The organism is Pseudoclavibacter sp. RFBI5 (genome assembly GCF_002931395.1).
In the GTDB taxonomy this organism is placed as follows: Bacteria; Actinomycetota; Actinomycetes; order Actinomycetales; family Microbacteriaceae; genus Pseudoclavibacter.
Genome location: NZ_PSYA01000009.1, coordinates 1 through 56101, shown reverse-complemented (window position 1 = coordinate 56101; position 56101 = coordinate 1). Strand labels below are relative to the sequence as shown.

Sequence of the window (56101 nt, the reverse complement as noted above, 5' to 3'; positions counted from 1 at the left end):
CCTACGCACCGCGTGATGACAGCCGTGGTGAGCGCAAGTCGTACCCTCGTGATGGTGAGCGCAAGTCCTACGCGCCACGTGACGACAACCGTGGTGAGCGGAAGTCGTACCCGCCTCGTGACGGTGAGCGTCGTCCCTACAACTCCCGCGATGACCGCGGCGAGCGCAAGTCGTTCCCGCCCCGCGACGGTGAGCGGAAGTCGTACGCACCGCGTGATGACAACCGTGGTGAGCGGAAGTCCTACGCGCCCCGTGATGACAGCCGCGGCGAGCGCAAGTCGTACCCTCCTCGTGACGGCGAGCGGAAGTCCTACGCACCGCGTGATGACAACCGTGGTGAGCGGAAGTCGTACGCGCCTCGTGATGGTGAGCGCAAGTCCTACGCGCCTCGTGATGACAACCGTGGTGAGCGCAAGTCCTACGCGCCACGCGATGACAACCGTGGTGAGCGGAAGTCGTACCCTCCTCGCGATGACAGCCGTGGCGAGCGCAAGTCGTACCCGCCTCGTGACGGGGAGCGTCATCCCTACAACTCCCGCGATGAGCGCGGCGAGCGCAAGTCGTTCCCGCCTCGCGACGGTGAGCGGAAGTCGTACGCACCGCGTGATGACAACCGTGGCGAGCGGAAGTCCTACGCGCCTCGTGATGACAACCGTGGCGAGCGCAAGTCGTACCCGCCTCGTGATGGTGAGCGCAAGACCTACACGCCCCGTGATGACAACCGTGGCGAGCGGAAGTCCTACCCTCCCCGTGACGGCGAGCGTCGTTCATCCGGTCCCCGTGGCGACAGCCGTGGCGGACGCGACGATCGCGGCTTCTCTGGCGGCCGCGGACGTCCGGCGCCTGAGCGTCCGGAACTGACCGAGGAGGAGCTGCTCGCACGTGAGCTCCGCCCGGTTCGGGCAGAGCACATCGACCCCATCGTTCCTGACGAGGTCAGCGAGTCGGATCTCCCCAAGGGCGCCCGCAACGAGCTCAAGACGCTCGAGGCGACCAACCAGGAATTCGTCGCCAGGCACCTCGTGATGGCATCGGTGCTGATCGACAGCGATCCCGAGCTCGCCCATCAGCATGCCGTCTCGGCGGCACGCCGCGGCGGACGTATCGCCATGGTGCGCGAGACCCTCGCCATCACGGCGTACACGATCGGCGACTACGCGCTGGCACTCCGCGAGCTGCGTACCTACCGTCGCATCAGCGGCAAGGAAGACCAGCTGGCGCTCATGATCGACAGCGAGCGCGGCCTCGGCCGCCCGGACCGGGCCCTCGAGCTCGGTCGCGCCGCCGACCGCACGGGGCTCGGCCCGGCCGAACTGGTTCAGGTCGCCATCGCCATGTCCGGTGCGCGTCTCGATCAGGGCGCCGCCGACCTCGCGCTTGCTGAACTCGAGATCCCGCAGCTCGACCCGAAGCGCGCCTACTCGTACAGCCCGGCCTTGTTCGCCGCCTACGCGACCGTGCTCGAGGAACTCGAGCGCACCGCAGAAGCCGAGCGCTGGACGGCCCTCGCCACCAGGGCGCAGGATGCTCTCGACGCCGTCAAGCACGACGAGCACGAGACCATCGAAGTCGTCACCGAAGGCGAGTTCCCCCCTCTCGAGGAGGACGAGATCGACGGGGACGGGATCGCAGCCGAGACCGAGACCGAGATCGCGGGCGAAGGCTCGACGAGCGCTGTCGAAGGCTCGGGAAGCGTCGCAGATGGCGAAGCATCCGAGGCGGCGGAGTACTCGCGTGACGAGGACGACCTCGAAGCCGAGGTAGATGAGCTGCTCGCGGCGGCCGGTGACACGGTTGCAGCTGAGCCCGAATCGGAGGCTGCGGCTGAGGCCGATGTCATCGACGAAGCCGCTGCCGTGCTCGACGACGAACTGGTCGCCGAGGTCGAGGAAGAGGCGGACGAGATCGTCGCCGAAGCCGAGGCGCTGGATGAGGTCCAGGAAGAGGCCGACGAGATCGTCGCTGACGCGGAGACTGCCGACGAGGCGAAGGAAGTCCAGGAAGAGGCTGACGAGATCGTCGCCGCTGCCGAGGATGCCCAGGAACTCGCGATCGACGAGCACGAGAGCGCGCCTGTTGCCGTCGACGTCGAGCTCGATGTCGTCCCGGCACCTGCTGAGGCCGAGGTCGCATCGGAGTCAGACGCTGACGCCGCGCCTGCCGATGCTGCATCGGACGCTGATGACAGCGACGCCGAGAACAGCGACGCCGAGAACAGCGACGCCGAGAACAGCGACGCCGAGAACAGCGACGCCGAGAACGACGACGAAGACGAGGAGAAGAAGCGCAAGGGCGACGAGCCCGAGCCCCTCTTCGACCTGTGATCGGATGCGGGGCGGCGGATCCACTCCGCCGCCCCGCGCCCGCCTGCGGGGCCCGCAGCGCCCGCTGTGCCTGTACCTCGCGCGAAGTGCGCGAATCGGCGTCGATCCTGCCTGGGCCGACGCCAAGATCCCAAAAGTCAGGCTGCCGAAGCCGACGAGCCGAGAGAGACGAGAGATCCTGATGGCTTTGTTCAAGAAGAGCACCGGAACCGGACCTTCCCCGCTCGACGGCGTGGACGTGGTGCTGGCGGACCTGGATGGCGTCGTCTACCGCGGACCGAACCCGGTGCCCTACGCGGTGGAGAGCCTGAATGCGCTCGCCGCGTCCGGTCTCCGCTCTGGGTACATCACGAACAATGCCTCCCGCACGGATGAGCAGGTCGCGCAGCATCTGCGCGAGCTGGGGCTCACGCTGACGGCCGAGGACGTCGTGACGAGTCCGCAGGCGGCGGTGCGTCTCCTGGCTGACCAGGTAGCCCCCGGCGCGCTTGTGCTCGTCGTCGGTGGGGACGGTCTCATCGACGAGCTCGCCAAGGGTGGATTCCGCGTGACGCGATCCGCGGACGACGAACCCGACGCAGTCATCCAGGGCTTCGCGCCGCACGTCGGCTGGGAGCACCTCGCGGAGGCCTCGTTCGCGCTCGCGCGCGACATCCCGTGGGTCGCGACGAATCAGGACTGGACGATCCCTGTCGCTCGCGGCATCGCCCCGGGCAACGGAACGCTGGTGTCGGCCGTGCACACGGCGGTGCAGAAGCTGCCGCTCGTCGCCGGGAAGCCGGAGAAGGCGATCTTCGACGAGGCGGTGCGCCGCTTCGACGCGAAGAAGGCGCTGTTCATCGGCGACCGACTCGACACCGACATCAAGGGTGCCTCGAACGCCGGCATGGCCTCGGCGTTCGTGCTCACGGGCGTCGACCGCCCCAAGCAGCTCATCGCGGCGCCCCCTGGTCAGCGTCCCGACTTCATCTTGAGCGACCTTCGCGAGCTCTCGCAGCCGTACCCGAAGGTCGTCAGCGAGCGTCCACAGGCCGAGGTGGCCGTCGCGCGCGTCGGAGACGCGCAGGTCACAGTGCGTGGCATCGACGTCATCGTCGACCGCGCCGGCTCCTCGCCCATCAACCTCCTGCGTGCTGGCTGCGCAGCGATCGCGGCTTCGGAGAAGCTCATCTACGCGCTCCGGGTGCCGGAGGTGCTGTACTCGGAACTCGCGTCATGAGCATCGACCCAGGCGGGGCCGCCGACGACACGGAGCTCGCCCCCGAGCTCGATCGAATCGCGTCCCTGCCCGTCTCGGAGCGCGCGGCCGAGTTCTCGCAGCTGCACCAGCAGTTGGGGGAGCTCCTGGAGAGCACTCCCGTGGAGCTCTTCGACGGGGACAGCGCGTGAACGGTCCGATTACGACGCCCGAGGGAGGGCCGCTCAAGCGCCTCGACACCGAGCTCACCCACCGTGGACTCGCGCGCAGCCGCACGGCCGCGGCGCGCCTCATCGAGGCCGGGCTGGTGTCCGTGAACGGTGTGCAGGCGAGCAAGACGGGCCTCCGCGTCGCCGACCACGACGAGCTGACGATCGCTGGGGGAGACGACTTCGTATCGCGAGCCGCGCACAAGCTCGTCGCAGGTCTCGACGCGGTGCCGACGCTCGATCCCACTGGTCGAGTGGCGCTTGACGTGGGTGCATCCACCGGCGGCTTCACACAGGTGCTGCTCTCTCGCGGCGCACGTCACGTCGTGGCACTCGACGTCGGGCACGACCAGCTGGCGCCGTCGGTGCGCGAAGATCCTCGCGTCTCGAACCTGGAAGGCGTCAACGCCCGGTTCGTCGACGCCGAGCAGCTCGACGAACTGCTCGTGGCAGCGGAATCGCCCGTGCGCTCCGCCGATATCGACCTCGTCGTGGGCGACCTCTCGTTCATCTCCCTGACCAAGGTCATCGCGCCCATCCTGGCGATGGCGCCCGGGATCGTCGACGCGGTGCTCCTCATCAAGCCGCAGTTCGAGGTCGGGCGGACGGGCGTGAAGGGCGGCATCGTCCACGACCGCAGGCTGGTCGCGCCCGCACTCGAGCGGGTGCTCGTGGAAGCCGCCGACTGCGGGCTCGAGCTCGTCTCCCTGCGGCCGTCTCCCATCGTGGGAACGCACGGGAACTCGGAATTCGTCGCGGTCTTCCGCACGTCGAGAGGCTCGAGTCCAGCGGATGCTGACAGACTCGACACTCTGCGGCGAGCCATCGTCGAAGCGGAGGACTTGGAGGCAGATCGATGAGCGGGAACTCGAAGCGGCGGATCCTCGTCGTCAGCCATGTCGCACGCGAAGACGCCATCGAGGCGGCCATGACGGTTCTGCAGCTGCTCGACGATGCCGGCGTGGTTCCCGTGCTCGAGCCGTCGACGCACCGCGAGCTGCTGCGCCTCGACAGGAACCGGGTGCCCCGGACGACCATGGCGCTCGGCGATCAGCTCGCGGCCGACGAAGTCGAGATCGCCATCGTGCTCGGGGGCGACGGGACCATCTTGCGTGCCGCCGAGCTGGTGCGCGATGCCGGGGTCCCGATTCTGGGGGTCAACCTCGGTCACGTCGGCTTCCTCGCCGAGAGCGAGCGAGACTCGCTCGCGGACGCTGTCGGACGAGCCCTCGATCGCGACTACGAGGTCGAGGAGCGGATGACGCTCGACGTCCGGGTCACGCTCGGCGGCCAGACCGTCTACGAGACCTGGGCCCTCAACGAGGCATCCATCGAGAAGGCCAGCCGTGAGCGGATGCTCGAGCTGGTTCTCGAGGTCGACGGGCAGCCGCTGCTCAGCTTCGGCGCCGACGGCGCGATCTTCTCGACGCCGACCGGCTCCACCGCCTACTCGTTCTCGGCGGGCGGCCCCATTGTGTGGCCGACGGTCGAAGCGCTGCTGCTCGTGCCGATCAGCGCGCACGCCCTCTTCGCGAGGCCCATCGTCGTCGGCCCGAGCTCGACGCTCGCCGTGGAGATCATCCCCCGCACCGGCACGCCGGGTGTGCTGTGGTGCGACGGGCGACGCACGTACGACCTCACGGCGGGCTCCCGCGTGACGGCAACGCGGGGAGGCGCCCCGATCCGTCTGGCGCGACTCCACAGCGCGCCGTTCAGCAAACGACTTGTGGAAAAGTTCCAACTCCCGACTTCAGGATGGCGAGGACCCGCACGCGCATGATTCTTGACATCGATATCTCCGGCCTCGGCGTCATCGAACGCGCCGAGCTTCCCCTCGGCCCCGGCTTCACCGCGATCACGGGTGAGACCGGCGCGGGAAAGACCATGATCGTCACGGCGCTCGGCCTGCTCCGCGGCGGGCGCGCATCCGCGGACGCGGTGCGATCGGGCGCGAGCAAGGCAGTCGTGGAGGGGCGCTGGCAGCTCGACGCCGACAGTGCCGCAGCGCGCCTCGCGGCAGACGCGGGCGCAGAGCTCGACGAGAACGACGAGCTCCTCGTGGCCCGCCAGGTGAGCGCGGAGGGTCGGAGCCGAGCCTGGCTCGGCGGGCGCGGGGTGCCAGCCTCGATCCTCGCCGACCTCGGAGAGCGCCTTGTCGTGGTGCACGGGCAGAGCGACCAGTGGCGGCTTCGCAGCGAGGGAGCGCAGCGTGCCGCGCTGGATGCGTTCGGCGGCGCCGAGCTGCGCAGCGCACGCACCACGGTTCGCGAGGCGCATGTCCGCCGGGGCGAGCTGCGCGCCGAGCTGCAGACGCTGAGCGACGCTGAGGCCGAGCGCGAACTCGAAGCCGCCCGACTGCGCCGGGCACTCGCCGACATCGAGCCAGCCGAGCCGCAGGCTGGGGAGGACGTGACGCTCCTCGCCCGCATCGAGCGGCTCTCCAACCTCGAGGCGCTCCGGCGCGACGTCGGCCAGGCGCACGAGCTCCTCGCCGGTGACAGCTCCGCAGGATTCGGCGGACAGGGCGGCGCGAGCTCCACCGAGCTGGTCTCGCAGGTGCGGGCCCTCATCGACAGCGCGACAGCGAGCGATCCCGCGTTGGGTGAGCTCGGACAGGCGGCGGCCGACATCTCGTTCGCAATCGACGAGCTCGGCCTGCGCCTCGCCGGCTACCTCGACGGACTCGAAGCCGAGGGAAGCGGTGAACTGGCGGAGCTCAACGAGCGGCTCACGCTGCTCACGAGCCTCACGCGCACCTACGGACCGACGCTCGACGACGTGATCGAGCTCGGCTCCCAAGCGGGCATCCAGCTGCTGGAACTCGAGAACGACTCGACGCGCATCCAGCAGCTCGAGGCGCAGATCGCCGAGGCGGAGGAGGCGCTCGCCGCCGCGGCTGCGCGCCTCACGGAACTCCGGACCGCGACGGCTGCGGTGCTCGAGGAGCGGGTCACGGAGGAGCTCCACGCGCTCGCCATGCCGGCAGCCCAGCTCACCGTGGCCATCACCCCGCTCGACGAGATCGCCGCCCACGGCGGCGACCGGGTCGCCTTCATGCTCCGTCCGCATCCGGGAACCGAGCCGGCCCCGCTCGGCAAGGGCGCGTCCGGCGGCGAGCTCTCTCGCGTCATGCTCGCGCTCGAGGTCGTGCTTGCGGACGTGAGCTCGGTGCCGACCCTCGTGTTCGACGAGGTCGACGCCGGCGTCGGCGGGTCCGCGGCGATCGAGATCGGGCGCCGCCTGCAGCGGCTCTCCGCGAACGCTCAGGTCATCGTCGTCACGCACCTGGCGCAGGTCGCTGCGTTCTCGGACAACCACATCAGCATCGAGAAGTCGAGCGACGGACAGTTCACGACCTCCAGCATCCGCCAGATCAGCGGTGCGGACCGGACGCAGGAGATCGCCAGGCTCCTGTCGGGACTCTCCTCCAGCGAGACCGGGAACGCCCACGCAGAGGAGCTGCTGGAGCTCGCCGCGGCGAATCGCACAGCGTCAGGCGCAGACGGATCGCGGTCCGTCGGCTAATATGGAATTCCGTGACTAGCGCAGATATCCCAGTTGCGGGAAACGACCAGGCCGTTGTCAAGCAGATCTATGTGACCGGGGGCGTGGTCTCCTCTCTCGGCAAGGGCCTGACCGCTGCCAGCTTGGGCAACCTCCTCAGGGCCCGAGGCCTGCGCGTCGTCATGCAGAAGCTCGACCCGTACCTCAACGTCGACCCGGGCACCATGAACCCGTTCCAGCACGGCGAGGTGTTCGTCACCAACGATGGGGCTGAGACCGACCTCGACATCGGCCACTATGAGCGCTTCCTCGACGTCGACCTCGCGCAGTCGGCCAACGTCACGACCGGGCAGATCTACTCGAGCGTCATCGCCAAGGAGCGCCGCGGCGAGTACCTGGGCGACACGGTCCAGGTGATCCCGCACATCACCGACGAGATCAAGCGACGCATGCGCCTCCAGGCCAGCGAGGAGCCTCGCCCCGACGTCATCATCACCGAGGTCGGCGGCACGATCGGCGACATCGAGTCGCAGCCCTTCATCGAGTCGGCCCGCCAGCTGCGCCACGAGCTCGGACGCGACAACGTGTTCTTCGTGCACGTCTCGCTCGTCCCGTTCATGGGAGCCTCAGGCGAGCAGAAGACCAAGCCGACCCAGCACTCGGTCGCGGCTCTCCGCTCCGCGGGGATCCAGCCGGACGCGCTCGTGCTGCGCAGCGACCGCCCCGTGACCGAGAGCAACAAGCGCAAGATCGCCCTCATGTGCGACGTGCCGGAGCGCGCCGTCGTGAACACCATCGACCTGCCGTCGATCTACGACATCCCCCGCGTCCTGCGCGATCAGGGGCTCGACGAGTACATCATCGAGCAGCTCAAGCTCCCCGCCGAACCCATCGAGTGGAGCGCCTGGGAGCGCCTGCTCGAGGTCGTCCACCAGCCCAAGCATCAGATCACGGTCGGCCTGGTCGGCAAGTACATCGACCTCCCCGACGCCTACCTGTCCGTGACCGAGGCGCTGCGGGCCGGCGGCTTCGCGAACCAGACGCGCGTCAAGCTGCGCTGGATCCCATCCGACGAGTGCGAGACGGCAGAGGGCTCCGCAGCACAGCTGAGCGACGTCGACGCGATCTGCGTGCCAGGCGGCTTCGGCATCCGCGGCATCGAGGGCAAGCTCGGCGCCCTGCGCTTCGCTCGCGACAACGGCATCCCCACGCTCGGGCTGTGCCTCGGCATGCAGTGCATGGTCATCGAGTACGCGCGCAACGTCGTCGGCATCAGCGACGCGAGCTCGTCCGAGTTCGACCCGGAGACGCCGAACCCCGTCATCGCGACCATGGCCGAGCAGGTCGACATCATCGAGACCGGCGACCTCGGCGGCACGATGCGCCTCGGGTCCTACCCGGCAGCCCTCGACGAGGGCTCCATCATCGCCGAGCTCTACGGCTCGACCCTCGTCGAGGAGCGCCACCGTCACCGCTACGAGGTGAACAACGCGTACCGCGATCAGATCTCGGATGCGGGTCTCCACTTCTCGGGACTCTCACCGGACGGCACGCTCGTCGAGTACGTCGAGCTGCCGCGCGAGGTGCACCCGTTCTACGTGGCCACGCAGGCGCACCCCGAGCTCAAGTCGCGCCCCAACAACGCGCACCCGCTGTTCTCCGGCCTCGTCGCCGCCGGCCTCGAGCGTCAGCGTTCCGGTCGCCTCGTCGACGTCGAGGAGAGCGTGCAGGACGTGGACCAGGTCCAGCAGTGACCTCGTCCGCTGAATCGGGGCTTTTCGCCGACGCGGTCGCGGAAGACACGGTGCTCGAGTCGAGCGTCGTCTTCCGCGGCGCCGTCTGGGACATCGTCCGCGAGCGGTTCCGTTTCGGCGGAGAGGTGCTGACGCGGGAGTTCATGTCGCACACGGGCGCGGTCGCAGTGCTCGTGCTCGACGACGCCGACCGCATCCTCTTCATCCGCCAGTACCGTCACCCGGTCGGGCGGCGCGACTGGGAGCTGCCGGCAGGACTCCTCGACGCGCCCGGCGAGGACCCGCTCGACGCCGCGAAGCGCGAGCTCGGCGAGGAGGTCGACCTGCTCGCGGACCGCTGGGACGTGCTGCTCGACCAGTACACCTCGCCGGGGGGCAGCAGCGAGAACGTGCGCGTCTACCTCGCCCGCGGTCTCTCGGCCACTCCGGAGGCGTTCGATCGCACCGGTGAGGAGGCGGAGCTCGAGCAGCGCTGGGTTGCGCTTCCCGACGCGCTCGAGGCTGTCCTCGACGGCTCCGTGCAGAACCCGTTCGTCGTCTCGGGTGTCATGGCGCTCCACCTCGCGAAGGAACGCTCCTTCTCGACGCTCCGACCCGCGGACGCGGCCTGGCCGACCCGCTCGCCGGGGCGCCCAGAGTAGTCGGCCAGCGCATGGCCGCGGATCCGGGCCAGGCCACGTCGGACGTGGCCCGTCTCGATACCTACCTCAGGCATCTGACGATCGAGCGCGGCCTCTCCGCCAACAGCCTCGGGGCCTACCGGCGAGACCTCGTCAAGTACCTCGACTGGCTCGAGCAGGGTGACCGCGGCCCGGTCGCGGCCGCGAAGCCCGAGGACGTCACCGCCTTCCTCGCGCACCTGCGCGACGGCGAGCAGCTGGCCGCCTCCTCCATCTCGAGGACGCTGTCCTCGGTGCGCGGCTTCCACCGGTTCCTGCTCGACGAGGGCGTGCTCGACGTGGACGCCACCGCGCGGGTGCGCGCGCCGAAGCTGCCGTCCCGGCTCCCGAAGGCGCTCACCGTGGCCGAGGTGGAGCGGCTGCTGCAGGCAGCAGACGGCGAGACGCTCGAGGCGATGCGCGACACCGCGCTCGTCGAGCTCCTCTACGCGAGCGGCGCGCGCATCTCCGAACTCGTCGACCTCAACGTCGATGACCTGCTCGAGCCCGGCATCCTCCGGGTGCGGGGCAAGGGCAACAAGCAGCGCATCGTGCCGGTCGGCAGCTTCGCGCAGCGAGCCCTCGACCGCTACCTCGTCCGAGCGAGACGCGAGCTCTCCTCGCGGGGGAGCGCAACCCCGGCGCTGTTCCTCGGCACGCGCGGTGCGCGGCTCTCCCGGCAGAGCGCCTTCAACCTGCTCGACGCGATCGCAGCGCGGGCGGACCTCGCCGGGCGCGTCTCCCCGCACACCCTCCGCCACTCGTTCGCGACGCACCTGCTCGAGGGTGGGGCGGATGTGCGCGTCGTGCAGGAGCTCCTCGGCCACGCCTCCGTCTCGACGACGCAGATCTACACGCTCGTGACAGCCGACACGCTCCGGGACGTCTACGCGACGAGCCATCCGCGCGCCACCCTCGGCGGAGGCCAGGCCGGGGATAGGATGCAGAGGTCATGAGCGAAGAGACCATCGAATCCACTCCCCGCAGCGCAAGCGCGGTGTCGACGCGACTCTATAACCACTTCGACGTGCCAGAGGAACTCGACGACCACGGCCCTGCGCGCATCATCTCGATGTGCAATCAGAAGGGTGGCGTCGGGAAGACCACGACGAGCATCAACCTCGGCGCCTCGCTCGCGCTCTACGGCCGCCGTGTGCTCGCCGTCGACTTCGACCCGCAGGGGGCGCTGAGCGCCGGCCTCGGCATTCGCACCTACGACGCCCCGACGGTCTACGACCTGCTCATCGGCACGGTCAAGGACCCGCACGAGGTCATCCAGCCGACGGCCTTCCCGGGCCTCGACGTGATGCCCGCGAACATCGACCTCTCGGCGGCGGAGGTGCACCTCGTCACCGAGGTCGCGCGCGAGCAGATCCTCGCGAGTGTACTGCGCAAGGTCTCGAGCGAGTACGACGTCATCATCGTCGACTGCCAGCCCTCCCTCGGACTCCTCACGGTCAACGCGCTTACCGCGAGCCACGGCGTGATCATCCCGCTCGAGTGCGAGTACTTCGCGCTCCGCGGCGTCGCGCTGCTCGTCGAGACCGTCGACAAGGTGCGCGACCGCCTCAACCCCTCGCTCGAGCTCGACGGCATCCTGCCCACCATGTACGACGGCCGCACCCTTCACTCTCGCGAGGTGCTCGACCGCGTCTACGAGGCGTTCGGCGACCGCGTCTTCGACACGGTCATCGGCCGCACGGTGAAGTTCCCCGATGCTTCCGTCGCCGGCGTGCCCATCGTCAGTTTCGCTCCAGAGCACACCGCGGCGAAGGCCTACCACCAGCTCGCGCGCGAGTTGGTCGAACGTGGCGCCGTCGCCTAGCACGCTGACCGCACGGGCCACCCCGGCCAGGCAGGGGAGCTCGGCCGCCGCCGACATCGAGGCGGCCCCGGACGCGGACTTCCGTGTCTCCCTCAGCAACTTCGAAGGCCCGTTCGATCTCCTCCTGACGCTCATCTCGAAGCACGAGATGGACATCACCGAGGTGTCGCTCAGCCGCGTCACGAGCGAGTTCATCGGGTACCTGAACGACCTGTCGACGCCGGAGGAGCTCGATCGGGCGAGCGAGTTCATCGTCGTCGCGGCAACGCTGCTCGACATGAAGATCGTCAGCCTGCTTCCGCAGGGCGAGTACGTGGATGCGGAGGACGTGGCGATCCTCGAGGCACGAGACCTCCTGTTCGCGCGCCTCCTGCAGTACAAGGCGTTCAAGGAGGTCTCCGCATGGTTCGCGGCGGCGCTCGGCGTCGAGGGGCAGCGTACGACTCGTGCCGTGCCCCTGGAGGCGAAGTTCCGAGAGCGCATCCCGGAGCTCGTCTGGACGCTGTCCGCCGCCGACTTCGCTGCGCTCGCGACGCTCGCGCTCGCGCCACGAGAGATCCCGACCGTCGGCCTCACCCACCTCCACGCCCCCAAGGTGAGCATCCGGGAGCAGGCCCGCATCCTCGTCGCGGTCCTCCAGGACGGCGAACCGCGCACCTTCCGGGAGCTCGTCGCTGACGCCAGCGCTCGCGGTGTGGTCATCGCCCGCTTCCTGGCCCTCCTGGAGCTGTACCGCAGGGCCGCGTTGAGCTTCGAGCAGGAGATCCCGCTCGGCGAGCTCATCGTGCAGTGGGACGCGCAGGACTGGGATGCGGCGCAGCTCTCGAGCCTCGGAGACGACGATGACTGACCTCACCGCGATCGAGCAGCCCTCCGATCCGGGTGAGCAGCCAGGCGTCGAGCTCGACCGCGCCGTCGAGGCGATCCTCTTCGTCGCCGACGAGCCGCTGTCGCTCGTGACCATCGCCGGCGCGGTCAGCCGCCCCGTCTCCGACGTCCGAGCATCCATCGGCCGGCTCGTCGCCGACTACAACGGCGACCTCGGCGGGCCGGAGCGCGGCTTCGAGCTGCGCGAGGTGGGCGGGGGATGGCGGCTCTACGTGCGCGAGACGCTCGACGACATCGTCGCCGACTTCGTGCTCACCCGCCAGCCGTCGAGGCTCTCGCAGGCCGCGCTCGAGACGCTCGCCGTCATCGCCTACCGTCAGCCCATCACCCGTTCGCAGGTGGCGCAGGTCCGCGCTGTGAACGTCGACTCGGTGGTGCGTACTCTGGTAGCACGTGGCCTCATCGCAGAAGACGGCCACGACGACGTGACCGGGGCCATTCGCTACGTCACGACCCAGGCGCTTCTGGTGCACCTGGGACTCAACTCGCTCGACGAGCTGCCAAAGATTTCACCTCTGCTCGACGAAGGACAGGACGGATTCCATGAGTGATCAGCGAGGGCGCGCACCGCGCCACAGCGACGCCGACCGCACCGCCGACGAAGCCGCGGCGCTCCGCCAGGCTGCGCAGGCGCGACCTGAAGGCGGCTACTCGATGGACGACTTCGCCGACATCCCGCTGCCCGGCCGCGAGGTCGCTCCGGTGGAAGAGCGCAACGACGGCGTCCGTCTGCAGAAGGCGCTCGCGGCGGCAGGCGTCGCCTCCCGTCGTGTCTGCGAGCAGTACATCACGCAGGGACGCATCGAGGTCAACGGGGTCGTCGTGACCGAGCTCGGCAGCCGCGTCTTCCCGGACCGTGACGAGGTCGCGGTGGATGGCACCCCCATCCAGCTCGACCCGAGCAAGCGCTACGTCCTCCTGAACAAGCCCACCGGGGTCGTCTCGACGATGCGCGACGAGCAGGGCCGCCCTGACCTTCGCGAGTTCACGAGCGAATTCGAGGAGCGGGTCTACAACGTCGGCAGGCTCGACATCGACACGAGCGGCCTGCTGATCCTTACGAACGACGGGGAACTCGCGCACGTGCTCGCGCACCCGTCCTTCGGCGTGGAGAAGACGTACATCGCCCGCGTCGAGGGACGCATGTCCGCGAAGGCCCTGCAGCGCCTTCGCCAGGGATTCGAGCTCGAGGACGGCTTCATCAAGGCCGACAGCGCGAGGCTGCTCGCCGATCAGCCGAGTCACACGGCCTCGCTCGTCGAGATCGTGCTGCACTCCGGCCGCAACCGCATCGTGCGTCGCATGCTCGAAGAGGTCGGGCACCCCGTCAGCGCGCTCGTGCGCCGGAGCTTCGGGCCGTTGAACCTCGGCACGCTGCGCGAAGGGGAGATGCGCGAGTTCACTACACTGGAGCTCGGCCGCATCCTGAAGCTCGCCCGGCGAGCCGGTGAGCAGCGCGAGAGCGGCGCCCCCGCGCAGTCAGCAGCCCCCGAGCGCGGGCCGAAGCAGGGGAGAACCGCGCGGCAGACGCCGTCTGCCAAGTCGAAAGGTCGTCGATGACGCCAACTCGAACCAACTCCCCGGTGCGGGTGGTCGGTGCCGGGCTGCTCGGCACGAGTGTCGGTCACGGGCTCCGGAGGCTCGGCGTCGACGTCCAGCTCGACGACATCTCGCCGTCGGTGCTGCAGCTCGCGGTCGACTACGGCGCGGGAACCCCCGCAGCGGATGCTGCCGGGGGAGAGCCACCCCGCATCGTCGTGGTCTGCGTGCCGCCTGACGTGACGGGGCAGGTCGTCGCGGCCGAGCTCGAGCGCTGGCCGGACGCCATCGTGACCGACGTCGCGAGCGTGAAGTCGGCGCCGCTGGCCGAGCTCATCGCTCGAGGAGCCGACATCAGCCGGTACCTCGGCTCGCACCCCATGGCCGGCCGCGAGACGGGCGGGCCGCTCTCGGGCCGCGCCGATCTCTTCGTCGGACGCCCGTGGGTCATCGCGCACCACGAGCAGACGAGCGTCTTCGCACTGCAGGAGGTCGAGGGCCTCGCGCTCGACCTCGGCGCGACTCCCGTCGCGATGACGGCCCACGACCACGACCGTGCCGTTGCGCTCGTCTCCCACGTCCCCCAGCTGGTCTCCACGCTGCTCGCCTCCCGCCTCGTCGACGACGAGGACGGCGCGACCGCGCTCGCGGGCCAGGGGCTGAGAGACCTCACGAGGATCGCCTCGAGCGACCCCGTCCTGTGGACCCAGATCCTCACCGCGAACGCGGCTCCGACTGCTGTGGTGCTCCGCAAGCTGCAGGCCGATCTCGACAAGGTCGCCGGAGCGCTCGAGCGCAGCCAGGAGCGCGGCTCCGGGCGCATCATCGCGGAACAGCTCGCGACCGGCAACGCCGGCGTCGCGCGCCTGCCAGGCAAGCACGGCTCCTCGCGACGCGAGTTCGACTCCGTCACGGTCATGATCGACGACAAGCCAGGCCAGCTCGCACGCCTCATGGGCGATGTGGGCGACGCGCAGGTTAACGTCGAGGACTTCCGGATGGAACACGCGCAGGCCTCGAACGTGGGTCTCGTCGTCATCTCCGTCGTGCCATCGGCCACGGCGAAGCTCGTCGAAGAGCTCGAGCAGCGAGGGTGGAGGATCGCCGCATGAGCGCGCCCGCCTCTCCGCTCGCCGCCTCCCTCGCGGTCGCCCCCCTTGTCGTCGCCGTCGACGGCCCCGCCGGGTCGGGCAAGTCCAGCGTGTGCCGCGAGAGCGCGAGGCGCCTCCGCTTCGGCTACCTCGACACGGGCGCCGCGTACCGCGCGCTCACCTGGTTCGCCATCGAGCGGGGCTGCGACCTCGACGACGCCGCGACCATCGTCGCCCTGCTTCCCACCTTCATCGCCGAGTACCGCATCTCGCAGAGCCCGGACGAGCGCTGGGTTCGCGTTGGCGAGACCGATGTCTCGGAGCACATCCGCGACACCGCCATCTCCGGCGAGGTCTGGCGAGTATCCCGGGTGCCAGAAGCTCGTTCTGCCCTCACGGCGCTCTTCCGGAGCACCATGGCCGAGACGGCAGCTGCCGGCATCATCGCCGAAGGCCGGGACATCACGACGGTCGTGGCCACGGATGCGCCCGTGCGCATCCTCATGACCGCGGACGAGGCCGTTCGCATCGCACGCAGGGCCGGCGAGAAGGCAGGCGAGGCGGCCTCCGCCGTGGCCGAGTCCGTCTCGGCGCGCGATGCCCGCGACGCCAAGGTCACCAACTTCACCGAGGCCGCCGACGGCGTCACGGTGCTCGACACGACGAGGCTCGATTTCGAGCAGTCGGTCGAGGAATTCCTGCGAATCGTCGCCTCGGCGCCCGGTTCGCACCAGACGACAGCACCGTCGCTGGCAGCCGCCCCGAGCGCGCTGTCAGACACGACAACACGAAGGAGTCACGATGACTGACGACCAAGGGAACAACGACGAGGCCACACAGGCCTCAGACGAGTTCGACGCAGCAGGAGGCGAGGAGCTCGTCTCGCGCCTGGAGGGGCTCGACGAATCCGTCGTCGAGCAGCGCACCAACGCGCTGCGCCAGAGCCTCGACGACTACGAGCTCGAGGAAGACGACCTCGAGGTGCTCCTCGGCGCCTCCGAGGACGGCGACGCCATCACGTACCTGCCAGCGCTTCCCGTGCTCGCGGTCGTCGGCCGACCCAACGTCGGCAAGAGCGCGCTCGTCAACCGCATCATCGGCCGGCGCGAGGCCGTCGTGGAGGACACGCCAGGCGTGACCCGCGACCGCGTCTCGTACAAGGCCGAGTGGAACAACCGCTGGTACACGATCGTCGACACCGGCGGGTGGGAGCCCGACGCGAAGGGCATCGACCTGTCGGTCGCCCAGCAGGCGGAGATCGCCGTCGAGCTCGCTGACGCCGTGCTCTTCGTCGTCGACGCGAATGTCGGCCCCACCGCCACGGACGAGCACGTCGTGAAGCTGCTCCGCAAGACGGACCGGCCCGTCATCCTCGTCGCGAACAAGGTCGACGACGCCGTCCAGGAGCCGAACGCGGCGCAGCTGTGGAGCCTCGGACTCGGCGAGCCGTGGCCGGTCTCGGCAGTCCACGGACGCGGTGTCGCAGACCTCCTCGACAAGGTCATCGAGATCCTCCCCGAGGTCTCCAAGGTCGCGAAGGAGGAGATCGGCGGGCCCCGCCGCGTCGCCATCCTGGGACGACCGAACGTCGGCAAGTCGAGCCTCCTCAACAAGGCCGCTGGCGAAGAGCGTGTCGTCGTCAACTCCCTCGCCGGCACCACTCGCGACCCCGTCGACGAGCAGGTCGAGCTTGGCGGCAAGATCTGGCGCTTCGTCGACACGGCGGGCATCCGCCGTCGGGTGCACCTGCAGCAGGGTGCGGACTTCTACGCCTCGCTGCGCACGACGGCCGCCCTCGAGAAGGCGGAGGTCGCCGTCGTCGTCCTCGACGTGACCGAGGCCGTCAACGTGCAGGACCTGCGCATCATCGACCTGGTGCTCGAATCCGGGCGCGCGCTCGTGCTCGCCTTCAACAAGTGGGACATGCTCGACGACGAACGTCGCTGGCAGCTCGAGCGTGAGGTCGAACGCGACCTCGCTCACGTCGCCTGGGCGCCGCGCGTCAACATCTCCGCGAAGACCGGCCGCCACCTCGAGAAGCTCGTGCCGGCCCTCGAGCTGGCCCTCGACTCGTGGGACACGCGCATCCCCACGGGCAAGTTCAACGCGTTCCTCGCGGAGCTCACGGCGGAGTTCCCGCACCCGCTCCGTGGCGGCAAGCAGCCGCGCATCCTGTTCGGCACACAGGCGCAGACGCGTCCGCCGACATTCGTGCTCTTCACGACCGGCTTCCTCGACCCGGGCTACCGTCGTTTCATCCAGCGTCGACTCCGCGAGGTGTACGGCTTCGAGGGCTCGCCGATCATCACGAACATGCGTGTCCGCGAGAAGCGGGCGAAGCGCAGCTAGCGAGTCCGCCAGCGCCGAGGGGTCCGTTCCGCAGTCGCGGGACGGGCCCCTCGTGGCAAATTCGGCCCTTTTTTCCTCATCGTGAATACGGGCGTGCCCCTTGACCCGGATTCCCGCACGTCAGGTAGCGCAGAACCGTAGGATTTTTCGTGAGCCTGGCTGTCAGGCGTGAACTTTCGACGTTGAGGGGTCCCATTCGATGATGGAAAAGTCCGAGAAGACGCAGCACGAGTGGCTGGAGAAAGTCGGCATCGCCGAGCGGATGATCCCGCTCATCGGGAACCTCTACCGCACCCGCAACGTCGTGACCTCCATCTACGGTCACCGGCTCATCAACCTCTCCGCGATCGACATCATCAAGGCGCACCGCTTCGCGCGCCGCATCAACGACGTCGAGCTGTCGCTGGACGCGACGCTGCCCATCCTCGAGCGGCTGCAGGAGTTCGACCTCGGCACCGCCTCGATCGATCTCGGCGAGCTCGCGACCCGATTCGCGGCCCAGGCCGAGGACCTCGACACCTTCCTCGCGAATCAGCTCCTCGAGGTCATCGGCACCGGCTCGCCGGACTCCGGCGCCGACGTCGTCCTCTACGGATTCGGTCGCATCGGCCGCCTGCTCGCCCGCATCATCATCTCGCACGCCGGCACCGGACGCGGGCTGCGCCTCCGGGCCATCGTCGTGCGCAAGGGCAGCGACAACGACCTCGAGAAGCGGGCGAGCCTCCTGCGACGCGACTCCGTGCACGGCGCCTTCGCGGGGTCGATCTCCGTCGACCAAGCAGCCTCGACCATCCAGGCCAACGGCACCGTCATCAAGGTCATCTACTCGAACGACCCGGCCACCGTGGACTACGCCTCGTACGGGATCCGGGACGCCATCGTCGTCGACAACACGGGCCGCTGGCGCGACGCCGAGGGCCTCGCGCAGCACCTGCAGAGCCCCGGCGTGCGTCGGGTGCTGCTGACGGCGCCGGGCAAGGGCAAGCTCAAGAACATCGTCTACGGCATCAACAACGCCGGCATCACGGACGACGACCGAATTCTCTCGGCAGCATCCTGCACGACCAACGCCATCACGCCCGTCCTCAAGGTCATCGACGAGCGATACGGGGTCGTGCACGGACACGTCGAGACGGTGCACTCGTTCACCAACGACCAGAACCTCATCGACAACTTCCACAAGGGGGACCGCCGCGGACGCGCCGCGGGACTCAACATGGTCATCACGGAGACCGGCGCGGCGAAGGCAGTCGCGAAGGCGCTCCCGCACTTCGAGGGCAAGCTCACCGGCAACGCCATCCGCGTCCCTACGCCGGACGTCTCCATGGCCGTGCTCAACCTCACGCTCGAGCGTCCGACGACTCGCGGCGAGGTGAACGACTTCCTCCGACAGATCTCGCTCAGCTCCGTCCTCCGTCAGCAGATCGACTACATCGAGTCGAGCGAGGTCGTCTCCACGGACTTCGTGGGCACGACCCGGGCCGGCATCGTCGATGGGCTCGCGACCATCGCCGAGGGCAAGAACCTCGTGCTCTACGTCTGGTACGACAACGAGTTCGGCTACTCCACCCAGGTGGTGCGCATCATCGAGCAGCTGGGTGGCGTGCAGCCCCCGATCGTGCCGCACCGCAAGGAGCTGTCGCAGATCTAGCTCCACGCCGCATCACACAGCGAGACGGCCCCCGTCCACCGGAAGGTGGACGGGGGCCGTCTCTGCGAGCAGGGGCCGGCTACTTCAGCTCTCCGGAGCCCAGCTTGTCGGCGAGCGAGTGCTGCTCCTTGCCGAGGCGCGAGTTGCGGCGGCTGTAGAGGAAGTAGATCGCGAGGCCGATGACGAGCCAGATGGCGAAGCGCAGCCAGGTGAGCGTCGAGAGGTTGAGCATGAGCCAGAAGCACAGCACCGCCGAGAGGATCGGCAGGAACGGCGACCACGGCATGCGGTAGGCCAGCTCACGGTTCGGGTACTTCTTGCGCAGCACGAGGATGGAGAGGCTCACGAGCACGAACGCGGAGAGCGTGCCGATGTTGATCATCTCCTCGAGCCAGTCGACGTTCGTGAGCCCGGCGAGCAGCGCGACCGCGACGCCGACGCCGATCTGCAGGCGGATCGGCGTCTTGCGCTTCTCGCTCGTGATGCTCCACGAGCGGGGGAGCAGCCCGTCGCGGCTCATCGAGAACAGCACTCGGGCGAGGCCCATGAGGAGCACGAGGATGACGGTCGTGAAGCCGAGGAGGATGCTGATCGAGATGATCTGCGCGGCCCAGTCGGCCCCCACGAGCACGAATGCCGTCGCGAGCGACGGGGTCTCGGACGCCGCGAGGTCGGTGTAGGACACCATGCCCGTGATGACGAGGCTCACCGAGAGGTAGAGCACGGTGACGATGGCGAGGCCGAGGAAGATGCCGCGGGGCAGGTTCTTCTTGGGGTTCTTGACCTCTTCCGCGCTCGTCGCGACGACGTCGAACCCGATGAACGCGAAGAACACGATGGAAGCGCCGGCGAGGAGGCCGAAGACGCCGTACATGCTCGGCTCAGCACCGGACATGAAGGAGAACAGCGACTGGTGCCACGCATCCGCTCCCGAGTCCTGCGCGGGCTGGGACGGCGGGATGAACGGCGTGTAGTTCTTCACGTTGACGAAGAAGGCGCCGACGACGATGACGAAGAGCACGGTCGCGACCTTCAGGATCGTCAGGACCGCGCTGACGCGGGAGGACAGCTTGGTGCCGAGCGCGAGCAGCGTCGTGAGGACGGCGACGATGAAGAACGCGGCCCAGTTCAGCTCGAAGAGCCCGAAGATGCTGAGCTTCGGCGGGATGTCCCAGCCCCAGATGTTGACGACCTCCTGCAGGTACACGCCCCAGTAGCTGGCGATGACGGCGGAGGCGGAGAGCATCTCGAGGATGAGGTCCCAGCCGATGATCCACGCGAGCAGCTCTCCGAGCGTCGCGTACGTGAACGTGTAGGCGGAGCCGGCGACGGGCACCGACGACGCGAACTCGGCGTACGCCATGATCGCGAGACCGCACGTGACCGCAGCCAGGAGGAAGCCGATCGTGATCGAGGGGCCGGCGTTGTTGGCGGCCGCCTTCGCTCCGACGGAGAAGATGCCGGCGCCGACGGCAACGGCGACGCCCATGATGGCGAGGTCCCACACGCCGAGGGAGCGCTTGAGCGACCGTCCCTCGGAGTGCGAGTCCGCAAGTGATGCCTCGATGCTCTTCGTGCGCATCAGGCTTTCGAAAAAGCTCAAGGAGTTCCCCCAGGATTGTTGCAAGCGCGCGTGGGCACGCGCGCGCGAGTGGAGTTTACCTGTTGGAAACACGATGGTCGACGCTCGAATTCGCCGCTTTCGTCGTCGGCCTCCCCGGGTGCCAGGCATTGGCAGGAAGCGGCGAGGATCGGTGTCATAGGGTTGCTCGCGAGTGGAGCCGCCCGGCCCACTGGCTTTCGCGAAGGAGGGGCCATGCCTGACCTCGCCGAGGCGCCGGACGCGTTGCTCGTCGCCCGCGCCAGAGACGGTGACCAGCGCGCGTTCGAGGTGCTCATCCGTCGCCACTGGGGGCTCATGATCGCCACCGCGATCCGACTGCTCTCGTCCCGCGCCGACGCCGAAGATGCGGTGCAGGACGCCTGCATCGTCGCCTGGAAGCGACTCGACCTCCTCCGCGAGCCCAGTGCCGTGCGCGCCTGGCTCGTGCAGATCGCGGCTCGCAAGGCGACCGACCTGCTCAGGAAGAGGAAGTTCGAGCAGGACATCGACGACGTCGTGGCACCCGCCGCGAAGGAGCTCGGGCCGTCGGCCCAGCTCGAGCTGAACGCAAAGCTCGATACCGCATCCCGAATTCTCGGCACGCTCCCCGAGCTCCAGCGGCAGTGCTGGGTCCTGAAGGAGACGGCGGGTTTCACCTACGCCGAGATCGCCGAACAGCTCGAAACGAACACCTCGACGGTGCGAGGGGCCCTGTCGCGGGCCAGGCTCGCGCTGCTGCGGGGAATGGAGGAATGGGCATGAGCGAAGACGACGAACCGACCATCGGCGCGGCGGGGTACACCCTCACGCAGCTCTCCGAGTATCTGGAAGCCGGTCGCGTGCCCTACAACGCCGACATCGAGAGCGACCCGGAGTGCGAGCGAGCGCTCGAAGCCCTCGAACGCGTCACACGCGCCTCCCACGACCTCATCGAAGCCGAGTCGGCAGCGACACCAGGGCCGAGCGGAGCGTGGCTGCAGTCGATGCTGCGTGGCATCGCGATGGATGCTCGTGCAGGCCGCGAGATTCCGCTCACCTCGGTCGAGCCCGAGTACGAGTTCTCGCAGAGCGAGGGCGTCGTGCGCGAGATCGTCCGACGCACGGGGGATGCCATGGACGGCGTCCTGATCGGTCGCTGCGTGCTCGACGGCGAGGTGACGGAGCCAGGTGCGCCCGTGCACCTCACGGTCTCCGTCACGGTCCTGGGCTTGAGACCGCTGCATCCGCTGGCCGACCGCGTGCGGGAGGCGATCGCCGAGGCGCTCGCCGTCCACACGACCCTGCAGGTCACCGGCATCGACATCGTCATCGCCGACGTGAGGGGCGCCGAATGATCGACCGCGAGCGTATCGCCGAAGCCGTCGAGGCTGCGACCATCGGTGCTCCTGGGGTGGTGGAGCTGCTGCCCATCACGAGCATCCATCTCGGATCGCTGCACGTGGAGGTCGGCACGTCGGGCGACGCCACGACCGTGGCCGTCCGGGTGCGGGTCGAGGCGTCTGCGCCGCAGGCGCAGATCCTGGAAGGTCTCGCCGAGCGCATCAAGGCGGCTGCGCTCACCGTGCTCCCGCCCGGATCTCTGGTGCGGGTGCGGATCAGGGTGCACGCGCTCGCGGGTCGAAGCTGAGCCACAGCTTCGCCATAGGAAGGCCATAGCCCCGGGTTGGATGCTCAGTGGTGTCGAAAGGAACCACACATGTCCACCCCCTCCTTCCCGGAAACGAACCCGCAGGACGGCGCCAAGCCGCACCTCGAGTCCTCCGCTCAGCAGCCCTCCTCGTCCTCGCAGTCGCACGCCTTCGCGCCGCAGTACTCCTCCGGCCCGTACCAGCCCGGCCAGTACGCGCCGGCCGGCTACCAGGCGCCCCAGTACCAGGACTACTCGGCGCCCCAGTACTCGACCCCGGACTATGCGGGCGCCGAGTACCCGTCGAACAGCTTCGGCCCGGCAGGTTCGCCGGCAACGGCGCAGGTGCCGAAGCCCCGCAAGCGCCGCTTCGGCACGGTCGCGCTCCTCACCGCGGGCCTCCTTGTCGGTGGCGTCGTCGGTGGCGGCGTTGGCGGAGCCGTCGTCGGCGGCTTCGGCTCGTCCCAGGTGGCCGCGGGCTCGTCCAGCTCGCAGTCGATCACGGTCAACAACCCGCAGGACGCGACGCTCGTGACGAGCATCGCCGCGGTGGCCTCCCCGAGCGTCGTCACGATCTCCGCATCCTCCGGTCAGACGGGGGCGAGCGGCTCCGGTGTCGTCGTCGACGGTTCCGGGTACATCGTCACGAACAACCACGTCGCGACGATCGACGGCGCAACGGGCAACGCCGAGCTCTCGGTCCAGACGAGCGACGGCCGCCTGCTGCCTGCGACCCTCGTCGCCGGCGACCCTGTGCTCGATCTCGCGATCATCAAGGTCGAGGACACGTCGCTGACCCCCATCACGTTCGCCGACTCCGACTCGCTCAATGTGGGCGATGTCGCCGTGGCCATCGGCGCTCCGCTCGGGCTCTCCGACTCGGTGACCGAGGGCGTCGTGAGCGCGCTCGACCGTGGCATCCTCGTCAGCTCCTCCGCGGTTCCGGAGGAGGTCCAGTCTGACGGCACCCAGGAGGACAGCCCGTACAACTTCTGGCGCGGCGACCCGAACTCGTCCGAGGGGCAGACGAGCACCCAGGGCTCGTCCTCCGTCGCCCTCCCGGTCATCCAGACCGATGCCGCCATCAACCCGGGCAACTCGGGTGGCGCGCTGGTCAACCAGGACGGTGCCCTCATCGGCATCAACGTGGCGATCGCTGGTGCCGGCAGCAGCAGCGGTGGCGCGTCGGGCAACATCGGCGTCGGCTTCTCGCTGCCGTCCAACCTCGTGAAGCGGGTGGCGGAGCAGCTCATCTCGAGCGGCGCCGTCTCGCACGGATTCCTCGGAGCGAGCGTCAGCGACCCTACGGCGGCAGACTCGAGCATGGCCGGGGCCTACGTGACTCAGCTCACCGCAGGGGGCCCCGCGGCGCAGGCCGGCGTCCAGGCCGGTGACGTGATCACCTCGTTCGGTGGGCACCGAGTCTCCAGCTCGACGGACCTGACGGCCCAGATCCGTGCCCTCGAGCCGGGAACGCAGGTCGAAGCCGTGCTCATGCGCGGCGGCCAGGAGCAGACGGTCCGGGTCACGGTGGGCAAGCTCGGGCAGTAGCGGCAGGAACGGCGACGCCTCCTTTCGGCGCCAGCGGGCACGCACCTATCCTTGGTGCGTGCCCGCTTCTGTGTTGACTGTCGCCGCCATCTGCTTCGAGGATTCCGAGGGGCAGGTGCTCACGGTCCGCAAACGCGGGACGACGAAGTTCATGCTCCCCGGCGGGAAGCTCGAGCCGGGGGAGTCGCCGAAGGCGGCGGCTCTTCGCGAGATCGAGGAGGAGGTGGGGATCGTGCTCGACGACGCCGACGTGACGCTCCTCGGGGAGTGGACGACTGCGGCCGCGAACGAGGCGGCGACCGGCCTCATCGGCACGGTGTACTTGGCAGAGCTGAGCGGGACGCCACGGGCTCGCGCCGAGATCGCGGAGCTGCGCTGGGTGGATGCGTATCCGGCCCCTGGAGCTGACCTGGCCGATCTCGCGCCGTTGCTCAGCGAGTGCGTCATGCCCGAGCTCCGGAGGCGCCGCGACGCGCGTGCCTGAGCGCTTCCCGAACCTCTCGAACATTCTCCGATATATCGCTTGACAGCAACTCTTCTCCGATATATCGTCGAGCTATCGGGGTTGCACGGTGCAGCTCCAGCAGAAAGGTTCACCATGCGAAAGCACTTCACCCACAACCACCACCCGCTTGACGCAGACCGAGGCCGCTCCCACGAGCAGGGCCACGGGTTCGGCCACGAGGCCGCACAGGACGAGCGCGTCCGTCGCTTCTCGCACGGATTCGGCCCTGGACGAGGATTCGGCCCAGGATTCGGTCCGGGGGCCGGCCACGGTCCAGGCTTCGGCCCGAAGTTCGGCCCACGCGGCCACCGCCGGGCAGGCAAGGGCGACGTCCGCGCCGCCATCCTCTCCCTTCTCGCGGAAGGCCCCTCCAACGGCTACGGCCTCATCAAGGGCATCGCGGAGAAGACCGACGGCGTCTGGCGCCCAAGCCCCGGTTCCGTCTACCCGACGCTGCAGCAGCTCGTCGACGAAGACCTCATCGAGCAGGGCGGCACTGAGAAGAAGCCGGTCTTCGAGCTGAGCGATTCGGGCCGCACCTACGTGGCCGAGCACGCCGAGGAGCTCGAGCAGGGCTGGCGCGGTGTCGCCGGGATGTCAGAGTCCGCGAGCGGCCTGCGCGAATCCGCCATGCAGTTCATGGGCGTCATGCAGCAGTTCCGCCTCGGTGCGACCGAGGAGCAGCAGCAGGAGGCCACCAAGGTCCTGGACGACGCCCGCAAGGCGCTCTACACGATCCTCGCCAAGTAGCGGCGTGCGGACGCCGACGGCCGAGAGCGTCTGCCCGCAGCGCCGGGGGAGCAAGGTCAGGAGCGGTCGCGCTGCTTGGACTCGCGTCGCTCCTGAATCTTCGCCTCGCGCGCGAGCTTCCGCAGCTCCTTCTCGAGGTCGTCGAAGCGATCGGCGCGTTCCGGGTCGTCCTCTGGCGAGGTCGGCAGCTGCATCCGCGGGCTGCCCTTCGACCACGGGTCGAGCAGCTCGTGCTCGATGTGCGCTGAGATCTCGGTCCACGCGTCAGCTCGCGCCTGCTCGATGAGCCCGTCGATGAACGCCTCGTCCTCGCGGTCCGCTTCGATGCGCTCGCTCACCGCCTGCGAGGCCCGCTCGCGGAAGCTCAGCGTCTCGATGTCCGCGTGCCGGTAGTCGTGGGCGCTCAGCGACCGACCTGGTCGCGCGCGGTCCCGAACCCCGGCCACACGCTCCGCCGAGTACCGCAGCTCCTTGAGCACCCGGTCGAGCGAGGCGTTCGCCGCCTCGCGATAGTCTGCGGCAGCGAACGGCACCTTCTCGCCGACGGTCCGCTTGATGATCGAGTTCTTCACGTCGAGTCGCACGATGCGCATCGCCAGCAGCAGGCCGTCGTCGATGGCCTCGGAGAGCTCAGGGAAGATGACCGGAGGCAGCCCCGTCTTCTTCTTGGGCTTCGTCTGCTGACTCGTGGAAGCTGTCCGAGCTCTGCGACGCCAGCGGAACATCATCCCTGGCCCTTGGGGGCCTGAGACTCCTGGTGCGGGAGTCCAGCCGCGCCGAGCTTCGTGGCTCCGCGTGAGCGGGCCCGCTGCTCCTCGAGGGCTTCCAGGAACTCCGCCTCCCAGGCCACATCGACGTCGATGCCCTGTCGTCTGGCTTCCTCGACGCTCAGCTCACGCGGGAACCCGTGCGTGTCGGAGAGCAGGAACACGTCGGCGCCGGTGAGCGTCGACCCCTTGTACGCGGCGAGCGCCTTGAGGCCGCCCTTGAGGGTGCGGCGGAACGAGCGCTCCTCCTTGACGAGCACCGCGACGACGTCCTCGCGACGCTCGCGCACCTCCGGGTAGTCATCCACGTAGAGGTCGGCGATCGTCGGCACGAGCTCCGCGAAGAAGTTCTCGGAGATCCCGAGGATGAGGGCCTCGCGGATCGCGCGACGCACGAGGCGGCGCATGACGTACCCCTGCTCCTTGTTCGACGGCACGACCCCGTCGACCGCCAGGAACGTCGCCCCGCGCAGGTGGTCGGCGATGATGCGCATCGAGAGCGTGTGCTCTTCGTAGCTCTTGCCGCTCAGCTGCTCGATCTGCTCGACGATCGGGCGCAGGAGCGAGATCCGGAACACGTCGGGGGAGTGGATCGCGGCCGCGGCGATGCGCTCGAGCCCACCGCCGAAGTCGACGTTGCGTCGTTCGAGCTCGACGAAGGAGCCGTCTTCGACGCGCCGGTACTGCATGAAGACCTGATTGCCGATCTCCATGAACTGGCCGCTGTCGCTCGCCGGGTGCGCGCGACCGTAGGAGGGGTCGTGGTTCTCCGGTCCGAAGTCGTAGAAGACCTCGCTGTCGGGGCCGCAGGGGTCTCCGATGGGGGTCGCCTCGAGCGATCCGCCACGCGACCACCAGTTCTCGCCGCCGTCGTAGAAGAAGATGCGCTCGCCGGGGTTCACGCCGCGAGCGTCGCCGTCCGCCTGGCTCCCCATCTCGACGATGCCGGCTTCGATGCCGCGCTCCGCGAAGGCCGCCTGCCAGATGCGGGCGGCCTCGTCGTCTCGGGGGATGCCCGCGGCCTCGTCGCCGATGAACGCGGTCACGTAGAGACGGTTCGGGTCGATGCCGACCTCGTCGACGAGGAACGACAGGAACGCGGGGATCTGCTCGGACTTGAAGTAGTCGCCGAGGCTCCAGTTGCCGAGCATCTCGAAGAACGTCGTGTGGCGGTTGTCGCCGACGTCCTCGATGTCCTGCGCGCGCACGCAGGGCTGGCTGTCGGTGAGGCGCGTTCCGGCGGGGTGGTCTTCGCCGAGAAGGTAGGGGAGAAGGGCCTGCATGCCACTCCCGGTGAAGAGCGTCGACCCGTCGCCGCGGGGGATCAGCGGGGCTCTGTCGATCCTGACGTGCCCGAGTCGCTCCTGGTAGTCGAGGTAGGCATTGCGAATCTCATGCGCGTCCATGTGGAGAGTGTTTCACAACTCCGGATGTCGTATCGTGATCTCGCCGAACGTGGGGGCGTTCAGGCACTCGGCGACGAGTGCTCGAGTGAGGTTCAGGGGAGTCGTCTGTGCAGGAGATCGCGCAATTGTGGACCGGTGCGACGGGGCTTTCGACCGCGCACGTCGCCGACGGGAGCGTGCGGGCCGGGGTAGCCGCGCGCTGCGGGCCCGCAGCGGTGAGGCCCGTGTCGGAGGGCGCGCCGCGGCTCGCGGGACGCTGCCTTCCCGTTCGCCACTTCGGCAGCGTCGACGTCCTCCTCGAGGCCATGGATCGGGCGCACCCCGGCGACGTGCTGGTCGTCGACAACCAGGGCCGCACCGACGAGAGCTGCGTCGGCGGCCTCATCGTGCTCGAGGCGAAGGCGGCAGGGCTCGCGGGCATCGCCATCTGGGGACTGCATCGGGACACGCGCGAGGTTCGCCGCGCAGGGTTCCCGGTGTTCAGCCTGGGTTCGCTGCCCGCAGGTCCCGCGCGCCTCGACGAGCGTCGGCGCAGCACGTTCTCGTCCGCGGAGTTCGGGGAGCACACCGTGCGCACGCGCGACGTCGTCTTCGGCGACGAGGACGGGGTCGTGTTCGTGCCTGGGGACCGAGCCAACGAGGTGCTCATGCATGCCCTGCAGCTCAGGGACGCCGAGCGCTCGCGGGCCACGAGCATCCGCCTCGGCACGACCCTCCGCCAACAGGTGCAGTTCTCCGCCTACCAGCGGGCGCGCCGGAGCGAGCCGGAGCTCACGCTGCGCGAGCACCTCGCCCGGACCGGCGACGCCATGATCGTGTGACCTGTCGTGCGCTTCTTGGCGAACGTCCCGCTCAGGCCGAGGTGACCGCCTCGCTCAGGCTCAGGCGACCGTCTCGCTCAGGCGAAACGTCGCTGAGGTCGATTCCTCGCTCAGCTGCCACAGGCGCTCGGCCCGCTCGCGGTCGCGCTGCGTGGTCGGCTTGTCCAGCTTCACGGGGGCGCCGCGCACGGTGCGCGCCGGGCCGAGGTAGTCGCCACCGGCGACCGTGTCGCTCGTCAGCGCGTGCACGGCGATAGCCGCAGTGCGATGCTTCCCGTGCGCGAATGGTCCGGCGAGGCGCGACGCGAAGCGCTGCCAGGCGGTCGGCTCGTTCACGCCCGTGCGCACTGGGGTCGCCCCGTTGACGGGGATGCCCGGGTCGACGACCAGCGCCTCCGCGGGGGCGCCGGCTGCTCGCAGGCGACGGTCGAGCTCGAACGTGAACATCTCGAGCGCGTGCTTCGACGCGGCGTAGGCGCGGCGCGGCTCGTACAGGTGCGTGCTCTGCCAGTCCTCGAGGTCGAACGGGTAGATGCGGGTGGCGAGGCTGCCGACGGCCACAACCCGGCTGGTCTCCGCCGCATCGCCGTGGGCTGCGGGCTTCGGGGCGACCAGCGCATCCATGAGCTGAGCCGTGAACTCGAAGTGGCCGAGGTGGTTGGTCGACATCGTGAGCTCGCGACCGGCCGCATCGTGCTCGCGCTGCGTTCCCGGAGCCATGTGCGCGGCGTTCAGCAGCACCCCGTCGAGGCGCTCGCGGGAGCTCAGCGAAGCGGCCGCGCTCGCGATCGACTCGCTCGACGTGAGGTCGAGGACGATGCGGCTCGTGCTCGCATCCGGCACCTGCTCGGTGATGGAGATCAGGGCCGTGTTGAGTTTCTCGATGCTGCGCCCGAGCAGCACGACGTGGTGGCCGCGGCGTGCGAGCTCTTCCGCGGCGAAGTAGCCGACACCCTGCGTGGCACCGGTGATGGCGAAGGTCTTCATCGTCACACTCCTTCAAGCCTCGAACGTTTCGAGACTCAGAGTACAACGCTTCGATTGCTGAAATATTTCCGTGGCGTAAGGTACTGAATATGGATTCGCTGGAACGGGCGATGCGTGCCGTCTACGAAACCGCGCAGAGCACCAATGTGGCTGCTGAGCGGGAACTCGAAGCGCTCGGGCTCACCTTCCCGACCGCGCAGGCGCTCTGGGCGATCGATCCGGACGCGCAGCCCCCCGCGATGAAAGAGCTCGCGACCAAGCTGCACTGCAACGCCTCGAACCTCACCTTCGTCTCCGACCGCCTCGTCGATCGCGGCCTCGTCGAGCGCCGGGAGAGCGAGCACGACCGACGCTCGCGGGTGCTGACGCTGACCACCGAGGGCAAGCGGGTGCGCAAGCTCGCGATCGCAGCGCTCAAGCGCGCATCGCCGCTCGCCGGCTGCAGCAGCACCGAGCTGAAGGCCATCGCGAAGAGCCTGACCTCTCACGACGCGTGACCTTTTCAGCAGCCCCCGAGCGGGGGAGTGACTGATGGAGACGTGGACCGCCGCCTCCATCGATGACCTCGTGTGCGTCGAGCTCCCACGCAGCTCACGCCTGCTCGCCCTGGCCATGGGGGCCGCGAACGTCATCATGCAGCTCTCCAACCCCGCCGTCGGTCAGGGGGTCGCGCACAGCCGCGTCACGAGTGGGCGCCTCGACGTGCACCCCATCAAGCGCACCAGGACGACCCTCGGCTACCTCGCCGTGGCCGTCCTCGGCACCGTGGAGGAGCGCCGCGCGTACCGCAGGGCGGTCACGCGGCAGCACGCGAAGGTGCGCTCCGACCGTGACCCGCGAGCCACCGAGGAGTACTCGGCCCTCCGCGTCGACCTGCAGCGCTGGGTCGCGGCATGCCTGTTCGTGGGCTCCCGCGACGTGCTCGAGCTCGTCGAAGGCTCGCAGGCAGGCGCGTCCGCGGAGCGCTTCCTGCTCGAAGGGCGCGTCTTCGGGACCACCCTGCAGATGCCGCCGAGCGCGTGGCCGGGCAGCACCGCCGCTTTCGAGGAGTACTGGCGCGGCGAGCTCACGAAGCTGCGCATCGATGACGAGGTGCGCAGCTACCTGCTCGACATCGCCAGGCTCGAATTCGCCGCGGCGGTGCTTCCCGAGCGGATGCGGGCGTGGCATCAGCGGCTCACGGTCGGCTTCCTGCCGCCCGAGTTCCGGCGCGCGCTCCGCGTCAGGTGGACGCGGGCCGACGAGACGTGGTTCCGGAGGCAGCGCGCCGCCTTCGTGCGAATCGAGCGCGTGCTCCCGCTCGCCGCCTCCGGCCTCGTGTACCGGCTGCTGCTGGCCGACGTGCGCTGGCGCATCCGCTGCGACCGCCCGCTGGTGTGAGGGACGCGCGCGCCGTCGCCGTGCCCGCGCGCGCCCCGCGAGCTCGCGTGCGCGACCCAGGGCGTGCACAGTCTCCCGACGCGTGAACGTAACGTGACGTCCACACTCCCGTAGCAGGGCCCGTCCAGGCTCACAGCATGACCACCCGCGTAGACCCGTTCATCGGCACAGAGCCCACCGCGCTGCCGACGCAGACGGGCCTCGCCGCGACCTGGTGGTGGCCGAAGCCGCAGATCGGCAACACGCATCCGGGCGCCACCTACCCACTCGGGATGGTCTCGGCCTGCGCCTACTCTGGCGCGTACCCGACCGGCTACGGCCGTTACGACCTCAGCCTCGAGGGCATCCCCGAGACGATCTACGACGGCACGCTCGCCTCGGGATTCACGCACTTCCAGCAATCGGGCACCGGGGCGATCCGCAAGTACTACAACTACTTCCGCGTCACGCCCATGATCGAGCCGCTCGACGTGCTCGGGCGCACCTGGTCGCTCGACGACGAGGACGCCTCACCCGGCTACTACGCGGCGACGCTCGGCAACGGCATCCGCGCCGAGATCACCGTGGGTCCCAAGAGCGCCGTGCACCGATACACGTTCCCGAAGCACTCGAGCGCCAGGGTCGTCGTCGACTTCTCGCTCGGCGGCCTCGCCATCCCCTACGGGGCCACCGTTCCGCTGCGGGCCCACCTCGAGACCGTCAGGCCCGGCGTCGCGACGGGTGAGATCGTGGCGGAGGGCGCCCCGCTCGCCGTGCACATCGAGTGCGACACTCCCCAGTGGCGCCAGATGCTGTGGCACGATCGGCGCCTCATGCCGGGCGGCACGCGCCTCGACTTCGACCACATCCGCCCAACGACGCTGCGGCCGTTCGGCCTCATGTGGGCGGGCCCGAGCGAGGAGGGCCAGGTCGTCGAGGTGCGCATCGGCTTCTCCCTGCGCGGGGTCGAGCAGGCCGAGCAGAACCTCAGGGACGACTGCGGCGACGGGGAGGGCAGGTTCTCGGACCGACTCGCCGAAACCGGGCGCGCCTGGCAGGAGCTGCTCGACGAGGTCCAGGTCGAGACGGGCTCGACCGAGCGCGAGACGGTCTTCTCGACAGCCATGTACCACTCGTTCGTCAAGCCCTCCTTCGCGCTCAACGAGAGCCCCTTCTGGCCAAGCGACGGACCCTTCGTCTTCGACCTGTCGACGATGTGGGACATCTACCGCACCCAGCTTCCCCTGCTCACCGCGCTGCGTCCGGACAAGGCCGTCGAGCTCGCCAACGCCCTCCTCACCATCTGCGAGGAGGAAGGCAACTTCCCGATCGGCTACCGCATGGCCAAGGGCAGCGACCGCTTCTCCCGACAGGGCAGCGCGCTCGCGCACACCTTCCTCGCCGACCTCTGCCAGCTCGGACTGCCCGGCATCGACTGGGACTGGGCGCTTGTGCACATGGCCGATGACCTGCGGCGCACGTACGGCGAGGAGTTCCTGCTGCGCGGCGTCGCGCATCCCATCACGCACACCCTCGACCTCGCGTTCGGGTACTGGTGCACGGCCCGCGTCGCGGCTCGCGTCGGCGACCTCCAGCTCGTCCAGCAGCTCGAGAAGCGCGCAGGACAGTGGCGGGGCGCGTTCGACCCGGCCACGGGCCTGCTCGTCGACTCCAACTTCTACGAGGGCTCCAAGCACAACTACTCGTTCCGGATCCTCCACGACATGGCAGGGCGGATGCAGCTGAGCGGCGGGCCGGAGGGCTTCGTCGCGCAACTCGACGAGTTCTTCGGCTACGGCGCCCAGCCGGTTGTGCAGCCCGGCCGCTCGCCCGGCATCGAGGAACTCGCGGCCGGCTACGCCCTCGGACGCTTCGAAGGCCTCAACAACGAACCGGACATGGAGGCGCCATGGGCGTACCACTACGCCGGACGACCGGACCGGACCGCGGAGATCGTGCACGCCATCATCACCCAGCAATACGCGACGGGACGAGGCGGCCTGCCAGGCAACGACGACTCGGGCGGCCTCAGCTCCTGGTACGTCTGGGCCTCGCTCGGGCTGTTCCCCGTGGCTGGACAGGCGAGCTTCCTCATCAACGCGCCCGCCTTCGCCGAGTCGTCGCTCGCGGTCTACGGGGAGCGCTTCCGCATCACGACGACAGGGTTCCGCGAACCCGCGCACGGCGGCCCAGTCCAGTACGTGCAGAGCGCCCACCTCGACGGCAGGCCGCTCAGCAGGAGCTGGCTGTCGCCCAGCGAGCTCATGGCGGCGCAGGAACTGCATCTGGAGCTCGGGCCCGAGCCGAGCGACTGGGGCACCCGCGAACAGGACCTGCCGTCGTCGTTCCCTGCCCCAGCATCCGCCCCACCAGCCGCACCCACCTCACCCGCAGCATCCATCCCCGCCACCCCACCCCTCGTCGACGGCCAGCCGGCGACACCAAACCCGGGAGGACCCTCATGAACAAGATCCAGAACCGCCTCGTGATCGTCGTCCGCGCCGATCCAGTCATCTGCGGGCACTCCGTCGAGGCCCGCAACCTGGCGGAGGCCGCACGCCTGCGCGGCTTCGACGAGGTGCGCATCGTCACGTGGCCCATCGAGCGCCTGCAAGCGGCAGGGCTGCCGCTCAAGCCCCTCGAGACGGTCATGCCCTACAGCGACGGCATCTTCGTCGACCGCCCCGCGCCCGTCGGCGACTACAAGGTCCCAGACGGCCGCTACCTCGCGGGGCTCGTCGGGCGCCTCGTCGAGCTCTTCACGGACGGGGTGCCGACCGTCTGCATGTCGCTCTACCTCAGCCCGCACACGCTCGCCGTCGCGGAGGCGCTCACCGTCGCCCGTTCGACGGGCCTGCCCGTCAACGTCACCACCATCGCCGAGGCCGTCGGCTCCGACGTCACCAACGTCGTCAAGCACGCCGTCGAGGACGGCCGCCTCGGCGCGGCAGCCCACATCCTCTCGGCGTACCTGTCCCAGGACGTGTGCGTCGCCGTCTCCGAGTACACGCGCGACCTCATCGTGGGGGAGGCCGCCAAGGTGGACGCGCAGCACGGCACCCGCTACGCGCCCCAGTGCCAGGAGCGCATCGACATCTCCTACCCGGCCATCGACTCGAGCGCGTACGTCGACCTCGCCGACGCCGACATCACCGCCGCCGTAGAAGCTCGCGGGCTCAAGCGCGACGGCTACGTCATGTTCCTGTCGAGGCTGACCGAGGCGAAGGGCGTCGAGGACCTCATCGCGGGCTTCGAGCAGTCCCGCGTCGCCGACGACCCCGAGATCCAGCTCGTCATCGCGGGACGAGGGCCGCAGGCTGAGGAGCTGAAGGCGATCGGTGCCGCGTCACCGCTGGCCGACCGCATCCACTTCCTCGAGGACGTGGGAGACGCCGAGAAGCCCTTCCTGATGGCCGGATGCGCGGCGTTCGTGCTGCCCACGAAGCCGCGCCCCGAGTTCATCGAGACCTTCGGCATCGCGCTCGCCGAGAAGATGCTCGCAGGCGGCGGGCCGGTCATCACGACCGTCACCGGCGGCGTCGGGGAGGCTGTGGGGGACCACGCGCTCATCGTGCCCGTCAACAGCCCATCGTTGATCGCGGACGCGCTCAACACGGCGGTGCTCGAGACCAGCGCCGCCGAGCGGCGGCTGCTCGCCGTCCAGGCGCGTGACTACGCGCTCCAGTTCGACCGGCTGGCGGTCTTCGACAAGCTCTTCGACCGGCTGCCTCGAGTCGCGATGGCGGCCTGACCCGCGCGGCCGCTCAGCGCCCCATCCGTTCGCCTGACCACTCGCGTGACGAACGTCCCGGGATTCGGTGCTCGTTGCCGGGTTTCGGGGTTTTCGTCACGGGAGTTGGCCATGGACGGCGCGCGCTCAGCTGCATGTCGGATCGGTTCGCCAGTTGTTTGCCTGACCAACTCGCGTGACGAACGCCCCGGGATTCGGTGCTCGTTGCCGGGTTTCGGGGTTTTCGTCACGGGAGTTGGCCACAGATGGCGTGGCGTGGCGGGGCGGGGTCCGCAGTGTGGAGCGTCGGCGAAGCGGGGCGGCTCAGAGCGCGAGGAGGGCGTCGAGCTTCTCGTACCCCTCTCGCACGCCGTGCTCCATGCCGCTCGCGACGAGCCCGTCGCGCATCTCGAACGACTCGAGCAGACTCGTGCTCGTCACTCGCGTGCGGCCTCCCTCGAGTGCCTCGAACACGATGGTCTCGAGGAGCACGCCGTCCGGGATCATCTCGAAGGTCTGCGTCTGCACGATGCGCTCGTTCTCCCGGACCTCGTGGAACGAGCCGTAGAAGGTCGCGATCTCCTCGCCGTCCTTGAGATTCACCCACCGGTAGGCGCCTCCCGTGGCCGCGTTCCAGTGGTCGATGTTCGTCGACACCTCGTGCGGGCCGACCCACTTCGTGAAGAGGTCGGGGTCGACGAATGCGCGGAACACGCGATCCGGGGTGGCCTCGAACTCGCGGACGACGGAGACGTTCGGCACGTCTTCGCCAACCGTGACGGCGGTGTCGTTGGCTGATGTGGTGCTCATGATGTGGTTCCTTTCGCTGGTTCTGGTTCTGGTTCTGGTGCTTGGTGCTGCGTGGTGTCGTCCGGCAGGGTCTCGAGCAGCGCGTCGAGTCGGCGGAACCGCGCCTCCGCGGCGGCCTGGTAGCGCTCGATCCACGCGGTCATGAGGCTGAGGACCTCCGCTTCGAGGTGCCGGGGTGCGCGGACCGCGCTGCTCGTACGGGTGACGAGGCCCGAGTCCTCCAGGACGCGCAGGTGCTTCGAGATCGCCTGCACCGAGACGTCGTAGGGAGCTGCGAGCTCTCCAACGGTCGCGTCGCCGCTGGCGAGCCTCGCGACGATGTCGCGTCTCGTCGGGTCGGCGAGCGCCGCGAAGATGGGGGAGAGCGCGTCGGTGGTCATAGCTCCTCGATTGGGTTTGTCAACCGTGTGGTTGATGAACCCAGTGTGCGACGCGCGAGAGCACTTGTCAACCTTTCGATTGATGAAACTCAGGCTCGAAGGAGCTGGCGAGCAGCCTCGAGTGCGTTGCGTGCGGCATCGCCATCGACGCGCGCGATCGTCAGGGCGCCGACGACGGCCGCGGTCACGAGTGTGGCCGTGTGCTCAGTGAGGCCGAGCGCGCGGGTGCCCCGCGAGATCGCGCGCTCGAGCGTCGCTCGGTAGTCGGTGATCGAGGCGCGAATCTCCCGGTCTTCGGAGAGTGAGCTGGAGGCCGTCGCGAGCAGGAGGCAGCCTCGGACGTCGTCGCGGCGCCCTTGGGCTGCGACGGCAGCTGAGAGGCGAGCGAGGTAGTCATCGAGCGCGGATGCTGGTGTCGGGTCCGCGAGCAGCGGCGCGAGCAGCGGGTGCACGACGTCGTCCAGGTAGCTCTGCACGGAGGCGTCGAAGAGGCCGCGCTTGCTGCCGAAGGTGTTGTAGATGCTCGATCGGCTCAGGCCGGTGGCGGCCTCGATGTCGCTCGTCGACGCGGAGTCGTAGCCCTGGCGCCAGAAGAGGGTGCGTGCGCCGGCGATGACGTCCTGGCGGTCGAAGCTCATCGTGCGTGCCATGTGGCCTCCGATACTGTAACGTTCGTTGCAGAATACACCGATCCTGGAGCTGACATGTTTATCGCCGCCCTCGTCTTCGCCGCCCTCGCGGCGCTTGTCCACGTCTACATCTTCATCCTCGAGTCCGTCCGCTGGACGGCGGAATCGACGAGGAAGACGTTCGGCATCCCCTCCCTCGAGGTCGCCGAGACGACCAAGTCGATGGCCTACAACCAGGGCTTCTACAACCTCTTCCTCGCGATCATCGCCGGCCTCGGCGTCATCCTCGCGATCGCGGGCAACAGCGTGGTCGGCGCGACGCTGATCTTCGCCGGAGCGGGCTCCATGCTGCTCGCCGCGCTTGTCCTCGTCACGAGCGACCGCACGAAGCTGCGCGCCGGCGCCGTCCAGGGCAGCTTCCCGCTGCTCGCCGTGGTGCTGCTCGGCATCGCAGCCGCCACGGGAGCACTCGCCGCCTGAGCCGAGCTGGGCTGACGGGCAAGACAAGCGGGTACGCTCGATCCATGCAGGAAGCGTCCCCAGCACAGCAGGCCACGATCGCCGTCATCACGGTCTCGGATCGGTCTTCGCGGGGCGAGCGCGAGGACCTCTCGGGTCCGGCGGCGCTCGAGGCGCTCGCCAGGCACGGCTACACGGCGGTGACGCTCAGCGTCGTCCCCGACGGAGCCACGGTCGTCCGTGACGCCATCGCCTACGCGGCGGATTCGGACGCGCACATCATCCTCACCCTCGGCGGCACGGGCCTCTCGCCGCGCGACGAGACGCCGGAGGCCACCTGGCCCCTCATCACCCGCGAGCTTCCCGGCATCGCCGAAGCGCTGCGAGCGACAGCGCGCGACCGGGTCCCGACGGCCGTGCTGTCGCGCGGGCTCGCAGGCATCATCGACCGACCGGGGCGCGGAGCGCCGAGCCTCGTCGTCAACCTCGCCGGCTCACCTGGCGCGGCACGGGACGGCGTCGCGCTGCTGGCCCCGCTCATCCCGCACATCCTGGACCAGCTCCGCGGCGGAGACCACGCTCCGTGAGTGCCAGCCCCCTCGCCCGAGTCACGAGCGACGAGCTGCTCCTCGCCGAGCACCTCGCCGCCGTCGAGGATCCCCACGCGGGCGCCGTCGTGACCTTCATCGGCCAGATCCGGGACCACGACCCCGAAGCGAGCGGACGAGTCGTCTCGCTCGACTACACCGCGCATCCCGACGCCGAGCGCGTGCTCCAGAGCCTCGTCGCGCACCACGGCCGCGACGGCGTTCGGGTGGCCGTGAGCCACCGCATCGGACACCTCCGAGTGGGCGACATCGCCCTCATCGCCTGCGTAGCCAGCGCGCACCGCGGCGACGCCTACGAGGTGAGCCGGGCTCTCGTCGAGGCGGTCAAGGCCGAGGTGCCGATCTGGAAGCAGCAGCACGAGGTCGACGGCGCAACCTCCTGGGTGGGTCTGCCATGACCGGCGTCCCCGTCACGATCGCTCGCCGCCCGAGGCTCGTGGAGCCGCAGCTCGAGCCGTCTCCCGGAGACCCGATCGTCGACAAGCACGGCAGAGTCCACCGCGACCTGCGTATCTCCCTCACCGACAAGTGCTCGCTGCGCTGCACATACTGCATGCCGGCCGAGGGTGTCGAATGGCTGGCCAAGGCGAGCATCCTCTCCACCGAGCAGATCGTGCGCATCGCCCGGATCGCGGCGGCCTCCGGCATCACCACGTTCCGGCTGACGGGCGGTGAGCCGCTCCTGCGTCCCGACGTCGTGGAGGTCGTGCGGCGCATCTCCGAGCTGCATGGCCCGGATGGCCCAGTCCAGGTCGCGATGACCACCAACGGCATCCGCCTCCCGCAGATGCTTCCCGACCTCATCGACGCCGGCCTCGACAGGCTCAACATCTCGATCGACACGATCAGACGCGAGCGCTTCACCGCGCTCACGAGGCGAGACAAGCTCGATGAGGTGCTCATCGGCATCCGCGCCGCCCAGAACTCCTCCCTTCGGCCCCTCAAGCTCAACGCCGTCGCGATGCGCGGCGTGAACGACGACGAGATCGTCGAGCTCGTGGAGTTCGCCATGGAGCACGACGCGCAGCTGCGCTTCATCGAGCAGATGCCGCTCGACGCCGGACACACCTGGGACCGCGCGCAGATGGTGACGCGCGAGGAGATCCTCGAGTCGCTCAGCGCGAGGTTCACGCTCGAGCCGGTGCCCGGCCGCGGCGGCGCCCCCGCCGAACGGTGGACGCTCGACGGCGGCCCGCACACGGTCGGCGTCATCGCCTCCGTCACGGCGCCCTTCTGCGGCAACTGCGATCGCCTGCGCCTCACCGCCGACGGTCAGCTGCGCAACTGCCTGTTTTCGACGAGCGAGTACGACCTCATGCCGATCCTCCGAGCCGAGGCCGCCAGCTCAGGAGACTCCAATGCTGCGGCCGACACCACGGCGAGCGCCACCGCGACGGACCTCGCGATCGATGGCCTGCTGCGCTCGTGCATCCACAACAAGCTGCCGGGGCACGCCATCAACGACCCGAGCTTCCTGCAGCCAGCACGAGGGATGAACGCCATCGGCGGCTGACGACCCGGCGGTCGCTTCAGCCTCCAGCGAAGGGCGGCAGCACGTCGACGGATGCACCGGGTGCGATCGGTGCGTCGGCGTCGGAGGTGCGCACGCCGTCGATCAGGAACGAGCACCGGGAGAGCACCTCCGCGACGTGGACGTCGCCCGAGGGGTTGAGCGTGCGGACGAGCGCGGCCACCGTCGCCGCTTCGAGCGTGAAGTCGCTGCCGCCCACGGCCTCCGCCGCTCCGGCGAAGACGCGGACGCGGCTCGGGGTGCTCACGACTCCTGCTCCCAGGAGAGGGCGCGAGCCGTCACGAGCTCAGCGAGTCGGCTGAAGGCCTCGGGGGAGTCGGAGGCGGAACTCTGCCGGCCGAGGGCGAGCCCCAGCGCGAAGGTCGTGAGCGGCGCCGCTGGCCTGGCGACGTTGTGCGCGACGTCCTTCGCGACGTCGAGGAGCGCTGCGATGTCGATCTCGTCGTCGATCTCGAGCACGCGCTTGGCCTCGGCGAGCCAGGCGTCGAGTGCTTCCGGTGGCAGGTGCTTGGGAGTCTCGGTCATGGTCTCTGGGTCCTTCCGTGAGCGGTGATGGTCTGCTGTGCTGCGCGAGCACGGTCGGCCGCGAGCTGCTCTGGGGTGTCGATGTCGGCGCTGGCGCCACACCGGTCCGGCACTCGGGTCAGTGCGAGGGACTCCAGGACGTGGCGGAGGGCCAGGCCATGGGCACCGGACGCTGCGGCCGCACGCTCGAGGGCGCGCTTGAGGGCCGTCGTGCGGTAGATGCCGGCAAGCCACTGCGGGCGTCCATCGCGATCGACGACCACGAATCCGTCGGGGCCGCTCACGGTTGCGCCATCCGCCGAGGCAGCCCCCTCTGCCAGGGCAGGTGGGGAGCCTTCCCCGTCAGCGTCAGCTTCCCCGTCAGTTCCACCGTCGGACGCCGCCGTGCCGCGGCCGCTCGCCTCCGTGAGGAGCTCGACGAGCGCAGGAGCTCGGGGCAGGTCGCAGGCGAGCAGGAGCAGCCACGGTGCCGAGACGCTGGGGAGCGCGGCCGCGAGGCCAGCTGCCGGTCCGCCGAACGGGGGGTCCTCGCGGATCAGCTCGGCGGGTGCCTGCACGGCGACCGCACCGACCACGATGGTGCGGCTCGCACCGGCGTCGTGAGCCGCGCCGAGCGCCACGTCGATGAGGCGCCTGCCCCCGACCTCGAGGTCGCCCTTGCTGACGCCACCGAGACGGGAGCCGCGGCCACCCGCGAGGATGACCGCATCGAGCCCCGGGGTCGGGCGGCGGCGGCTCCGCGGCACCTGCGCTACTGCTCGCGCTTCCACGGCCCCGACTTCCCGCCCGTCTTCGCGATGAGCTTGATGTCTCCGATCGTGACCGACTTGTCGATGCCCTTGACCATGTCGACCAGCGCGAGCGCTGCGACCGAGACGGCAGTGAAGGCCTCCATCTCGACGCCGGTGCGGTCGGCGGTGCGCACCGTCGCCGTGATGAGCACGCCGTCGCCACGCAGCTCGAGATCGACGGTGGCGCCGTGCACGCCGATGATGTGGGCGAGCGGCAGGAGCTCCGCGCACTTCTTCGCGCCCTGGATGCCGGCGATGCGCGCCACGGCGAACGCGTCTCCCTTCGGCACTGCATCGTTGGTGAGGGCCTCGAGCACGTCGGTGCCGCAGTAGACCATGCCGGATGCCGTCGCGGCCCGTACCGTCGGCTGCTTCTCGGTGACGTCGACCATCCGTGCGTGGCCGGCTGCGTCGAGGTGCGTGAAGTTCGTCATGGTCAGAGTCTGGCACCCACGTCCGACATCAGGCGGACCACCTGCACGACGTCGCCCTCTTCGACCCGCTCGACACGCGCATCCACGATGGCGTAGCCGTTCGCGTCGGCGAGGCTGCCCACGAGGTGCGAACCCGAGCCCCGCGCGGCGGCTGGCGAGACCACGACCCCCGACTCGGTGGTGCGGATGCGCGCGGGCAGGTACTGGCGGCGCCCGGGCGGCGTGCGCCAGCCCGTCTCGGCGCGCGCGCTCAGACGCGGGTCCTCGACGACGGAGGCTCCTTGCAGGGCGCGCAGGCACGGCCGCACGAAGACGAGGAACGACACCCAGGCGCTGACGGGGTTGCCGGGGAGGCCGAAGACGAGCGGGCCGAGCTCGCCCTCGCCGACCCACGGCTCGGCGAGGCGGCCGAAGCCCTGTGGCTTGCCCGGCTGCATCGCGACCTTCTCGAAGCGCACCTGGCCGCCGGGGGAGAGGAGCTCCTTGACGGGGTCGTAGGCGCCCATGCTCACGCCGCCCGTCAGTACGATCACGTCGCAGCGGCCCGCGAGTGCCTGCAGTGCGGCCTCCAGTTCGGCGACCTCGTCGGAGACTCGGACGACGTTGACGAGCTCGCTCCCGTGCTCGATGGCCAGGGAGGAGATGAGGAGTGAGTTCGAGTCGGGGATCTGCCCGCGCTCGAGCGCCTCGCCTGGTGCGACGAGCTCGCTTCCTGTGGCGATCACGGCGACGCGTGGGCGTCGCGCGACGGAGACCGTGCCGTACCCGGCCGAGGCCAGTGCGGAGAGGGCCTCGGCGCTCCCGCGCGACCCCGCGGTGACGAGCGGGTCTCCTGGCTGGCGGTCCTCGCCGGCCGAGCGGATGTGCACGCCGCGCTTCGCCGGGGCGGTGATGCGCACCCGCCGCTCGCCGCCGTCGGTCGCCTCGACGGGCACGATCGCGTCGGCGTCCGCCGGGACGGGGGCGCCCGTCATGATGCGGGCGGCCTGCCCGCTCGCGAGCGAGGGGTCGGAGGCGGTGCCCGCCGGAAGATCCGCGACGACGTCGAGGATCACCGGTGTCTCGGGGCTCGCTGCGGCCACGTCGTCGGAGCGGACCGCGTAGCCGTCCATGGCCGAGTTCGTCCAGGGTGGCAGCGCGTATCGCGACACGAGGCTCTCCGCCAGGTACCTGCCGTGGGCTGCCGCCAGCGGAACGGTGTCGCTCGGAAGCTGGCGGGACTCGCCCAGCACGCGTGCAAGCTGCGTCTCGACCTCGATCATGCCCGTGCCCCCGTCTGAGGCGCATCCGCGCCGAGTATGCCACTGGACGCTCGCATCGCCTGCAGCTGAGGTGTCTGCACCACTCGCACGTCGAAGCCGTGCTGTGCGAGGAGCAGCGCCGCCCGCCTGGCCCTCGCAGCGGAGACGCAGTAGAGGTTGAACGGGGCATCCGGCGTGTCCGCGTGCACCCCCTCGGGCCCGAGGAGTCGCGTTCTCAGCACGTCCGGCTCGCGTTCCAGCTGGAGCAGCTCGCTGAGCGGCAGCGAGTAGGCACCTGGCAGCGCATCGACGGCGTACTCGTCCGGCTCGCGCACGTCGATCAGCTGGCCGTGCGAGTCCCGAACCGGATCGAAGTCAAGCAGGGCCGGCCTCGACTGCGGGGATGTTCGGTCCTCCTCCGGTGCGGGGGATGCTGTCTGCGACGACAAGCCTGCCGCCGACGGGGCCGATGCTCCCGCCGCGCGGTCACGGGCGGCGTGATCGGCTGCCCGGAGCGGGACCTCGGAGACGCGCATCATGAGCGCCTCGACGACGAGGAGCCTGCCGAGGAGCACATCGCCGATCCCGGTGATGATCTTGATCGCCTCGGTCGCCATCATCGAGCCTACGACGCCGCAGAGCGCGCCGAGCACACCCGCCTCGGCACACGACGGCACCGCGCCCTCGGGCGGTGGCTCGGGGAACACATCGCGCAGCGTGACGCCCTCCGCCGGCGCCGGCGGCGTCGACCAGAACACGGTGAGCTGCGCGTCGAAGCGCAGCACGGACCCCCACACGAGCGGCAGGCCGAGGCTCGTGCACGCGTCGGCCACGGCGTAGCGCGTGGGGAAGTTGTCGGCGCCGTCGAGAACGAGGTCGTAGCCGCCGAGGATGCGCTCGGCGTTCGAGCCGTCGAGGCGCTCATCGTGCTCCACGACCGTCACCTCTGGCGCGAGGCGCCGGAGGCTGCGGGCGGCGCTCGCGGTCTTGCGAGCGCCGACGTCGTCGATGCCGTGGATGACCTGCCGGTGCAGGTTGCTCGGCTCGACCGCATCCGCGTCGATGACCCCGATCGTGCCGACTCCCGCGGCCGCGAGGTACTGCAGGGCCGGAGCGCCGAGGCCCCCGGCTCCCAGGACCGCGACCCGGCTGGCTGCGAGGCGGCGCTGCCCGATCTCGCCGAGCTCGGGCAGGCGGCGCTGTCGAGCGGTTCGGGCGAGCTCGTCACCCCGGAGTGCTGGGGACGGTTCGACAAGCGGTGCGAGGCGCATGGCGTCACCCTACCGCCGCATCCCGCGCAGCCAACCGGCAGGCGAGCCTGCTCGGGGTTCGCCTCGCGCCCTCGCGCCCGCGACGCTCGCCGCGCTCGCCGCGCAGGGCTGACTTGTGGTCGCTACCCGCGAGGAATGACGACCAGAAGTGCGCTTTCGGCAGGAATGGTGGGCGGGCGCGGATGCGCGCGGCGAGCTAGCATGATCGCGTGGGTCGGATCACGGTGCGACGGAGCGTCACACGCCTGAGCCTCGGGAAGCCCCCGAGCAGGAAGGCCGACTTCCTCGCGGCCGAAGAGCCCCTCGAGATCCGCGTCGGCGGACAGCAGCTGGCGATCACGATGCGCACCCCGGGCAACGACTTCGAGCTCGCGGCGGGCTTCCTCGTCTCCGAGGGCGTCATCTCGCGCGGCGAGCAGTTCCGCTCGGCGATGTACTGCGCCGGTGCCGACGGGAGCGCGGATGGTCTCAACACCTACAACGTGCTCGACGTCCGCCTCTCCGCTGAGACCCCGCCGCCTGACCCCGACCTCGCGCGCAACTTCTACACCACGAGCTCCTGCGGACTCTGCGGCAAGGCGAGCATCGACGCCGTCGAGCTGACCTCGAGCTACGACGTGGCCCTCGACCCCGTCACACTTCAGGCGGCTCGGCTCGTGACGTTCCCCGACAGGCTCAGGGAACAGCAGGAGGTGTTCGAGAAGACCGGCGGCCTGCATGCTGCGGCGCTCTTCGACGCCGCGACCGGCGATCTCCTCGTGCTGCGCGAGGACGTCGGACGGCACAACGCCGTCGACAAGGTCGTCGGCTGGGCGGTGCAGAACGACCGGCTCCCGCTGACCGGGACGGTGCTGCAGGTGTCGGGCCGATCGAGCTTCGAGCTCGTCCAGAAAGCGAAGATGGCGGGCATCCCTATCCTCGCGGCCGTCTCAGCCCCCTCATCGCTCGCCGCAGACCTCGCCGAGGCCAGCGGCATGACCCTCATCGGGTTCCTCCGCGGGGAGTCGATGGTCATCTACTCGCGCCCTGACCGCATCCTCGACGCCGAGGAGATCGAGCTGGGAACGGAGACCGAGACAAATACTGAGACCGAGGCGGGGGAACGGAGCTAGCGCGCATCAGCGGCTCGGCAAGCGCAGCTGCGGTTCCCAACAGAGCACGGGCCACGCACATGCGGGAGCGCGTGAGAAGATGCCCGCATGGCAGAACAGCGATACCGGGTCAGCGAGGCCGCATCGCTCCTCGGGGTCAGCGACGACACCGTTCGTCGCTGGGGTGCGAGCGGCCGCCTCGACCTGCAGGGAGACGCCGGCGCGAAGACCGTCGCGGGCGTTCAGCTCGCGGCTCTCGCCAAGGAGCTCGCCGACGGCGACGCCAGAGCCGACTCGGGCGAGCTGCCGCCCGCATCCGCCCGCAACCGGATGCGAGGCATCGTCACCAAGCTGACGCTCGACACCGTCATGGCCCAGGTCGAGGTGCAGGCTGGCCCGTTCAGGATCGTGTCGCTCGTGTCACGCGAGGCCGTCGACGAGCTCGGCCTCGAGGTGGGGAGCCTCGTCGTGGCCAGCGTGAAGGCGACGAACGTGGGAATCGAAGGAGTGCACAGTGCCTAGGAAGCGGAGACCAGGAACGCTCCGGTCCGTCGCCGCCGCCCTCGGGATCCTCGTCCTGGGCGCGCTCGCAGGATGTGCTCCGATGACAGCCCCGACTGGGCCTACCGGCGAGGCGTCCGTGTCTCCGTCACCCAGCGAGACCGGCCCGACCGGCAACGTCACCGTGTACGCCGCGTCCTCGCTCACCGAGACCTTCACGCAGCTTGCGGGGGAGTTCGAAGCGGAGCACCCCGGCGTCACCGTGACCCTGAACTTCGGGGGCAGCTCGACGCTCGCGGACGAGATCGTGGCGGGCAGCACTCCCGTCGACGTGTTCGCCTCCGCCGACGACGCGACGATGAAGACGGTCGTGGATGCGGGACTCGTCGAATGGACCCCCGCGACGTTCACGCGCAACGCGCTGGTCATCGTGACGCCAAAGGGCAACCCGGCCGGTGTCACGGGCCTCAAGGACTTCGCCGACCCCACGCTGAAGATCGCCGTCTGCGCCGCGAAGGTTCCCTGCGGCGCCGCGAGCGCCAAGCTGTTCGAGCAGAACGACATCGTTCCGAAGCCCGATACCAAGGAGAGCGACGTCAAGGCGGTGCTCACGAAGGTGCGCCTCGGCGAGGCCGATGCCGGACTCGTCTACGCGAGCGACGCGAAGGCCGCGGCGAGCGAGGTCACGGCCATCGAGTTCCCCGAGGCGCTCGACGCGGTCAACAACTACGGCATCGTCCCGCTCAAGGCCGCGCCCAATCCGGAGGCGGCCGCCGCCTTCACCGAGTTCATCCTCACGGCGCGAGGCGTCGAGGTGTTCGATGAAGCCGGCTTCCTCAGCCTGACGTGAGCGACGCGCCGGGGAATGCGGAGGGCGGTCGCCGCGTTAACCCCGACCGTGCGGGCATGCCCGCACGCCAAGATCTGAACCTCTCAAGGAGTACTGTGACCGACTCGCGCACCGCGACCCGCGACGCCGAACCGACCCCAGCTGAGTCCGCATCCGCGGGCGCAGCCGCCTCCACGAGCGAGCTCGGCGCGGACCCGCGCACTCGCTTCGTGATCCCACTCCTGCTCGTCTCCGCGTTCGTCGTCATCCTCAACGAGACGATCATGGGCGTGGCCCTGCCCGCCCTCAACGCCGACCTCGGTATCCCGCTGGCGACCGGCCAGTGGCTCACGACCGCCTTCATGCTGGTCATGGCCGTCGTCATCCCCATCACGGGCTTCCTGCTGCAGCGATTCCACGTGCGCCAGGTGTTCATGGCGGCGATGATCCTCTTCTCGCTCGGAACGCTGCTCTGCTTCCTCGCGCCCGGCTTCGAGGTCCTGCTCCTCGGCCGCATCGTGCAGGCCTCCGGTACCGCCATCATGATGCCGCTGCTCATGACGACCGTGCTCAATATGGTCCCGCCGGAGCGTCGTGGCCGCACGATGGGCAACATCTCCATCGTCATCTCCGTGGCACCCGCAATCGGACCGACGGTCTCCGGCCTCATCCTTCAGGTCTTCGAGTGGCGCTGGATGTTCGGCTTCGTCCTCCCGATCGCCATCGTCGCGCTCGTGCTCGGAGCCCTGTTCATCAAGAACGTCACCGAGCCGCGCCAGGCGAAGATCGACGTTCTCTCCGTCATCCTCTCCGCCTTCGCGTTCGGCGGCCTCGTCTACGGCTTCTCCGGGCTCGGCGAGAGCTCGGCGACGGCCGTCGTCCCCGCGTTCGTCCCGATCCTCGTCGGCGTGCTCGCGCTCGGCGCGTTCATCTGGCGCCAGATCGCGCGCCAGAAGACGGACTCCGCGCTCCTCGACCTGCGCGTCTTCACGAGCCGCCAGTTCACGGTGTCGCTCATCCTCCTCGCGGTGAGCTTCATGTCGCTGTTCGGCACGATCATCCTGCTGCCCATCTACATGCAGGAGGTGCTCGGCTACGACACCCTCCGCGCTGGCCTCACCCTGCTGCCGGGTGGCCTCACGATGGGTCTGCTCGCGCCGTTCGTCGGTCGTCTCTTCGACCGGTTCGGCACCAAGCCGCTCATCATCCCCGGCTCGCTCGTCGTGAGCACGGCGATCTGGGGCATGACGATGCTCGGCGAGAACTCCGAGCAGTGGATGGTCATCGCCGCCCACGTCACCCTCTCGATCGGCCTCGCGCTCATGTTCACGCCGCTCATGACCAGCGCGCTCGGCGACCTGCCCAAGTCGAGGTACTCGCACGGCTCCGCCGTCGTGACGACGGCGCAGCAGCTGGCCGGCGCCGCAGGCACGGCGATGTTCGTCGTCGTCATGGCCAACTCGACGCTCGCGGCGGCCGGTGAGGGCCTCGCGCCCATCTCGGCGGAGGCGCAGGGCATCCACTCTGCCTTTCTCGTGGGCGCGTGCATCTCGCTCGTCACCATCGTCGGCACGTTCTTCGTGAAGTCGACGCCGAAGCGCGCCGACGCGGAGATCCCGATGGGTCACTGAGCCTGCTCAGCAGACGGAGGGCCCGGCACCAGAGACTTCTGGTGCCGGGCCCTCCGTTCGTCTGGCCTCGGACGCTCTTCCTGCCGAGATTTGCGAAGATGGGGAGTCGAACATCCACCGAGCTGAGGAGCGACCATGGCTGACGCGCCCGAGATCGTCGAGAAGTCCATCACCTTCGAGGCCGCACCGGAGCGGCTCTGGAGCATGCTCACGGAGCAGGAGTCGTTTGCGAGCTGGTACGCGTTCGGTGGCGCGACGATCGAGGCCGAGCCCGGGGGAGTGCTCGCCGTCCACTGGCCGGAGCACGGCACGTTCCGCGGCGAGGTCACGCTCGTGGAGTCGCCGCGTCGCTTCGGCTACCGCCTCGCCGCGGTGCCGGAGGAGGACCCGCAGCCGCAGAACAGCACCGTCGTCGAGTTCACGATCGAGCCGGCAGACGGCGGGTCGGCGCTGACCGTGCGCCATTCGGGTTTCGAGGAGCTCGAAGGCCTCGCTGCGGACTCGACGTCGGCCGAGATCGAGACGATGGCCTGGACGGCGGCGCTGCCGTTGCTGCGAGAGGCGCTCGGCGAGGCCCCTGCGGAGGAGATCCCACTGCTCTGATCCAGCTGCTTGCTCTGATCCCGCTGGTGGGTGACGGGCGCCGCATCGTGCCTGGATTCGGCAGAAGTTACGGGCTCGAAACATGGGCGTCACGTGCTCGGAAACGAGCAACCGTAGTTTCGCACTAGACAACGCATGATGTCGTGAGCGAAACTTCTCGGAGTCGCAACGACGCGACCACGAAAGGTTTTCACATGACCGACGTCGACCCCACCCTCGAGATGTCAGACGGCGCCTTCCACCGCCTCCTCGGCCCTGAGGCCGAACCCGGCTTCCTCGCCGACTCCGAGCTGCCCGCCTACTGGGGCCGCAAGTGGGGTGCGCAGGACGAGGTCGGACGCCTCCGCACCATCATGATGCGACGCCCCAGCGCCGGCCTCGAAGCCGTCGAGAAGGCGGGGGAGTCGACCTGGATGCCCGAGATCGGCGCCTACGTCGACCCGGACCGCCGCTGGTACTGGTCTGGCCGCGAGTTCCCCGACCTCGAGAAGCTGCACAGCGAGTTCGACAGCTTCGTGCAGGTGCTCGAGGACAACGAGGTCGAGGTCGTCATGGCCCCCGACCTCGCCCCCAGCTTCACGAAGTCGGTCTTCACCCGCGACCCGCTCGTCACGATCCCCGGCGGCGCGATCATCGGCCGCCTCGCACCGCGCATGCGGCGAGGCGAGGAGCAGTCGATCACGCAGACCGTTGCGGCCCAGGGCATGCCGATCCTCGGCACGATCACGGGCACGGGACTCGTGGAGGGCGGCAGCTTCATCAAGGTGCGCCCCGACCTCGCGTTCTTCGGCACCTCCGTGCGCTGCAACGTCGAAGGCTACCGTCAGCTCAGGAACATCCTCGAGGAGCAGGGCATCGAGCTCGTCCACTCGCAGATGCCCGGCTACCAGATCCACCTCGACCTGTGCTGCGCCATGCTCGACGACGACCTCGCGCTCGTGAACTCGCGCATCGCGCCATATGACTTCCTCGACGCGCTCTGGAAGCTCGGCATCGAGACCGTCGACGTCGCACCCCAGGAGGACTGGGCTTGCAACCTCCTCACACTCGACCGCCGCAAGCTGCTCTTCCCCTCGCACCTGCCCCGCACGGCGGAGCTCCTCAACTCGAAGTACGGCGTGGAGATCATCCCCGTCACCTACCGCGAGATCAACAAGAACGGCGGCGGGCTGCACTGCTCGACCATGGAACTCCAGAGGGACTGGTAAGCGATGTCAGAGAACGTCACCGGCGGGGAGCTCGTCATCCGAACGCTCGAGGCGCTCGGCGCTGAGCGAGTGGTCGGACTGCCCGGCCAGCACGCGCTGCCCATGTTCGACGCGCTCGGCGACTCGTCGCTCGACTACCTCGGTGCGCGGGTCGAGAACAACGCGGCGTTCATGGCGGATGGGCACGCACGCGTCACCGGAACGGTCACCCCGCTGCTGCTCTCGGCCGGCCCCGGAGCGCTGACGGCGCTCCCCGGTCTGCAGGAGGCGGCGACGGCGAGCTCGCCCGTGCTGCTCATCTCGGCGCAGGTGCCGACCCCCGGTATCGGCGGCCAGGCCCACGGCTACCTGCACGAGCTGCGCGACCAGGAGTCGCACTTCCGCGGCATCGCCAAGGGTACGTGGAGCATCCGCTCGGTCGACCAGATCGTGCCGACCCTCGTCGAGGCGTGGCGCACGGCGCAGAGCGCCCCCGCTGGCCCCGTCTACGTCGAGGTGCCGCACGACGTGCAGCAGGCGAGCGTCGAGCTCGCGGACGGGCAGCTCGGCGGCCTCGCGGCGGAGGCGTACGCGCTCGCTCCAGAGGCCACGGGTGCGCAGCTCGACGCCGTCGCGAGGCTCCTCGCCGAGTCCTCGACGCCGCGCATCTACGCGGGCGGCGGCGTCGTCCGCTCCGGCGCCGGGGAACTGCTCGAGCAGCTCGCCGAGCAGCTGCAGGCCCCCGTCGTCACGACCTACGGCGGCCGCAGCGCCTTCCCGTGGGCGCATCCGCTCTCGGCCGAGGGGTGGATCGAGGACATCGCGACCACCGAGTTCCTCGAAGCCGCCGACGTGCTGCTCGTCGTGGGCACCGGCCTGAGCGAACTCTCGTCGAACTACTTCCGACTCGCCCCGACGGGCACCGTCATCCACATCGACGCCGACGCGCGTGTGCTCGGCGCGAACCACGAGGGCACGATCACGCTCCGCTCCGACGCCGGCCTGGCGCTGCAGGGAGTCCTCGACCGCCTCCGCGCGAGCGAGCTCGGAGAGCGAGCGGATGCGCGCCCCGCCATCGACGAGCTCCTCGCGACCGTGCGCGGCAGGCTGGACGCGCAGCCCCTCGCCACGGAGCGGGAGATCATGGACACCCTGCGCTCGGCCATCCCCGACGAGGTCGCGACTTTCTGGGACATGACGATCAGCGCCTACTGGGCCTGGTCGGCGTGGGATGCGCGCGGCGGCGTGTACGAGAACGGGCAGTGCGGCGGCCTCGGGTTCGGGCTGCCGGCGGCCATCGGCGCCTCCTTCGCCTCCCGCTCGCGCGAGACGCCGAACGGCGCCCCCGTCGTCGCGATCTCCGGCGACGGCGGAGGGCTCTACGGTGTCGCCGAGCTGTCCACACTCGCGCAGTCGCAGCTCAGCGTGACCTGGCTCGTCGTCGACGACGGCGGCTACGGCGTGCTGCGCGGCTACATGAACGAGGCCTACGGGCGGGCCACGGCGACCGAGCTCACGGGCCCCGACTACCTGGCGGTGGCGCGTGCGTTCGGCATCGAGTCGAGGGCTGTGGAGCTGGACACGCTCGCCGACGAGCTCGCCGCGAGCATCCGCACCCCCGGACCCCGCGTGCTCGTGCTGCCCGCCACCCTCGAGCTGTTCGAGGCGACCCACACGCACCGGCCGGCGGTCCACCGATGAGAGCCCTGCCCGTCGTGCCGCGCAACGAGCCCGCCGCCATCGGCGGCAGGCTCCGGTCGGTGCGCCAGCTTCGCCAGATGACGATCGAGCAGCTCGCCAGCGCGACGGGGCTCAGCAAGAGCTTCCTCAGCCGTGTCGAGCGCGACCAGACGTCGCCGAGCGTCTCCACGCTCGTGCTGCTCTGCGACGTGCTCAACATCGAGGTCGGCGAGCTCTTCAGCGCACCGGATGCGCAGCTCGTCCGCTTCGACGACGCACCGCAGATCAACCTCGGCGGCACCAACGTGTACGAGCGCCTGCTCAGCCCCCGCAACGACCCGCGCTTCCAGGTCGTGCGCTCCCGCGTCGACGCCGGCATGTCCGGAACCGGCGGGGAGGAGCTGTACTCCGTGAACTGCGAGGTCGATTTCCTGCACGTGCTGCGCGGGTCGATCACGGTGGTGCTCGCCTCCGAGACGTGGGAACTCGAATCCGGGGACTCGATAACGCTCGACGGTCGCGAGCCGCACACGTGGCACACGCGCGACTCGACAGAGGGGGTCGAACTCCTCTGGGTGCTCGCCCCTGCCGCGTGGGGAGGCACGACCTGACCTTGCCCGACCCACTACTGTCGTTCACCGGCACAGACCGAGCGATCGCTCGGCACGTAACGCCCTTGTAAACCCTGCGTGACTTGGCGCCTCCGGCGGCAAGTTGCCTCCTAGATTACGCATGTTGCCTACAGATGATCACTGCTGGTGATCAAGAGAAGGAGAAATTCACATGGCATCCAAGAAGCTCATGAAGGCGGGCCTGGCTGGCGCCTCGTTCGTCGCCCTCACCGCACTGCTCGCCGGATGCTCGTCCGGTGACGCGCCGGAGGCCGACGTCTCCGAGGTCGCCGTCGACGAGGCGGCCGTCGCGCTCCTCCCGCAGGAGATCGCCGACGCCGGCACCCTCACGGTCGGCACCGAGGCGTACTACCCGCCCTACGAGTACCTCGACGCCGACGGCGCCACCGTCATCGGCCTCGACATGGACCTCATCAAGGCCGTCGGGCAGAAGCTCGGCCTCGAGGTCCAGATCGAGAACGTCGCATTCGACACGCTCCTCCCGTCGCTGGACACGGCACGCTACGACGTCGTCGTCGCCGCCATGACCGACACCCCCGAGCGCCAGGAGAACTACGACTTCGTCGACTACTTCAACGCCGGCCAGGGCATCGTCGTCGCAGAAGGCAACCCGGAGGGCATCACCGCCGAGGCCGACCTCTGCGGCAAGGCCGTCTCCGTGCTCCGCGACTCCGCGCAGCAGGGCATCCTCGAAGCCTTCAACACCGACATCTGCGCATCGAGCCCCATCGAGATCTCCGCGCAGGCCACCGACAACGACGCCCTCATCCAGGTGCAGTCCGGCCGCGCAGCAGCGTCGGTCAGCCAGTACCCGGTCGCGAGCTACAACGTCGAGCAGGCAAGCGGCTTCGAGCTCGCCAACGAGGAGCCCTTCCAGCCAGAGCCCCTCGGCATGGCAGTCGCGAAGGACAACCAGCTGAGCGCAGCCATCCAGGCGGCGGTCCAGTCCCTCATCGACGACGGCACCTACACCGAGATCCTGACCTCCCACGGTCAGGAAGGCGGAGCCGTCGAGGAAGTCACGATCAACGGCGCCGAATAGGCCCCGCGGAGACTGACGAACAACAACGGAGCTGAAGAACAGTGAACACCTCGACCGGCCCCTCCACGGGCGCGACGGGAGCGGTCACCACCGCCCCCGCCGCGCCCGCGGCCGACGCCCCCAAAATCGTCCCGCTGCGGCACTACGGCCAATGGATCTTCGCCGCGATCGTGCTCCTCTTCCTCGCGAAGCTCGTCTACGACGTCGCGACGGGATCGAGCATCCGCTGGGAGAAGGTCGGCTCGAGAGTCTTCGCAGAGGCCATCATGCAGGGCCTCCTCATCACCATCATGCTGACCGTGGTGAGCATGATCCTCGGCATCATCGGCGGCATCACCCTCGCCGTCATGCGCATCTCCAGCAACGGAGTGCTTCGCGCCATCTCGAGCGGATTCGTGTGGATCTTCCGCGGGACGCCGATCCTGGTGCAGATCCTGATCTGGTTCAACCTCGCGCTGTTCTTCCCGCAGATCGACCTGATCTTCATCCAGCTCGACACCAACGCCCTCATCCTGCCGCTCACCGCGGCCGTCCTCGGCCTCGCGGCCAACGAATCCGCCTACATGTCGGAGATCATCCGCGGTGGCATCATCTCCATCGACCCTGGCCAGAAGGAGGCGGCCGAGGCGCTCGGCATGACGCAGGGCAAGATCATGTTCCGCATCATCCTCCCGCAGGCGCTGCGCTCCATCGTGCCGCCCATGGGCAACGAGCTCGTCACGCTCCTCAAGGAGACGTCGCTCGTGTCGGTGATCGGCGCTGGAGACCTCCTCACGCGAGCCCAGCAGATCGGCGCCGCCGACTTCAGCCGCATGGAGATGCTGCTCGTCGCGAGCATCTGGTACCTGATCCTCACCTCGATCGCGAGCATCGGCCAGGGCTTCCTCGAGCGCAAGCTCGGCAAGTCCCGAGGCTTCACGACCCCGGAACCCGTGTGGAAGCGAGTGCTCACCTCGATTCTGCCCAACCGCAGGTCTGCAGGAACAAGCAGAGAGGCAATCCGCTGATGCCCGCATCCGCACCCACCGCACCCATGATCGAGCTGCGCAACGTCGCGAAGTCGTTCGGCAGCGTCGAAGTACTCAAGGACATCTCGCTCGACGTGCACGCCGGCGAGGTCGTCAGCATCCTCGGTCCGTCAGGCTCCGGGAAGTCGACGCTCCTGCGCTGCCTCAACCACCTCGAGACCGCCGACCGCGGCGTCATCAGGGTGGCGGGGGAGCCCGTCGGCTACAAGGAGAAGAACGGCAAGCTCTACGAGCTGCGGCCGAACGAGATCGCGAAGCGCCGTCGGGACATCGGCATGGTCTTCCAGCGCTTCAACCTGTTCCCGCATATGACGGCGATCGAGAACATCATCGAATCGCCCGTGCAGATCCTCGGACACAAGAAGTCGGCGGCCATCGCTGCCGCCAAGGAGCTGCTCGAGCAGGTCGGCCTCGCCGACAAGGGCGACAACTACCCGTCGCAGCTGTCCGGCGGGCAGCAGCAGCGGGTCGCGATCGCCCGTGCGCTCGCCATGAAGCCCAGCGTGCTGCTCTTCGACGAGCCCACCTCGGCACTCGACCCGGAGCTCGTCGGCGAGGTGCTGCAGGTCATGACGAAGCTCGCCAAGGAGGGCATGACCATGGTCGTCGTCACGCACGAGATCGGCTTCGCGCGCGACGTCTGCGACCGTGTCGTGTTCATGGACGGCGGCGTCATCGTCGAGGAGGGCGCCCCGGAGGACGTCATCCAGAACCCCAGGCACGAACGCACGAAGCGCTTCCTGGCGCGCGTGCTCAAGTAGGCGGGCTGACATGACACGTCCACTGGTGATCTTCACCGACACGACCGACCTCTCGCAGGAGCCCGCCTCGAGGCTCCTGCGGGAAGCGGGCTACGCGACCGCCCACCTCGAGCTGCCGACCGCACCGGGACCCGACGCGGTCGTGCCCCGCGAGCACCTCGCCGCCGTCGCCGCGGTCGTCGGCTACGCCCGCATCACGGCGGACGTGCTCGCGCAGCTCCCATCGCTCCGGCTCCTCGCGACGAGCTCCGTCGGCACCGACATGATCGACGCGGATGCGGCCGCCGCCAGAGGCGTGAAGATCGTGACCCTTGCTGGGGTCGCGACGGAGGAGGTCGCGGCGCACGCGCTCACGCTGCTGCTCGCCGCCGAGCGCTCCCTGCTGCGGAGCCTGCAGCTCGTGCGGAGCGGAGAGTGGACGGACGAGGCCACCGAGCGCCTCCGCGTGCCGCGACGCCTCAGCACGCTCACGCTCGGTCTTGTCGGGCTCGGCCGCATCGGCGGCAGGCTCGCCGAGATCGCGCGCCCCAGCTTCGGTCGCATCCTCGCCTTCGACCCCTACGCGCAGGCGGCACCGGACGGCGTCGAGCTCGTCGGCTCCCTCGAGGAGCTCCTGCGCTCCTCCGACTCGTTGAGCCTCCACCTGCCGCTCACTCCAGAGTCGAGGGGCATCATCGGCGCCGAGGCACTCGCCCTCCTGCCGGACGGCGCCGTCGTCGTCAACGTCTCGCGGGCCGGCCTCGTCGACGAGGCCGCCGTTCAGGCCGCCCTGGCTGACGGCTCCCTGCGTACCTACGCCGCCGACGTCCTCGACGGGGAGCCCCCGCACCCGAGTGACGCCATGCGCACCGACCCCGGCACGCTCATCACTCCGCACACGGCCTGGTGGTCGGACGCGGCACTCGCCGGCTACGAATCGCAGCCAGCGCTCAACATCATCGCCGAGCTCGGCGCACCAGCCGACCCCACCGGGAGCACTTCATGACAGACAAGCCCGGCCTGCCGCACGCGCAGGCAGACGCAACAGCATCCACCCCCGCCGCCGCGCACGAGAGCTTCCTGCGCGACTTCGACACGATGGGCGAGTTCGGGGCGACGGGGCACGGCGGCGTCGACCGCCAGGCCGCGAGCGATGCCGACAACGCGCAGCGCCGCTGGTTCCAGGCGCTGCTCGAAGGGCGCGGCTTCACCGTCGAGTACGACCGGATCGGCAACCAGTTCGGCCTCCTCGAGCTCGTCCCCGGCGCGCCGTTCGTGCTCATCGGCTCGCACATGGACTCGCAGCCGACCGCCGGCAAGTACGACGGCGCCTACGGCGTGCTCGCCGCGGCGCACGCGGCGTTCCGCATCGCCGACGAGGCAGCCGCCGGCGGCATCGACGGCGTGAAGTACAACGTCGCCGTCGTCAACTGGTTCAACGAGGAGGGCTCGCGTTTCGTGCCCTCCATGATGGGATCCTCCGTCTACACCGGCGTGCTGCCGCTCGAGAAGGCCCTCGCCGTCCGCGACAAGGCCGGCATCAGCGTCGAGGAGGCGCTGCGGCCCACCGGCTTCCTCGGCGAGGGCACCGGCCCCGTCGCGGCGCTGTGCGCTGAGATCCACATCGAGCAGGGCCGCCTGCTCGAGAACGCCGGCACGACCATCGGACTCGTCACCGCGACCTGGGCCGCCAGCAAGTACCGGGTCGTCGTCAAGGGCGAGCAGGCCCACTCGGGGGCGACCGTCATGGAAGACCGCAAGGATGCGCTCTACGGCGCCTCCCTGCTCGTCGTCTTCGCGCGCGAGCTCACCGACCGCTTCCCCGGCAAGCTGCACACGGCCGTCGGGCAGCTCGACGTCTACCCGAACTCGCCCGTCGTCGTCGCGAGCGAGGTGACGCTGCTGCTCGACCTGCGCAGCGACGACGAAGCCCTGCTCGCCGAGGCCAACGCCCTCCTGGACGCGCGCTTCGCGGAGATCGAGGCGAAGGCCCACGTCGAGATCGAGCGCACCCTGTCGCACTCGTGGGACGTCAACCCGTACCAGCCAGCCGGCGTCGACCTGGCCCGCTCCGTCGCCGAGGAACTCGGCCTCTCGAACGACGAGATCATGACCGTCGCCGGCCACGACTCGACGAACATGAAGGAGCTCGTGCCGACGGTCATGCTGTTCGTGCCCTCCGTCGACGGCATCTCGCACAACGAGGGGGAGTACACGGAGCCCGCCGACCTCGTCGCCGGCCTCGATGTCCTCACCGGAGTCGTGCGGCGCCTCGTCACCGGCCACCTCTCCTGACCCTGCCCCGCCCTGTCCTGTCCTGTCCTTGCCTGTCCCCGCCCCGCCTGCCCATTTCTGACCCCC

Annotated in this window: 58 protein-coding genes (1 of these 58 cut by a window edge); 45 read left to right on the top strand and 13 right to left on the bottom strand. The window is 69.4% G+C overall.

Annotation, left to right across the window (positions count from 1 at the left end):
- From C5E06_RS06975 to C5E06_RS06900, 17 genes are all read left to right on the top strand, one after another.
- On the top strand, nt 1-2324 hold the 3' portion of the coding sequence (locus tag C5E06_RS06975) for a hypothetical protein (protein WP_104306411.1). It extends 538 nt beyond the left edge of the window; only the last 2324 of its 2862 coding nucleotides appear in the window; the start codon falls outside the window, past its left edge; it ends in the stop codon at nt 2322-2324.
- A gap of 181 nt (nt 2325-2505) precedes the next feature.
- Nucleotides 2506-3543 carry an HAD-IIA family hydrolase gene (locus C5E06_RS06970; protein WP_104242283.1) on the top strand — a complete coding sequence of 346 codons (1038 nt, stop codon included), beginning with the start codon at nt 2506-2508 and terminating at the stop codon, nt 3541-3543.
- Nucleotides 3540-3713 (top strand): hypothetical protein, encoded by a 174-nt coding sequence (locus C5E06_RS19215; protein ID WP_181062905.1) that lies wholly within the window; start codon nt 3540-3542, stop codon nt 3711-3713. Before C5E06_RS06970 ends, C5E06_RS19215 begins: the two co-directional genes overlap by 4 nt.
- Nucleotides 3710-4591 (top strand): TlyA family RNA methyltransferase, encoded by an 882-nt coding sequence (locus tag C5E06_RS06965; RefSeq protein WP_258064883.1) that lies wholly within the window; start codon nt 3710-3712, stop codon nt 4589-4591. The genes C5E06_RS19215 and C5E06_RS06965 overlap by 4 nt, the downstream gene beginning before the upstream one ends.
- The gene (locus C5E06_RS06960) at nt 4588-5511 is read left to right on the top strand and encodes an NAD kinase (RefSeq protein WP_104242281.1); all 924 of its coding nucleotides are present in this window, start codon (nt 4588-4590) and stop codon (nt 5509-5511) included. Before C5E06_RS06965 ends, C5E06_RS06960 begins: the two co-directional genes overlap by 4 nt.
- Entirely contained in the window at nt 5508-7256 is a 1749-nt protein-coding gene (recN, locus tag C5E06_RS06955; protein ID WP_104306415.1) for a DNA repair protein RecN, read from the top strand. Before C5E06_RS06960 ends, recN begins: the two co-directional genes overlap by 4 nt.
- Nucleotides 7257-7267: 11 nt before the next feature.
- Nucleotides 7268-8989, top strand: coding sequence for a CTP synthase (locus C5E06_RS06950; RefSeq protein WP_258063201.1), 1722 nt, complete (start codon nt 7268-7270; stop codon nt 8987-8989).
- Entirely contained in the window at nt 8986-9630 is a 645-nt protein-coding gene (locus tag C5E06_RS06945; protein ID WP_104306410.1) for an NUDIX hydrolase, read from the top strand. The genes C5E06_RS06950 and C5E06_RS06945 overlap by 4 nt, the downstream gene beginning before the upstream one ends.
- A gap of 11 nt (nt 9631-9641) precedes the next feature.
- The gene (gene xerD, locus C5E06_RS06940) at nt 9642-10604 is read left to right on the top strand and encodes a site-specific tyrosine recombinase XerD (RefSeq protein ID WP_104306409.1); all 963 of its coding nucleotides are present in this window, start codon (nt 9642-9644) and stop codon (nt 10602-10604) included.
- Nucleotides 10601-11473, top strand: a complete 873-nt coding sequence (locus tag C5E06_RS06935) for a ParA family protein (protein WP_104242275.1) — start codon at nt 10601-10603, stop codon at nt 11471-11473. The genes xerD and C5E06_RS06935 overlap by 4 nt, the downstream gene beginning before the upstream one ends.
- Complete coding sequence (locus C5E06_RS06930; protein ID WP_374953227.1) at nt 11457-12323, top strand: segregation and condensation protein A; 867 nt, start codon at nt 11457-11459, stop codon at nt 12321-12323. Before C5E06_RS06935 ends, C5E06_RS06930 begins: the two co-directional genes overlap by 17 nt.
- Entirely contained in the window at nt 12316-12912 is a 597-nt protein-coding gene (gene scpB, locus C5E06_RS06925) for an SMC-Scp complex subunit ScpB (RefSeq protein ID WP_104306407.1), read from the top strand. Before C5E06_RS06930 ends, scpB begins: the two co-directional genes overlap by 8 nt.
- Before the next feature lie 103 nt (nt 12913-13015).
- Nucleotides 13016-13921, top strand: coding sequence for a pseudouridine synthase (locus C5E06_RS06920; RefSeq protein WP_104306414.1), 906 nt, complete (start codon nt 13016-13018; stop codon nt 13919-13921).
- Nucleotides 13918-15012, top strand: coding sequence for a prephenate dehydrogenase (locus C5E06_RS06915; RefSeq protein ID WP_104242271.1), 1095 nt, complete (start codon nt 13918-13920; stop codon nt 15010-15012). Before C5E06_RS06920 ends, C5E06_RS06915 begins: the two co-directional genes overlap by 4 nt.
- Nucleotides 15009-15800: a (d)CMP kinase gene (gene cmk, locus C5E06_RS06910; RefSeq protein ID WP_104306413.1), complete on the top strand. Its 792-nt coding sequence runs from the start codon at nt 15009-15011 to the stop codon at nt 15798-15800. The genes C5E06_RS06915 and cmk overlap by 4 nt, the downstream gene beginning before the upstream one ends.
- Nucleotides 15793-17340, top strand: a complete 1548-nt coding sequence (gene der / locus C5E06_RS06905; RefSeq protein ID WP_104242269.1) for a ribosome biogenesis GTPase Der — start codon at nt 15793-15795, stop codon at nt 17338-17340. The genes cmk and der overlap by 8 nt, the downstream gene beginning before the upstream one ends.
- Nucleotides 17341-17539: 199 nt before the next feature.
- Complete coding sequence (locus C5E06_RS06900; RefSeq protein ID WP_104242267.1) at nt 17540-18991, top strand: glyceraldehyde-3-phosphate dehydrogenase; 1452 nt, start codon at nt 17540-17542, stop codon at nt 18989-18991.
- Nucleotides 18992-19070: 79 nt separating this feature from the next.
- Here the strand turns inward: C5E06_RS06900 and C5E06_RS06895 are convergent, their stop codons facing one another.
- On the bottom strand, nt 19071-20573 hold the full coding sequence (locus C5E06_RS06895; RefSeq protein WP_104242265.1) for an APC family permease: 1503 nt from the start codon (nt 20571-20573) through the stop codon (nt 19071-19073).
- 234 nt (nt 20574-20807) lie between these two features.
- Here C5E06_RS06895 and C5E06_RS06890 point away from each other — a divergent pair, with 234 nt between their 5' ends.
- The 6 genes from C5E06_RS06890 (at nt 20808) to C5E06_RS06865 (ending at nt 25027) form a co-directional block, all read left to right on the top strand.
- A complete protein-coding gene (locus tag C5E06_RS06890; RefSeq protein WP_104242263.1) occupies nt 20808-21356 on the top strand; it encodes an RNA polymerase sigma factor in 549 nt (182 codons plus the stop codon).
- Complete coding sequence (locus C5E06_RS06885; RefSeq protein WP_146081323.1) at nt 21353-21928, top strand: hypothetical protein; 576 nt, start codon at nt 21353-21355, stop codon at nt 21926-21928. The genes C5E06_RS06890 and C5E06_RS06885 overlap by 4 nt, the downstream gene beginning before the upstream one ends.
- Nucleotides 21925-22221 carry a hypothetical protein gene (locus tag C5E06_RS06880; protein ID WP_104306405.1) on the top strand — a complete coding sequence of 99 codons (297 nt, stop codon included), beginning with the start codon at nt 21925-21927 and terminating at the stop codon, nt 22219-22221. Before C5E06_RS06885 ends, C5E06_RS06880 begins: the two co-directional genes overlap by 4 nt.
- Nucleotides 22222-22290: 69 nt before the next feature.
- Complete coding sequence (locus C5E06_RS06875) at nt 22291-23772, top strand: S1C family serine protease (RefSeq protein WP_104306404.1); 1482 nt, start codon at nt 22291-22293, stop codon at nt 23770-23772.
- 58 nt (nt 23773-23830) lie between these two features.
- Nucleotides 23831-24256, top strand: a complete 426-nt coding sequence (locus tag C5E06_RS06870; RefSeq protein ID WP_219820188.1) for an NUDIX domain-containing protein — start codon at nt 23831-23833, stop codon at nt 24254-24256.
- Between the two features lie 114 nt (nt 24257-24370).
- Complete coding sequence (locus tag C5E06_RS06865) at nt 24371-25027, top strand: PadR family transcriptional regulator (protein WP_104306402.1); 657 nt, start codon at nt 24371-24373, stop codon at nt 25025-25027.
- Between the two features lie 56 nt (nt 25028-25083).
- Here the strand turns inward: C5E06_RS06865 and C5E06_RS06860 are convergent, their stop codons facing one another.
- Both C5E06_RS06860 and C5E06_RS06855 read right to left on the bottom strand, forming a co-directional pair.
- Nucleotides 25084-25755 (bottom strand): hypothetical protein, encoded by a 672-nt coding sequence (locus C5E06_RS06860; protein WP_104308685.1) that lies wholly within the window; start codon nt 25753-25755, stop codon nt 25084-25086.
- The gene (locus C5E06_RS06855) at nt 25752-27200 is read right to left on the bottom strand and encodes an alanine--tRNA ligase-related protein (RefSeq protein WP_104306401.1); all 1449 of its coding nucleotides are present in this window, start codon (nt 27198-27200) and stop codon (nt 25752-25754) included. Before C5E06_RS06855 ends, C5E06_RS06860 begins: the two co-directional genes overlap by 4 nt.
- A gap of 107 nt (nt 27201-27307) precedes the next feature.
- Between C5E06_RS06855 and C5E06_RS06850 the strand changes: the two genes are divergently transcribed.
- A complete protein-coding gene (locus tag C5E06_RS06850; protein ID WP_219820187.1) occupies nt 27308-28021 on the top strand; it encodes an RraA family protein in 714 nt (237 codons plus the stop codon).
- Between the two features lie 60 nt (nt 28022-28081).
- Here the strand turns inward: C5E06_RS06850 and C5E06_RS06845 are convergent, their stop codons facing one another.
- Nucleotides 28082-29008, bottom strand: a complete 927-nt coding sequence (locus tag C5E06_RS06845; RefSeq protein WP_104306400.1) for an SDR family NAD(P)-dependent oxidoreductase — start codon at nt 29006-29008, stop codon at nt 28082-28084.
- 89 nt (nt 29009-29097) lie between these two features.
- Between C5E06_RS06845 and C5E06_RS06840 the strand changes: the two genes are divergently transcribed.
- From C5E06_RS06840 to C5E06_RS06825, 4 genes are all read left to right on the top strand, one after another.
- Nucleotides 29098-29505 (top strand): MarR family winged helix-turn-helix transcriptional regulator, encoded by a 408-nt coding sequence (locus C5E06_RS06840; protein WP_104242245.1) that lies wholly within the window; start codon nt 29098-29100, stop codon nt 29503-29505.
- Between the two features lie 34 nt (nt 29506-29539).
- Nucleotides 29540-30388: an oxygenase MpaB family protein gene (locus C5E06_RS06835; protein ID WP_104306399.1), complete on the top strand. Its 849-nt coding sequence runs from the start codon at nt 29540-29542 to the stop codon at nt 30386-30388.
- 137 nt (nt 30389-30525) lie between these two features.
- On the top strand, nt 30526-32832 hold the full coding sequence (locus C5E06_RS06830) for a glycoside hydrolase domain-containing protein (protein WP_104242241.1): 2307 nt from the start codon (nt 30526-30528) through the stop codon (nt 32830-32832).
- Entirely contained in the window at nt 32829-34118 is a 1290-nt protein-coding gene (locus tag C5E06_RS06825; protein ID WP_104306398.1) for a glycosyltransferase, read from the top strand. The genes C5E06_RS06830 and C5E06_RS06825 overlap by 4 nt, the downstream gene beginning before the upstream one ends.
- A gap of 303 nt (nt 34119-34421) precedes the next feature.
- Here the strand turns inward: C5E06_RS06825 and C5E06_RS06820 are convergent, their stop codons facing one another.
- From C5E06_RS06820 to C5E06_RS06810, 3 genes are all read right to left on the bottom strand, one after another.
- A complete protein-coding gene (locus tag C5E06_RS06820; protein ID WP_104299223.1) occupies nt 34422-34907 on the bottom strand; it encodes an SRPBCC family protein in 486 nt (161 codons plus the stop codon).
- Nucleotides 34904-35287, bottom strand: a complete 384-nt coding sequence (locus C5E06_RS06815; RefSeq protein ID WP_104306397.1) for a helix-turn-helix transcriptional regulator — start codon at nt 35285-35287, stop codon at nt 34904-34906. Before C5E06_RS06815 ends, C5E06_RS06820 begins: the two co-directional genes overlap by 4 nt.
- A gap of 89 nt (nt 35288-35376) precedes the next feature.
- Nucleotides 35377-35937: a TetR/AcrR family transcriptional regulator gene (locus C5E06_RS06810; protein WP_104306396.1), complete on the bottom strand. Its 561-nt coding sequence runs from the start codon at nt 35935-35937 to the stop codon at nt 35377-35379.
- 54 nt (nt 35938-35991) lie between these two features.
- On the opposite strand from C5E06_RS06810, the gene C5E06_RS06805 reads away from it, so the two are divergent.
- Genes C5E06_RS06805 through moaA form a run of 4 tightly spaced genes read left to right on the top strand, consistent with a single transcriptional unit; the run spans nt 35992 to nt 38496 of the window.
- Nucleotides 35992-36396 carry a DUF1304 domain-containing protein gene (locus C5E06_RS06805; RefSeq protein ID WP_104306395.1) on the top strand — a complete coding sequence of 135 codons (405 nt, stop codon included), beginning with the start codon at nt 35992-35994 and terminating at the stop codon, nt 36394-36396.
- A gap of 44 nt (nt 36397-36440) precedes the next feature.
- Complete coding sequence (locus tag C5E06_RS06800; RefSeq protein WP_104306394.1) at nt 36441-36962, top strand: molybdenum cofactor biosynthesis protein B; 522 nt, start codon at nt 36441-36443, stop codon at nt 36960-36962.
- Nucleotides 36959-37381, top strand: a complete 423-nt coding sequence (locus C5E06_RS06795; RefSeq protein ID WP_104306393.1) for a molybdenum cofactor biosynthesis protein MoaE — start codon at nt 36959-36961, stop codon at nt 37379-37381. Before C5E06_RS06800 ends, C5E06_RS06795 begins: the two co-directional genes overlap by 4 nt.
- On the top strand, nt 37378-38496 hold the full coding sequence (moaA, locus tag C5E06_RS06790) for a GTP 3',8-cyclase MoaA (protein ID WP_104306392.1): 1119 nt from the start codon (nt 37378-37380) through the stop codon (nt 38494-38496). The genes C5E06_RS06795 and moaA overlap by 4 nt, the downstream gene beginning before the upstream one ends.
- Before the next feature lie 16 nt (nt 38497-38512).
- Here moaA and C5E06_RS06785 read toward each other — a convergent pair whose 3' ends face one another.
- From C5E06_RS06785 to C5E06_RS06760, 6 genes are read right to left on the bottom strand one after another with little or no spacing between them, the layout of a single operon-like run.
- Nucleotides 38513-38761 (bottom strand): MoaD/ThiS family protein, encoded by a 249-nt coding sequence (locus C5E06_RS06785; protein ID WP_104299216.1) that lies wholly within the window; start codon nt 38759-38761, stop codon nt 38513-38515.
- A complete protein-coding gene (locus C5E06_RS06780) occupies nt 38758-39039 on the bottom strand; it encodes a DUF6457 domain-containing protein (RefSeq protein WP_104306391.1) in 282 nt (93 codons plus the stop codon). The genes C5E06_RS06785 and C5E06_RS06780 overlap by 4 nt, the downstream gene beginning before the upstream one ends.
- Complete coding sequence (locus C5E06_RS06775; RefSeq protein WP_104306390.1) at nt 39036-39809, bottom strand: molybdenum cofactor guanylyltransferase; 774 nt, start codon at nt 39807-39809, stop codon at nt 39036-39038. Before C5E06_RS06775 ends, C5E06_RS06780 begins: the two co-directional genes overlap by 4 nt.
- Complete coding sequence (gene moaC, locus C5E06_RS06770; protein ID WP_104242218.1) at nt 39791-40264, bottom strand: cyclic pyranopterin monophosphate synthase MoaC; 474 nt, start codon at nt 40262-40264, stop codon at nt 39791-39793. The genes C5E06_RS06775 and moaC overlap by 19 nt, the downstream gene beginning before the upstream one ends.
- A 2-nt stretch (nt 40265-40266) precedes the next feature.
- Entirely contained in the window at nt 40267-41526 is a 1260-nt protein-coding gene (gene glp, locus C5E06_RS06765) for a gephyrin-like molybdotransferase Glp (RefSeq protein ID WP_104306389.1), read from the bottom strand.
- Nucleotides 41523-42776, bottom strand: a complete 1254-nt coding sequence (locus C5E06_RS06760) for a ThiF family adenylyltransferase (RefSeq protein ID WP_104306388.1) — start codon at nt 42774-42776, stop codon at nt 41523-41525. The genes glp and C5E06_RS06760 overlap by 4 nt, the downstream gene beginning before the upstream one ends.
- A 209-nt stretch (nt 42777-42985) precedes the next feature.
- Between C5E06_RS06760 and fdhD the strand changes: the two genes are divergently transcribed.
- The 13 genes from fdhD (at nt 42986) to C5E06_RS06690 (ending at nt 56035) form a co-directional block, all read left to right on the top strand.
- Entirely contained in the window at nt 42986-43888 is a 903-nt protein-coding gene (gene fdhD, locus C5E06_RS06755) for a formate dehydrogenase accessory sulfurtransferase FdhD (protein WP_104306387.1), read from the top strand.
- An 87-nt stretch (nt 43889-43975) separates the two neighbouring features.
- Nucleotides 43976-44389 (top strand): molybdopterin-binding protein, encoded by a 414-nt coding sequence (locus tag C5E06_RS06750; protein ID WP_104242210.1) that lies wholly within the window; start codon nt 43976-43978, stop codon nt 44387-44389.
- An 82-nt stretch (nt 44390-44471) separates the two neighbouring features.
- Nucleotides 44472-45218, top strand: coding sequence for a molybdate ABC transporter substrate-binding protein (modA, locus tag C5E06_RS06745; protein WP_104242208.1), 747 nt, complete (start codon nt 44472-44474; stop codon nt 45216-45218).
- Between the two features lie 56 nt (nt 45219-45274).
- The gene (locus C5E06_RS06740; protein ID WP_104242206.1) at nt 45275-46828 is read left to right on the top strand and encodes an MDR family MFS transporter; all 1554 of its coding nucleotides are present in this window, start codon (nt 45275-45277) and stop codon (nt 46826-46828) included.
- A gap of 135 nt (nt 46829-46963) precedes the next feature.
- Nucleotides 46964-47431 (top strand): SRPBCC domain-containing protein, encoded by a 468-nt coding sequence (locus C5E06_RS06735; RefSeq protein ID WP_104242204.1) that lies wholly within the window; start codon nt 46964-46966, stop codon nt 47429-47431.
- 194 nt (nt 47432-47625) lie between these two features.
- Nucleotides 47626-48639, top strand: coding sequence for a dimethylarginine dimethylaminohydrolase family protein (locus C5E06_RS06730; RefSeq protein ID WP_104242202.1), 1014 nt, complete (start codon nt 47626-47628; stop codon nt 48637-48639).
- A 3-nt stretch (nt 48640-48642) separates the two neighbouring features.
- On the top strand, nt 48643-50319 hold the full coding sequence (locus C5E06_RS06725; RefSeq protein WP_104306386.1) for a thiamine pyrophosphate-binding protein: 1677 nt from the start codon (nt 48643-48645) through the stop codon (nt 50317-50319).
- On the top strand, nt 50316-50909 hold the full coding sequence (locus C5E06_RS06720; RefSeq protein ID WP_104242199.1) for a helix-turn-helix domain-containing protein: 594 nt from the start codon (nt 50316-50318) through the stop codon (nt 50907-50909). Before C5E06_RS06725 ends, C5E06_RS06720 begins: the two co-directional genes overlap by 4 nt.
- Before the next feature lie 172 nt (nt 50910-51081).
- Nucleotides 51082-51972 (top strand): ABC transporter substrate-binding protein, encoded by an 891-nt coding sequence (locus tag C5E06_RS06715; RefSeq protein ID WP_104242197.1) that lies wholly within the window; start codon nt 51082-51084, stop codon nt 51970-51972.
- Between the two features lie 41 nt (nt 51973-52013).
- Nucleotides 52014-52979 carry an amino acid ABC transporter permease gene (locus C5E06_RS06705; RefSeq protein WP_104242195.1) on the top strand — a complete coding sequence of 322 codons (966 nt, stop codon included), beginning with the start codon at nt 52014-52016 and terminating at the stop codon, nt 52977-52979.
- A complete protein-coding gene (locus tag C5E06_RS06700) occupies nt 52979-53761 on the top strand; it encodes an amino acid ABC transporter ATP-binding protein (protein ID WP_308471363.1) in 783 nt (260 codons plus the stop codon). The genes C5E06_RS06705 and C5E06_RS06700 overlap by 1 nt, the downstream gene beginning before the upstream one ends.
- A 10-nt stretch (nt 53762-53771) precedes the next feature.
- Nucleotides 53772-54746, top strand: a complete 975-nt coding sequence (locus C5E06_RS06695; RefSeq protein WP_104242193.1) for an NAD(P)-dependent oxidoreductase — start codon at nt 53772-53774, stop codon at nt 54744-54746.
- Nucleotides 54743-56035, top strand: coding sequence for a M20 family metallo-hydrolase (locus C5E06_RS06690; RefSeq protein WP_104299204.1), 1293 nt, complete (start codon nt 54743-54745; stop codon nt 56033-56035). Before C5E06_RS06695 ends, C5E06_RS06690 begins: the two co-directional genes overlap by 4 nt.
- Nucleotides 56036-56101: the final 66 nt, after the last annotated feature.

Coding starts and splice junctions, on each gene's coding strand:
- C5E06_RS06970 (WP_104242283.1), top strand. CDS start 2,506: ATGGCTTTGTTCAAGAAGAGCACCGGAACCGGACCTTCCCCGCTCGAC.
- C5E06_RS19215 (WP_181062905.1), top strand. CDS start 3,540: ATGAGCATCGACCCAGGCGGGGCCGCCGACGACACGGAGCTCGCCCCC.
- C5E06_RS06960 (WP_104242281.1), top strand. CDS start 4,588: ATGAGCGGGAACTCGAAGCGGCGGATCCTCGTCGTCAGCCATGTCGCA.
- recN (WP_104306415.1), top strand. CDS start 5,508: ATGATTCTTGACATCGATATCTCCGGCCTCGGCGTCATCGAACGCGCC.
- xerD (WP_104306409.1), top strand. CDS start 9,642: ATGGCCGCGGATCCGGGCCAGGCCACGTCGGACGTGGCCCGTCTCGAT.
- C5E06_RS06935 (WP_104242275.1), top strand. CDS start 10,601: ATGAGCGAAGAGACCATCGAATCCACTCCCCGCAGCGCAAGCGCGGTG.
- scpB (WP_104306407.1), top strand. CDS start 12,316: ATGACTGACCTCACCGCGATCGAGCAGCCCTCCGATCCGGGTGAGCAG.
- C5E06_RS06920 (WP_104306414.1), top strand. CDS start 13,016: ATGGACGACTTCGCCGACATCCCGCTGCCCGGCCGCGAGGTCGCTCCG.
- C5E06_RS06915 (WP_104242271.1), top strand. CDS start 13,918: ATGACGCCAACTCGAACCAACTCCCCGGTGCGGGTGGTCGGTGCCGGG.
- cmk (WP_104306413.1), top strand. CDS start 15,009: ATGAGCGCGCCCGCCTCTCCGCTCGCCGCCTCCCTCGCGGTCGCCCCC.
- der (WP_104242269.1), top strand. CDS start 15,793: ATGACTGACGACCAAGGGAACAACGACGAGGCCACACAGGCCTCAGAC.
- C5E06_RS06900 (WP_104242267.1), top strand. CDS start 17,540: ATGATGGAAAAGTCCGAGAAGACGCAGCACGAGTGGCTGGAGAAAGTC.
- C5E06_RS06895 (WP_104242265.1), bottom strand. CDS start 20,573: ATGCGCACGAAGAGCATCGAGGCATCACTTGCGGACTCGCACTCCGAG.
- C5E06_RS06890 (WP_104242263.1), top strand. CDS start 20,808: ATGCCTGACCTCGCCGAGGCGCCGGACGCGTTGCTCGTCGCCCGCGCC.
- C5E06_RS06885 (WP_146081323.1), top strand. CDS start 21,353: ATGAGCGAAGACGACGAACCGACCATCGGCGCGGCGGGGTACACCCTC.
- C5E06_RS06880 (WP_104306405.1), top strand. CDS start 21,925: ATGATCGACCGCGAGCGTATCGCCGAAGCCGTCGAGGCTGCGACCATC.
- C5E06_RS06875 (WP_104306404.1), top strand. CDS start 22,291: ATGTCCACCCCCTCCTTCCCGGAAACGAACCCGCAGGACGGCGCCAAG.
- C5E06_RS06865 (WP_104306402.1), top strand. CDS start 24,371: ATGCGAAAGCACTTCACCCACAACCACCACCCGCTTGACGCAGACCGA.
- C5E06_RS06860 (WP_104308685.1), bottom strand. CDS start 25,755: ATGATGTTCCGCTGGCGTCGCAGAGCTCGGACAGCTTCCACGAGTCAG.
- C5E06_RS06855 (WP_104306401.1), bottom strand. CDS start 27,200: ATGGACGCGCATGAGATTCGCAATGCCTACCTCGACTACCAGGAGCGA.
- C5E06_RS06845 (WP_104306400.1), bottom strand. CDS start 29,008: ATGAAGACCTTCGCCATCACCGGTGCCACGCAGGGTGTCGGCTACTTC.
- C5E06_RS06840 (WP_104242245.1), top strand. CDS start 29,098: ATGGATTCGCTGGAACGGGCGATGCGTGCCGTCTACGAAACCGCGCAG.
- C5E06_RS06835 (WP_104306399.1), top strand. CDS start 29,540: ATGGAGACGTGGACCGCCGCCTCCATCGATGACCTCGTGTGCGTCGAG.
- C5E06_RS06830 (WP_104242241.1), top strand. CDS start 30,526: ATGACCACCCGCGTAGACCCGTTCATCGGCACAGAGCCCACCGCGCTG.
- C5E06_RS06825 (WP_104306398.1), top strand. CDS start 32,829: ATGAACAAGATCCAGAACCGCCTCGTGATCGTCGTCCGCGCCGATCCA.
- C5E06_RS06820 (WP_104299223.1), bottom strand. CDS start 34,907: ATGAGCACCACATCAGCCAACGACACCGCCGTCACGGTTGGCGAAGAC.
- C5E06_RS06815 (WP_104306397.1), bottom strand. CDS start 35,287: ATGACCACCGACGCGCTCTCCCCCATCTTCGCGGCGCTCGCCGACCCG.
- C5E06_RS06810 (WP_104306396.1), bottom strand. CDS start 35,937: ATGGCACGCACGATGAGCTTCGACCGCCAGGACGTCATCGCCGGCGCA.
- C5E06_RS06805 (WP_104306395.1), top strand. CDS start 35,992: ATGTTTATCGCCGCCCTCGTCTTCGCCGCCCTCGCGGCGCTTGTCCAC.
- C5E06_RS06800 (WP_104306394.1), top strand. CDS start 36,441: ATGCAGGAAGCGTCCCCAGCACAGCAGGCCACGATCGCCGTCATCACG.
- moaA (WP_104306392.1), top strand. CDS start 37,378: ATGACCGGCGTCCCCGTCACGATCGCTCGCCGCCCGAGGCTCGTGGAG.
- C5E06_RS06780 (WP_104306391.1), bottom strand. CDS start 39,039: ATGACCGAGACTCCCAAGCACCTGCCACCGGAAGCACTCGACGCCTGG.
- moaC (WP_104242218.1), bottom strand. CDS start 40,264: ATGACGAACTTCACGCACCTCGACGCAGCCGGCCACGCACGGATGGTC.
- glp (WP_104306389.1), bottom strand. CDS start 41,526: ATGATCGAGGTCGAGACGCAGCTTGCACGCGTGCTGGGCGAGTCCCGC.
- C5E06_RS06760 (WP_104306388.1), bottom strand. CDS start 42,776: ATGCGCCTCGCACCGCTTGTCGAACCGTCCCCAGCACTCCGGGGTGAC.
- C5E06_RS06750 (WP_104242210.1), top strand. CDS start 43,976: ATGGCAGAACAGCGATACCGGGTCAGCGAGGCCGCATCGCTCCTCGGG.
- modA (WP_104242208.1), top strand. CDS start 44,472: ATGACAGCCCCGACTGGGCCTACCGGCGAGGCGTCCGTGTCTCCGTCA.
- C5E06_RS06740 (WP_104242206.1), top strand. CDS start 45,275: ATGCCCGCACGCCAAGATCTGAACCTCTCAAGGAGTACTGTGACCGAC.
- C5E06_RS06735 (WP_104242204.1), top strand. CDS start 46,964: ATGGCTGACGCGCCCGAGATCGTCGAGAAGTCCATCACCTTCGAGGCC.
- C5E06_RS06730 (WP_104242202.1), top strand. CDS start 47,626: ATGACCGACGTCGACCCCACCCTCGAGATGTCAGACGGCGCCTTCCAC.
- C5E06_RS06725 (WP_104306386.1), top strand. CDS start 48,643: ATGTCAGAGAACGTCACCGGCGGGGAGCTCGTCATCCGAACGCTCGAG.
- C5E06_RS06720 (WP_104242199.1), top strand. CDS start 50,316: ATGAGAGCCCTGCCCGTCGTGCCGCGCAACGAGCCCGCCGCCATCGGC.
- C5E06_RS06715 (WP_104242197.1), top strand. CDS start 51,082: ATGGCATCCAAGAAGCTCATGAAGGCGGGCCTGGCTGGCGCCTCGTTC.
- C5E06_RS06700 (WP_308471363.1), top strand. CDS start 52,979: ATGCCCGCATCCGCACCCACCGCACCCATGATCGAGCTGCGCAACGTC.
- C5E06_RS06695 (WP_104242193.1), top strand. CDS start 53,772: ATGACACGTCCACTGGTGATCTTCACCGACACGACCGACCTCTCGCAG.
- C5E06_RS06690 (WP_104299204.1), top strand. CDS start 54,743: ATGACAGACAAGCCCGGCCTGCCGCACGCGCAGGCAGACGCAACAGCA.